The 57,671-nt window shown below is 50.3% G+C and carries 48 protein-coding genes and 1 pseudogene (1 of these 49 running past the window's edge); 20 read left to right on the forward strand and 29 right to left on the reverse strand.

Annotated features, from left to right (window positions below; genetic code table 11):
* Positions 1 to 173: 173 nt before the first annotated feature.
* Both LLG46_08380 and LLG46_08385 read right to left on the reverse strand, forming a co-directional pair.
* Positions 174 to 1,250: a radical SAM protein gene (locus LLG46_08380; protein MCE5323315.1), complete on the reverse strand. Its 1,077-nt coding sequence runs from the start codon at positions 1,248 to 1,250 to the stop codon at positions 174 to 176.
* Between the two features lie 229 nt (positions 1,251 to 1,479).
* Positions 1,480 to 1,671, reverse strand: a complete 192-nt coding sequence (locus LLG46_08385; protein MCE5323316.1) for a KGG domain-containing protein — start codon at positions 1,669 to 1,671, stop codon at positions 1,480 to 1,482.
* 340 nt (positions 1,672 to 2,011) lie between these two features.
* Between LLG46_08385 and LLG46_08390 the strand changes: the two genes are divergently transcribed.
* The 3 genes from LLG46_08390 (at position 2,012) to LLG46_08400 (ending at position 4,961) form a co-directional block, all read left to right on the forward strand.
* Positions 2,012 to 2,971: an Ig-like domain-containing protein gene (locus LLG46_08390; protein MCE5323317.1), complete on the forward strand. Its 960-nt coding sequence runs from the start codon at positions 2,012 to 2,014 to the stop codon at positions 2,969 to 2,971.
* 88 nt (positions 2,972 to 3,059) lie between these two features.
* A complete protein-coding gene (locus LLG46_08395; GenBank protein MCE5323318.1) occupies positions 3,060 to 3,932 on the forward strand; it encodes a sugar phosphate isomerase/epimerase in 873 nt (290 codons plus the stop codon).
* 336 nt (positions 3,933 to 4,268) lie between these two features.
* Entirely contained in the window at positions 4,269 to 4,961 is a 693-nt protein-coding gene (locus tag LLG46_08400; protein MCE5323319.1) for a phosphodiester glycosidase family protein, read from the forward strand.
* A 9-nt stretch (positions 4,962 to 4,970) separates the two neighbouring features.
* Here LLG46_08400 and LLG46_08405 read toward each other — a convergent pair whose 3' ends face one another.
* Positions 4,971 to 5,534, reverse strand: coding sequence for an acyloxyacyl hydrolase (locus tag LLG46_08405; protein ID MCE5323320.1), 564 nt, complete (start codon positions 5,532 to 5,534; stop codon positions 4,971 to 4,973).
* A 452-nt stretch (positions 5,535 to 5,986) separates the two neighbouring features.
* Here LLG46_08405 and LLG46_08410 point away from each other — a divergent pair, with 452 nt between their 5' ends.
* The 9 genes from LLG46_08410 (at position 5,987) to LLG46_08450 (ending at position 18,984) form a co-directional block, all read left to right on the forward strand.
* Positions 5,987 to 9,232 (forward strand): CHAT domain-containing tetratricopeptide repeat protein, encoded by a 3,246-nt coding sequence (locus tag LLG46_08410; protein ID MCE5323321.1) that lies wholly within the window; start codon positions 5,987 to 5,989, stop codon positions 9,230 to 9,232.
* 80 nt (positions 9,233 to 9,312) lie between these two features.
* Positions 9,313 to 10,368, forward strand: a complete 1,056-nt coding sequence (locus LLG46_08415; protein MCE5323322.1) for a hypothetical protein — start codon at positions 9,313 to 9,315, stop codon at positions 10,366 to 10,368.
* A gap of 193 nt (positions 10,369 to 10,561) precedes the next feature.
* Entirely contained in the window at positions 10,562 to 11,872 is a 1,311-nt protein-coding gene (locus LLG46_08420; protein MCE5323323.1) for a zf-HC2 domain-containing protein, read from the forward strand.
* 147 nt (positions 11,873 to 12,019) lie between these two features.
* A complete protein-coding gene (locus LLG46_08425) occupies positions 12,020 to 12,919 on the forward strand; it encodes a hypothetical protein (GenBank protein ID MCE5323324.1) in 900 nt (299 codons plus the stop codon).
* Between the two features lie 142 nt (positions 12,920 to 13,061).
* Positions 13,062 to 14,309, forward strand: coding sequence for a hypothetical protein (locus LLG46_08430; GenBank protein ID MCE5323325.1), 1,248 nt, complete (start codon positions 13,062 to 13,064; stop codon positions 14,307 to 14,309).
* Positions 14,310 to 14,311: 2 nt separating this feature from the next.
* On the forward strand, positions 14,312 to 15,397 hold the full coding sequence (locus LLG46_08435; GenBank protein MCE5323326.1) for a C39 family peptidase: 1,086 nt from the start codon (positions 14,312 to 14,314) through the stop codon (positions 15,395 to 15,397).
* A 48-nt stretch (positions 15,398 to 15,445) separates the two neighbouring features.
* The gene (locus LLG46_08440) at positions 15,446 to 16,588 is read left to right on the forward strand and encodes a C39 family peptidase (GenBank protein ID MCE5323327.1); all 1,143 of its coding nucleotides are present in this window, start codon (positions 15,446 to 15,448) and stop codon (positions 16,586 to 16,588) included.
* A gap of 89 nt (positions 16,589 to 16,677) precedes the next feature.
* Positions 16,678 to 17,778 carry a C39 family peptidase gene (locus LLG46_08445; protein ID MCE5323328.1) on the forward strand — a complete coding sequence of 367 codons (1,101 nt, stop codon included), beginning with the start codon at positions 16,678 to 16,680 and terminating at the stop codon, positions 17,776 to 17,778.
* Positions 17,779 to 17,889: 111 nt separating this feature from the next.
* Entirely contained in the window at positions 17,890 to 18,984 is a 1,095-nt protein-coding gene (locus LLG46_08450) for a C39 family peptidase (GenBank protein ID MCE5323329.1), read from the forward strand.
* Between the two features lie 46 nt (positions 18,985 to 19,030).
* On the opposite strand, the gene LLG46_08455 is transcribed toward LLG46_08450, so the two are convergent.
* The gene (locus tag LLG46_08455; GenBank protein ID MCE5323330.1) at positions 19,031 to 20,026 is read right to left on the reverse strand and encodes a G5 domain-containing protein; all 996 of its coding nucleotides are present in this window, start codon (positions 20,024 to 20,026) and stop codon (positions 19,031 to 19,033) included.
* 98 nt (positions 20,027 to 20,124) lie between these two features.
* Here LLG46_08455 and LLG46_08460 point away from each other — a divergent pair, with 98 nt between their 5' ends.
* The gene (locus LLG46_08460) at positions 20,125 to 21,183 is read left to right on the forward strand and encodes an iron chelate uptake ABC transporter family permease subunit (GenBank protein ID MCE5323331.1); all 1,059 of its coding nucleotides are present in this window, start codon (positions 20,125 to 20,127) and stop codon (positions 21,181 to 21,183) included.
* Positions 21,184 to 21,327: 144 nt separating this feature from the next.
* On the opposite strand, the gene LLG46_08465 is transcribed toward LLG46_08460, so the two are convergent.
* The 6 genes from LLG46_08465 to LLG46_08490 form a co-directional block, all read right to left on the reverse strand.
* Positions 21,328 to 22,122: an aldolase gene (locus LLG46_08465; GenBank protein ID MCE5323332.1), complete on the reverse strand. Its 795-nt coding sequence runs from the start codon at positions 22,120 to 22,122 to the stop codon at positions 21,328 to 21,330.
* A gap of 10 nt (positions 22,123 to 22,132) precedes the next feature.
* Positions 22,133 to 24,391: an FAD-dependent oxidoreductase gene (locus LLG46_08470; GenBank protein ID MCE5323333.1), complete on the reverse strand. Its 2,259-nt coding sequence runs from the start codon at positions 24,389 to 24,391 to the stop codon at positions 22,133 to 22,135.
* Positions 24,392 to 24,599: 208 nt separating this feature from the next.
* Positions 24,600 to 25,778, reverse strand: coding sequence for a glycoside hydrolase (locus tag LLG46_08475; GenBank protein MCE5323334.1), 1,179 nt, complete (start codon positions 25,776 to 25,778; stop codon positions 24,600 to 24,602).
* Positions 25,778 to 26,482: a prepilin-type N-terminal cleavage/methylation domain-containing protein gene (locus tag LLG46_08480; protein MCE5323335.1), complete on the reverse strand. Its 705-nt coding sequence runs from the start codon at positions 26,480 to 26,482 to the stop codon at positions 25,778 to 25,780. Before LLG46_08480 ends, LLG46_08475 begins: the two co-directional genes overlap by 1 nt.
* Before the next feature lie 559 nt (positions 26,483 to 27,041).
* The gene (gene surE / locus LLG46_08485) at positions 27,042 to 27,821 is read right to left on the reverse strand and encodes a 5'/3'-nucleotidase SurE (protein MCE5323336.1); all 780 of its coding nucleotides are present in this window, start codon (positions 27,819 to 27,821) and stop codon (positions 27,042 to 27,044) included.
* A 39-nt stretch (positions 27,822 to 27,860) separates the two neighbouring features.
* On the reverse strand, positions 27,861 to 28,733 hold the full coding sequence (locus LLG46_08490) for an MTAP family purine nucleoside phosphorylase (protein MCE5323337.1): 873 nt from the start codon (positions 28,731 to 28,733) through the stop codon (positions 27,861 to 27,863).
* A gap of 38 nt (positions 28,734 to 28,771) precedes the next feature.
* Between LLG46_08490 and LLG46_08495 the strand changes: the two genes are divergently transcribed.
* Positions 28,772 to 29,218 (forward strand): PEP-CTERM sorting domain-containing protein, encoded by a 447-nt coding sequence (locus LLG46_08495; protein MCE5323338.1) that lies wholly within the window; start codon positions 28,772 to 28,774, stop codon positions 29,216 to 29,218.
* Positions 29,219 to 29,743: 525 nt separating this feature from the next.
* Here LLG46_08495 and mqnC read toward each other — a convergent pair.
* From mqnC to LLG46_08530, 7 genes are all read right to left on the reverse strand, one after another.
* Positions 29,744 to 30,769 carry a dehypoxanthine futalosine cyclase gene (mqnC, locus tag LLG46_08500; GenBank protein ID MCE5323339.1) on the reverse strand — a complete coding sequence of 342 codons (1,026 nt, stop codon included), beginning with the start codon at positions 30,767 to 30,769 and terminating at the stop codon, positions 29,744 to 29,746.
* Positions 30,766 to 31,524 carry a menaquinone biosynthesis protein gene (locus tag LLG46_08505; GenBank protein MCE5323340.1) on the reverse strand — a complete coding sequence of 253 codons (759 nt, stop codon included), beginning with the start codon at positions 31,522 to 31,524 and terminating at the stop codon, positions 30,766 to 30,768. Before LLG46_08505 ends, mqnC begins: the two co-directional genes overlap by 4 nt.
* On the reverse strand, positions 31,496 to 32,623 hold the full coding sequence (gene mqnE / locus LLG46_08510) for an aminofutalosine synthase MqnE (protein MCE5323341.1): 1,128 nt from the start codon (positions 32,621 to 32,623) through the stop codon (positions 31,496 to 31,498). Before mqnE ends, LLG46_08505 begins: the two co-directional genes overlap by 29 nt.
* Before the next feature lie 67 nt (positions 32,624 to 32,690).
* Complete coding sequence (gene ubiA / locus LLG46_08515; GenBank protein MCE5323342.1) at positions 32,691 to 33,563, reverse strand: putative 4-hydroxybenzoate polyprenyltransferase; 873 nt, start codon at positions 33,561 to 33,563, stop codon at positions 32,691 to 32,693.
* Complete coding sequence (locus tag LLG46_08520) at positions 33,564 to 34,145, reverse strand: UbiX family flavin prenyltransferase (GenBank protein ID MCE5323343.1); 582 nt, start codon at positions 34,143 to 34,145, stop codon at positions 33,564 to 33,566.
* The gene (locus tag LLG46_08525) at positions 34,138 to 35,586 is read right to left on the reverse strand and encodes a menaquinone biosynthesis decarboxylase (GenBank protein ID MCE5323344.1); all 1,449 of its coding nucleotides are present in this window, start codon (positions 35,584 to 35,586) and stop codon (positions 34,138 to 34,140) included. Before LLG46_08525 ends, LLG46_08520 begins: the two co-directional genes overlap by 8 nt.
* A gap of 1 nt (position 35,587) precedes the next feature.
* The gene (locus LLG46_08530) at positions 35,588 to 37,732 is read right to left on the reverse strand and encodes an LUD domain-containing protein (protein MCE5323345.1); all 2,145 of its coding nucleotides are present in this window, start codon (positions 37,730 to 37,732) and stop codon (positions 35,588 to 35,590) included.
* A gap of 197 nt (positions 37,733 to 37,929) precedes the next feature.
* On the opposite strand from LLG46_08530, the gene LLG46_08535 reads away from it, so the two are divergent.
* The 3 genes from LLG46_08535 to LLG46_08545 all read left to right on the forward strand — a co-directional run bounded on the left by LLG46_08535 (position 37,930) and on the right by LLG46_08545 (position 40,511).
* Entirely contained in the window at positions 37,930 to 38,235 is a 306-nt protein-coding gene (locus LLG46_08535) for a DUF167 domain-containing protein (GenBank protein MCE5323346.1), read from the forward strand.
* A 148-nt stretch (positions 38,236 to 38,383) separates the two neighbouring features.
* Positions 38,384 to 39,688 (forward strand): DUF3887 domain-containing protein, encoded by a 1,305-nt coding sequence (locus LLG46_08540; protein MCE5323347.1) that lies wholly within the window; start codon positions 38,384 to 38,386, stop codon positions 39,686 to 39,688.
* A 7-nt stretch (positions 39,689 to 39,695) separates the two neighbouring features.
* Positions 39,696 to 40,511 (forward strand): ankyrin repeat domain-containing protein, encoded by an 816-nt coding sequence (locus LLG46_08545; protein ID MCE5323348.1) that lies wholly within the window; start codon positions 39,696 to 39,698, stop codon positions 40,509 to 40,511.
* A gap of 313 nt (positions 40,512 to 40,824) precedes the next feature.
* Here the strand turns inward: LLG46_08545 and crcB are convergent, their stop codons facing one another.
* Positions 40,825 to 41,229, reverse strand: a complete 405-nt coding sequence (gene crcB / locus LLG46_08550) for a fluoride efflux transporter CrcB (protein MCE5323349.1) — start codon at positions 41,227 to 41,229, stop codon at positions 40,825 to 40,827.
* A gap of 149 nt (positions 41,230 to 41,378) precedes the next feature.
* Between crcB and hydE the strand changes: the two genes are divergently transcribed.
* The 3 genes from hydE (at position 41,379) to LLG46_08565 (ending at position 45,880) form a co-directional block, all read left to right on the forward strand.
* Positions 41,379 to 42,440 (forward strand): [FeFe] hydrogenase H-cluster radical SAM maturase HydE, encoded by a 1,062-nt coding sequence (hydE, locus tag LLG46_08555; GenBank protein ID MCE5323350.1) that lies wholly within the window; start codon positions 41,379 to 41,381, stop codon positions 42,438 to 42,440.
* A 537-nt stretch (positions 42,441 to 42,977) separates the two neighbouring features.
* Complete coding sequence (locus tag LLG46_08560) at positions 42,978 to 44,375, forward strand: toll/interleukin-1 receptor domain-containing protein (GenBank protein MCE5323351.1); 1,398 nt, start codon at positions 42,978 to 42,980, stop codon at positions 44,373 to 44,375.
* Complete coding sequence (locus LLG46_08565; protein MCE5323352.1) at positions 44,375 to 45,880, forward strand: hypothetical protein; 1,506 nt, start codon at positions 44,375 to 44,377, stop codon at positions 45,878 to 45,880. Before LLG46_08560 ends, LLG46_08565 begins: the two co-directional genes overlap by 1 nt.
* 444 nt (positions 45,881 to 46,324) lie before the next feature.
* Here the strand turns inward: LLG46_08565 and LLG46_08570 are convergent, their stop codons facing one another.
* The 11 genes and pseudogenes from LLG46_08570 to purD all read right to left on the reverse strand — a co-directional run.
* A complete protein-coding gene (locus tag LLG46_08570; GenBank protein MCE5323353.1) occupies positions 46,325 to 47,206 on the reverse strand; it encodes a diacylglycerol kinase family lipid kinase in 882 nt (293 codons plus the stop codon).
* A 121-nt stretch (positions 47,207 to 47,327) separates the two neighbouring features.
* Positions 47,328 to 47,963 carry a phosphoribosylglycinamide formyltransferase gene (gene purN, locus LLG46_08575; protein ID MCE5323354.1) on the reverse strand — a complete coding sequence of 212 codons (636 nt, stop codon included), beginning with the start codon at positions 47,961 to 47,963 and terminating at the stop codon, positions 47,328 to 47,330.
* On the reverse strand, positions 47,960 to 48,997 hold the full coding sequence (purM, locus tag LLG46_08580) for a phosphoribosylformylglycinamidine cyclo-ligase (protein ID MCE5323355.1): 1,038 nt from the start codon (positions 48,995 to 48,997) through the stop codon (positions 47,960 to 47,962). The genes purN and purM overlap by 4 nt, the downstream gene beginning before the upstream one ends.
* Positions 48,998 to 49,271: 274 nt before the next feature.
* Entirely contained in the window at positions 49,272 to 50,750 is a 1,479-nt protein-coding gene (purF, locus tag LLG46_08585) for an amidophosphoribosyltransferase (GenBank protein ID MCE5323356.1), read from the reverse strand.
* 105 nt (positions 50,751 to 50,855) lie between these two features.
* Positions 50,856 to 53,087, reverse strand: a complete 2,232-nt coding sequence (gene purL / locus LLG46_08590) for a phosphoribosylformylglycinamidine synthase subunit PurL (protein MCE5323357.1) — start codon at positions 53,085 to 53,087, stop codon at positions 50,856 to 50,858.
* A 78-nt stretch (positions 53,088 to 53,165) separates the two neighbouring features.
* Positions 53,166 to 53,858 carry a phosphoribosylformylglycinamidine synthase subunit PurQ gene (gene purQ, locus LLG46_08595; GenBank protein ID MCE5323358.1) on the reverse strand — a complete coding sequence of 231 codons (693 nt, stop codon included), beginning with the start codon at positions 53,856 to 53,858 and terminating at the stop codon, positions 53,166 to 53,168.
* A 92-nt stretch (positions 53,859 to 53,950) separates the two neighbouring features.
* Positions 53,951 to 54,190, reverse strand: a complete 240-nt coding sequence (gene purS / locus LLG46_08600; GenBank protein MCE5323359.1) for a phosphoribosylformylglycinamidine synthase subunit PurS — start codon at positions 54,188 to 54,190, stop codon at positions 53,951 to 53,953.
* A gap of 602 nt (positions 54,191 to 54,792) precedes the next feature.
* Positions 54,793 to 56,082: pseudogene (gene purB, locus LLG46_08605) on the reverse strand (adenylosuccinate lyase).
* Between the two features lie 96 nt (positions 56,083 to 56,178).
* On the reverse strand, positions 56,179 to 56,505 hold the full coding sequence (locus tag LLG46_08610) for a four helix bundle protein (GenBank protein ID MCE5323360.1): 327 nt from the start codon (positions 56,503 to 56,505) through the stop codon (positions 56,179 to 56,181).
* 110 nt (positions 56,506 to 56,615) lie between these two features.
* The gene (gene purE, locus LLG46_08615) at positions 56,616 to 57,086 is read right to left on the reverse strand and encodes a 5-(carboxyamino)imidazole ribonucleotide mutase (protein ID MCE5323361.1); all 471 of its coding nucleotides are present in this window, start codon (positions 57,084 to 57,086) and stop codon (positions 56,616 to 56,618) included.
* A gap of 94 nt (positions 57,087 to 57,180) precedes the next feature.
* A protein-coding gene (purD, locus tag LLG46_08620) for a phosphoribosylamine--glycine ligase (GenBank protein MCE5323362.1) crosses the window boundary here: on the reverse strand, positions 57,181 to 57,671 show its 3' end. The gene runs 790 nt beyond the window's last position; 491 of the gene's 1,281 nt are visible here — the last part of the coding sequence; its start codon lies beyond the right edge, outside the window; it ends in the stop codon at positions 57,181 to 57,183.

Raw genomic sequence — 57,671 nt, forward strand, 5'->3', positions numbered from 1 at the left:
GTCTCTTTTTAGTCATACAAGGTAGAGGAAACCATCTCGCTAACGTGCTCAAGGCACTCGAATCTGCTCGTCTACTCTACCAGGTGGATCATAGCGTCCTATTATCCACCATTATCTGACAGGCAAGGCAATAATACAAGAATCTGCTGTGAACCGGACATTCTAAAAGGCAGCTATCTTGCATGTTTGTTGGGTGTGTAATTACAATAAGGTTCTTCTGCCAGATAATCTCCTGTTTCCGCATATGCACGTGCTCTGCAGCCTCCACACACACGCGAAAACTCACATACCCCGCACTTGCCTGTCAAAAGCGATGGGTCCCTAAGCTGTTGGAAAAGTTCAGACTCTTCCCAAATATGCTGCAATGGTTGTTCCAATACACTGCCCGCGCTCACCGGAAAGTATCCACAAGGGTAGACATCGCCCTTATATGACACAAAGCAGACAGTGCTCCCGGCCAGACACCCCTTCGTCTGTGCAGAAAACGGATGTCCTTTATGGCTCTTCGCTCTCGGCTCTCCACTCTCCACTCTTGATCTCTGTTTTGCGACCCTGAAATAATGCGGCGCACAGGTCGCCTTGAGGTTGATCGGTGCGGTTTCGGATGAATCGTATACCCAGTTGAGCACTCTCTCATATTCATCTGCGCTTATCGTCTCGTTTTCCGGGATTTGTTTGCCGCAGCCAGTCGGCACCAGCATAAACAGATGCAACGCGCATGCTCCTTGTGATATAGCCGTATCAAGTATTTGTTGGAGCTGGTTGATGTTAGCGCGAGTGACTGATGTGTTGATCTGAAATGGCATTTCCACACTTTTAAGATGTCCGATTCCGGCGAATGCAGAATCGAATGCGCCCTCGACTCCTCTGAATGCGTCATGACAAGCCGCGTCTGCGCCGTCTATGCTCACGCTCACCCTCTGGATTCCAGCTTCTTTGAGCATTTTCGCGGAGCCGGCATCCAGCATGGTTGCATTAGTAGCAAGGACCATTCGCAGTCCGAGTTTTGTGCCGTATGAAGCGATATCGTATATGTCGGGTCGAACCAGCGGTTCACCGCCGCTGAGGACAATCACAGGCTTTGCGAAATCAGCAATTGAGCACAGTAGTTCACGGCTCTGCTGAAGCGTGAGTTCATCAGATGGGCGGTTATTTGTTGCGGACGCGCGGCAGTGCCTGCATTTGAGGTTACAGGCAGATGTAGTCTCCCAAAAGACCATTCTCAGGGTGTTTAATTGAGCAGATCGCATATGTTCAGTTTACAACTTATGCATTGCGCAACGCAAAGGCGAAATTAAAACTGTTCTCTACCGGCACGCTGGTTATCGGGAGGGCAAAGCTCCTGCTGAGCCGAGATTTGTAGAATAATTTCCAGGACAGAACTCTCTCACGAAATGGCAAACAGCGGATCGGACAATGCCGATCCGCCGTTTGTCTATAGCACATTAGCTATTTGCTAAGAGCAAGAGAGTATACGGTTTAGGACTGACTCTTCTTCTTTCGTCCGCCGCCGTGACTTGCTTCGCCGCCTTTACGGCCTGCGACGCGCGCCTCATCGCTAGTCCACTCATGTGCCGTGCCTTTCTGATGAGCGGCACGACCTCCTTTGCGAGCGATCTCTCTCTGCTTTTCGGGGTCCATGGAGGCAAACCCCCTAAGCCGAGTGGACATCCGGACACCTCCCTCCATCCCTGAACTGCAAAATACAGCCGAGCAAACCACCGAGTAGCTTTTACCCCAGCCTGATAGGTGTTAAACTGAGCAAGATTTGTTATTTTGTTCTTAGCTTGACCAGGAACTGTCGAAACTTTCTCTTTTGTTGAGGGTATTAAGTGATGGGTGATGTTTAGTCCGCATTATTCACAAGGAATGTGAATAATGTTCTCGGAGACCCGGAAGCGCATAATCCGGGTTAGGGGAACATGAAAATCGCCTAATCGTCTTGTATAATAGTGGCTGTGGGAGTTCGCAGCATTTTGAGGAATACATAAGTAGAGGAGCAATCGTAGATATGAAAACACAAGTTTTGGTATCAGTGGCAATAATCAGTGGTCTGTGTGCGCCTGTTTTTTCGGCGAATGCTCCAATGATGCCGCCTGCTCAAGCGCTATCGTCGAGTAAGATCAATCGTGCGCTTGTCATCGGTCCTGGAGACAGCTTGACTGCTCCCAAGAATGTCTCAGGTGCTCTGGCGCTGATCGCAAATGTGCCGCCAAACGTCAAAGCCGCCGAGGTTGAAATATTTGTTGATGAAAAGTCGGTCGGCACTGCAAACGCGAGACCATACAGAGTCGAGATCGACACCGCGACCCTGTCAGCAGGCGAGCACATAATCAAAGCTGTTGCCAAAGACGATTCAGCCGAGCAGACCTGGTCAGCTTCGGCGAAAGTAAATGTCGGGTCCGCCTCACAGTCCTCGAATGTGCATCATGCCGCCAAGCCTGTCGAGCCGTCCGTTGAGCCGATTGTTCCTGCTGGTTCGTCCGAGCCTGTCAATCGTCCCGGCATTCCCATGGAACCGAACACCACATACACGAGTGATAAGCACGGGTTTGCGATAAACTATCCGCAGGGATGGTCTGTAAAAGACGAGACCGGCAAAATGGGCGACAAGAAGTCATCCGATAGTTTGTGGCTGGTTATCGGCATGCCGCCGGTTGTAGTAAATCTCCATTGCAAAGAACTCGCTTCTGGGACCAGTGCAGAGGTATTTGCCAGATATAATCCGTATGTGCAAAAATGGGAGCGAAGAGCAGTTGCGGGGTCTCCTGCATTTGTCACGACTGACGGCAAGCCCGAGCTTGGCCGGGTAGTGCATCGGATAATATTCATCAAAAACGGATGCGCATGGATGGCGAACTGTATCGATACGACGGGCGGCGATTCCAACAAGACCGCGAAACTGCTCGAAGATATGCTGGAGAGCATTCGCCCGACCGGTCCGCAGGTAAAGGTTGTGCCTGTCAAATAGGTTTGATAGTTTGAGCTTTGATAGTGTGATAATCATATCACCTATCAGCATCGGACCATCCGACCACCAAACCAAAAAGGGGTAACTAATGGCATTCAAATACGCAGCATCGACCGTAATGATGCCCGAATTTCGTCCTGAGCAGGCTGCGCGTATTCTTAAGGAACTCGGTTATGATGGCGTCGAGTGGCGGGTGCATGCGTTGCCTGTGGTGCCTGAAAAGGTGCTGCAGTCCAATCTGGCGACTTTGAATATCGAGACGATAATCAAGGATGCGGCAGATATACGCAGTCTCTGTCATGATAATGGTCTGGATATAATCGGGCTGGGCACGTATTTGAGCTATAAGTTTCTCGACGAGATCGAAATGTGCATGGAAGCCGCGAAGATAATGGATTGCCCCAGCATACGTGTGTCTCCGCCTCTCTACAGCGGCAGTTTGAACTACAACGATCTTTTCGAGGAGGCCATCGAGGGCTATGAAAAGGTCGAGGGCCTTGCAAAACAATATAAAGTGAGGGCAAACGTCGAGATTCATAACGGCAACATATGCTCCAGCGCCTCACTTGCATACAAGTTTGTATCGAATTTCGACCCGGATTATGTCGGTGTGATATATGATCCTGGTAACATGGTCTGTGAGGGTTATGAAAACTGGCAGCTTGGTCTGGAACTGCTGGGTCCATATCTTTCACATGTGCATGTCAAGAATATGGCGTGGGTGGAGCATAAAAAGACCGATAACGAGAGGGTGTGGAGGACGTCTGCCGCTCCGATGAACGAAGGTTTTGTGCCGTGGCGATGGGTAATGCACGTGCTCGACAAGGTCGGTTACGAGGGCTGGCTGTCTCTGGAAGATTTCTCGAACAGCGAAACGAGGGTCAAGCTTTCCGATGACATCAGGTTTCTCAAATCCATAGAGAACGACTTAGTACGCAGTATTCATGAGGAACGCAAATAATGCTCTTCGAGACCCGGTTTATGCGGTAAGTGCATAATCCGGGTTAAGCCTGTGACGAGAGTTCAGTTATCCGGGAATTCGCGCTGATCTTCGGTGCTGTGTGAGTTTTTCTGGCATGCCGGGAGGGCGAGGCTCCTGCCGAGCCAAATCTATTCCCGTCAAACCAAGCATTATCCCTGTGACACTTTCCGATGAGCATTTACGTATATAATATTAAACAGCCTGATTGTCCAAGGAGTAGTTTTGAGTTCGACCCCGCATAAGAAAACCTCTTTATTGAGTTTGACTTTCGCACTGTTTTTGTTGATATTGTCCGGTTGTGTTTTGCATGCGGATATGGAGTGCGATTATTCAAAGCCGCCTTTATATGACGCGATAGGAGCCACGACTCGCGACTCTTCCGAGTTGTTTAGTGTCAAAAAGAAACCATGGCATCCGCCGCACCAAGTCAAAGTCTGGACCACGAAATACAGGAAACGCATCTACAGGGTAACACAGCTCCCGCGCTGCGAGCACATTGAGACAATCATCGCCTACAATTCACATGGCGAGACCCTTGCGCAGGCAAAGAGGAGGCTTGGGGGCATTGCTGCATGCACAGGCAGCTTTCATAATTCTCAGTCTTTTTGTCTTGCCGATTTTGTTCAGCAAGACGGCGAGATAATCTCTTCCGCAACGACGGGACGCGCGATAGTCACGATCAATCAGGACGGCATTCTCGGCATTTCGACTGACTATTGTTCGATCAAAGGCCAGTCCGGTATAAGCGCGCTCGCACTCGGCCAGCGTTTGATCCCGCTTGAGCGGGATGGTTTTTCACTGGCATTCATGAACCGGATCACAGCCCGCATGGCGATAGGTATCAACGAGAATTTTATCTTCCTGGTGCAGAGCAAGACCAGTATATGGCATCTGGCGAGGTTTATGTCGCGCAGGCTGCCGTGTAAAAAAGCGGTCAACTCAGATGGTGGCCATGTGGTGCGGGGAAAGGCGCCTGTCCACATCGTATTTCGCTGGAAGAAGCAGTAGAGGCTGATATCAGCGGAACCACGAGTAACCTAACGCAACGATACTGGCATTGACCCCCAGATTAGGCAGTTTGATGCCTGCATTGGATGTGTGTGAGAACACATATTCAATGGTATAAGCCGAACTTGTTTCTGTCGAGTGTTGCAAGACCAGTCCCAACTGTTCTGTAAAGTTTGTGCGTGTTCCCTGTTCGCTGATGTGGTCACCAAAGTGCAATATGCCTATGTTAAAGTCATATGCCAGTGCGGTTTGGCCTCTGACGAGGAAATATCTTCTATAGCTGCCGGTCGTCCATAAGGCCGAGTTATCATCATCACCTTCCATATTGCCGTATCCCAGGTTGACTGCAAGCTGAGTCCTTGGCGAGGTAAAGACGCCATATCTGAGCTTAATAGTGTCGAATGAGAAGCGGTCTTTTGTCGCTTCGGGGATCTTGTGGTTTTCACCGTAGCCCATAAGCAGCGAGATTTCGCGCTGGCCCCTTGTCATCGAATCGAATCTGAGAGGATCGGCATGCGTCGGGCAAATACAGACAAAAAAAGCAATGATAGAAAGACACAAGACCCTGTGCATTAAGCGTTCCTCCAATAGCAGCCATCCACACATATATGCTACCGACCGCATTGCCTGCAGTCAAGTATGTAAGTGCTCACACATTTTGAAAAAACTATCGCCCCAGCATCCTGAGCTTGGTCGAAAGGTGCGGATAAGTGTAATCAACAGTATATAATTACCCGCATGCTTCGACATTGCTCAGCATGCTCACTTTTTCATTTGTGAGCAGTTACTCAAGCAGCAGTTCATTGTAAACCGGCACAAGTTTTTTTGTGTGAACAAGTTTCTTTGCGCGAATATGATTTTTCGGGAGGGCGAAGCTCCTGCTGAGCCAATTCAATTCACCCGTTGAAACGAATCACTCTTTGTATTCGTCATACCCAAGAGGCGGCCGAGTGTGATAAAATCTTACATGGTTATCTGGCCTGTCTATAAGTGCTCAACCAATCATATAACAGGGCGGGTGAATTTTGTTCTTCAAGAGAATAGCCCAATACATCGGGACTCTACTCCTGATTACAATATTGACGTCCGGGGCATGTTGGTCTCAAACGTCTGCAAAGAAGGCCAGGATTCTGGCTCAACTTACCCAGGCGACTAAGGCCCAGCTTCCTGCGCGCGTCGACTCTGTCGTGAGAACGAACACCACCGAGTCATCCCAGCTTACAATAGACCTGATCGTCTATAAGTGGATGGTCAGGCTCTCGGAGCTGCCCATAGATGTCACAAACATCAACACGGTAATACCCGCTCTTGCCAAGAAACTCAACAACCCTTCGGTCAATGCTGCGCAGCAGTTGTTTTCCACCGTTCAGCCAATAGGTAAGCAGGCGGTTCTGAACATAACACGTGACGAGAAGACCAAAGCCCTTGAAGGCATACGAGCCGAGTTTATGAATGCAATAGACTACAAGGAGTCATATCCCACTCAGGCTGTCGACTCTCTTGTTGCGCTGGTCGAGATGTGTCAAGGTCAACATCTGGACATCTCGGAGGCCGTCGTGCTCAAGGAGCTTGGCGATCACTATTTGTACGGCATGTCCAGATATCTTGACGCCGAGGAGTGCTACAAAACCGCTTCCCTGATATTCACATCATATAGCTGCATCCGTTCGAGCGCCATTGTCTATGATGATTACGGCTGGCTCGACTTCGAGACAGGCCGTTATTCTGCCGCAATGGACAATTATACCCTGGCCGCTCAGCAGTGGATGCTGCTTGCCGGTCAGGATGCCAGCAGATATCGATATCGTGATCTGGCCGGACGCGAGTATATGAGGGCTGGTGATGCATCGCGAGCTGCGGGTGACACATCTGGTGCACTGCAGTTGATGACGGCGTATGGGTTGGATCAGCTCCGCACATGGGCGCATGCCACCAAGTCATACTCCGAACTTGTTACGAATTTGATATCAGTGGCGGAGCTTTGTAAAGACCGCGGAGATATTACGAGGGCATTGAGTCTGCTGAATGAAGCCAAGTTGGCTCCTTGCGATGCCACACTCACAGCAAAGACATATGAAATGCTTTCGGAGGTATATGCCGCTGCGCGTCAGAGTTCGTATTCATCCGAGGCGATGCGCAAGCGAGAAAAGGCTTTGATTTCAGCCGCTGCGGCAGGTGAGGCCGCCATATCAGGGCTGCAGAAAGACACTCCATCCGATAAGGCGCGTCAAGCAAAAGCCGAACAAGGCGCATATGCTTATGTCGAGTTGGGCAATTACGATAAATCCGCCTCGGCCTGGAGCAGGATTGCGGATATATATTCTGCTGCCGGAATAGTTGTTCAGAGGGTAGAGTCTCTACGCAAATATGCGGATGCTTTGTATGCGCAGGGCAAGTCACAGGAAGCGATGGGAGTAAGACTTGATGCCGCCATGACAGCAAGGAAGGCAAATAAGATGTCACTGGCTGCAGATATTGTTCTATATGATATGGTACCGGCGTTCAAAGAAATGGGTGACATCAATAACGCCATAGAAGGTTTTAAGGAGCTTGTCCCCATTCTGGGAAGCTCCGGCAACCGGCGGGCATACGCAAGTGTTTTGGAGGCGCGCGGCATTCTGTTCGAGAAATATAGGCAGTATGACAAAGCGATCTCTGATTTGCAGGAAGCGCGAATCAGATATAGTTCGCAGGTAGGAGACTCATGGGCCGCATGCGATGTCTCTCTCAAACTCGCCGAAGCCCAGAGGAAGGCTGGTCGCGATAGCGATGCGCTCAGCACGCTCGAGACGAGTCTGGGAATAATTGAGTCGAACGCCGCAAATGACAGAATCGATCCCGCCATAAACTCTTTCCACAGCGACGTCATTATGAACGTCTATTGTGATCTTGCATCGTCATATGTGCTTGCGGATAGGCCCGCGGATGCCAAGACCCTGCTGCAGAAAGTGGGGCGCTACACATGGCTGCCGGAGCGCATCAACAGGATGAAGACAGACACAAATCCCAAGATTGCACAGTTTGCGCAGACACTTGATATTATTTCCGGCGGCGGCCAGACCAATGATAACAGTATTTCAGGCGGTGAGAGATTATTGGCGGACAACTGGGCGGATTTCTGGCATGCTTGCCTGATGTTCAGGAAACAGAACCCGTTGGTATTCAATGCGCTGCCTGTCGATCCTCTCGATCTATGCAGAAAGCGCGATATGCTTCCCAGGATGGGCACGGTCGTGGAGTATATGTTCACTGATACGGCAGTGTATGTATTTATCTGCAAATATGAAAAATCCGTATGCAGACAGATTCGTGTTTCGCGGCAGGACCTGGACAAACAGATATCCGATCTGCGTGCAGCTCTCAACAATTGCGAAGACAGCCAGAGCGCAGGCATACCGACACCGCCGATCAATGACTGGCAGTCACAGTCTTTCACTGAGATCCGCAAGCCCTTGGAGGGGCTATATAACATATTGATTGCGCCGATAAAGCAGGATATAGAAAGCGCCAAGACGCTGCATTTCGCCTTGCCGGATGAGCTTGCTGGCATTCCGATGCATGCGCTGCTGGAGCCGTCTGATCCGAATGCGGATTATGTTCCCAAGTTTCTCATCAAGGAGTATGGGGTCAGCTATCTGGGTCATGGAATGCTCGACAATCTGATTGATGAAGACAGCCGGATCGATTCAAAGTCGGACTGGCTTGCGATCTTCGTCGACCCTGACAACAACTTGCCGGGTGCTCAGGAAGAGGCCAGGACCATAAAGGCGCTGTATCTCAAAAGCGGCTGGTATGTCGGTCAGAACGCCACCAGCGCCAACTTCCTCAAGGAGGCGGGCAGGGCGAGTGTGCTGCACATTGCCGCTCACCACAAGGTCGATCCGGGCAAGTTCGAGCTTAAATTGGCATCTCAAGCCGGTTCGGACGGCAGTGTTACCATAGACGAGCTTATATCGGTTACAAATCCGCATTTGAACCTTGTTGTATTATCTGCATGTGATTCAGTTGGTTCTTCCGACCCGATATCCTCAGGTCCGTCGAGTGCCGCAGAGGTATTTTCTATGGTGGGCGCGAAATCAATATTAGGCGGTTTGTGGAAGGTATCGGACAAATCCGCGTCTAGTATAATGGGCGGGTTTTACCGCGACCTTACGGATGGTGAGACCAGAATAGAGTCACTTCAATCCGCCCAACTTGCAGCCATCGACGGCAAGCAGTATGCCCATCCGTTCTATTGGGCATGCTTTGCTCTGTACGGATGTCCGTGGTAAAAAGAGAGTGGATAGTTGAAAGTGGAAAGCATAAAGCGATCTGTAATGGACTTTTCACTATTTCAGCCATATGAGGTTTTATGGACGCACAAGGCTTGCTTGAGGCATATATAAACTCTCCGGGCGCTTCCGGCGACAAATACTGGGAAAGACTTTCTGACGTTGTCAGGGACCTCGTGCACAGGTCTGTCGGTAAGCGTGAAGTTGCCGACCTCGAGGACTTCGAGGAGGACTGCATTCTTGCGATCTGGACGAAGATAAATATGCTCAAGCTCGGGCAGTCCGAAACAAGAATCGATAATTTCGAGGCATTCATCAGACGCGCCGTCCACAACCGCTACTGTGATGCAATCCGCCGCAAGCGCCCGACTTGGTATAATCTCAAACTCGAGCTGCTTGAAATCTTCTCAGGCAAGGCAAATATCGAAGGCTTTGCACTCTGGCAAAACCCCGAGACCGGCGCGCGAATATGCGGTTATGCCGATTGGCAGGGTTCATCAAAGCTTGCGAGCGCAAAATGCCGCGAGATAGTCGATGACCAGCCGGCTTTTTGCAGCAAACATCTCAATAACCGTGATCCCCAGGAACTGGCTACTTATGAACTGGCCGCCGCTGTCTTTGACTGCTGCGGAGGACCTGTTGATATCGATGCGCTCACGAGCTGCCTCACCGATCTCAAGCAGATTCGCAGTATGGAACCGCTTTCAATAGATTCTCAGCCTGACGGTGACGATGAGAGCGGTGCGCCATTGGAGTGGCTGGTCTCGCCTGACTCCGACGTAGAGAAACAGGTTGTTGATTCGGGTTGGTTTGCCCATGTCATAGATTGGTTCTGGAAGGAGTTCGTCCAACTGTCGATCAAACAGCGCAAAGCGCTGCTCTATGGCATGGCCGGCGACCAGGTCATGGCTCTCGGCACGTCTATCGGGCTGAATGAAGTTGCAAAATCTCTGGAAATAAGTTCTCGCGAGCTTGCGGTGTTGATAAACAAGCTGCCGGTGCCGGATGCAATCACTGCGGATGAGCTTGGCATTCAAGCGAGGGCGGTGCCGAGTGTGCGGTTCAAAGCCTGGGGCAGAATTCGCCGCCGGACAAAGAAATCCGCGCTCTCGGTCGATGAAGAATTAACTGTTTAGTATATTGTATTGGTTATTTTGGTCGAATCAATACTTGTTGTTGATCTGAAATGTCCTGATGGTCGTGGGTATTCCTGCCCTTTTACGGTCAGGGTGGGGCATTACCGGTAAAAATTACAGTTTCTTAAGCCGATATATTTTCTGGCAACATTTGTATTTTTGACACGTCTCAACTAATCGTAGGTACAATGCGATGAAATGCATAGATGAAAAAGAAATGAAAATCTACGTTGAGGGCAAGCTCGATCCCGAGAGGATGGTTGAGATTGACGAGCATATCAGCTCGTGTCCCGATTGCCGGTCTGCAGTCAGCGATATGTTGTCGCTGAAAAAGGCTGCCGCCGGGTTGGGCGCATCTCTGCTTGGTGTGGACGACTGCCCTGAATACGAGGATATATCGGCATTTGTGGACGGCACGCTTGAGCCGGATAAGATGGCGTGGATACGGTCGCACATAAATTTGTGTGAGGCCTGCTATAGCGATGTCGAACGCATTCGTGAGATGCGGTCGCATGCCTCTCTTCGTGAGAAGATAGTGGTTCGTCCGATGTCGAATCGAGACGCGGCACGTCAGGGTTTCGGCCTTTGGAAGCGGGTAGTCACGGGTTTTGCAGGCGCGGCAGTAATAGCGGCAGCGGTTTTCGCGATAGGCACATTTACTTCAGCGCCCGAATCTCCGACAATGGTGGCGTCTAAACCGTCCATAGTCGGTCATGTCAAACCCAATGTCTCAACGCCCGACAGCAATGCTGCAGAGGTGAAGCCGAATGTCACTGCACCATCCACAAAGCCGGACACAGTCGCCGCCAATCCCGAATCCAGGCCAAGTATCATACTCCGGGACGGGAAGTATAGTGTAATAAAGAGTAATGGGCGTATGGTTCTGGCTGATGCAAGTGGTGCTCCGAGGACGGCTCTTGAGGCCAAGATAGCGGCTTCCATAGACGAAAAACTCAGGACCGGCAAGGTGAAGTTAGCGAAGACGGCGCAGTATGCTATGGCAGATGTGCATCTGCGAGGCAGCGAGTCGGGCTATACACCTTCCCCGGATGCTCCGAAGCCGGTCGCACCGATAGGCAAGGTAATAATGTCTGACAGGCCCACACTTACCTGGTCCAAGGTAGACTTGGCTGATTCCTATAGAGTCCGCATATACGATTCAAAATCTCAGCTTGTAAGCGAAATCGTGACTAATATGAACTCTATCACACTGCGCAAACCGCTCGCGAGAGGCGAATGGTATGCTTGGCGTGTCGGTGTAAGGTTCAGTGAGAGCGATTCTTGGGCTGATTCCGCGCGGGCTGAGTTTCAGGTGCTCTCTTCCGATGGTTATTCATCGATACAGAGGATAAAGAGAACACTTCCCGGCTCGCACATTGCGCTTGGGGCGGCATATGAGTCGGTTGGTCTTTATGAAGAGGCCAGGCAGGAGTATAGAGCTGTAAGGCGTTCAAATCCGAACTCCGCTCTAGCCAAAAAAATGCTCTACAACACATCCAAGTAATAAATGTAAATACTCAATCTAAAATCCAAAATATAAAATCAAATGGCTCGTTTGTGGCGAGCCATTTTTTTGCGTCATGGTGTTGTTTTCGAGGCATTGTGCAGGGGTAAAGTTGCATGCCTATCACGGGCTGGGAGGATGCCGATTATGAATACTGCAAACAGACAGAGGCGCCCGAGCGCGCCTAATATCGTCCATAAGATTTCGACCATAGGCCCGAGGATAATATCCCGGGCCTTTTTTATTGCTAAACTTGTAGGTGTCATATATCTACTGTATCTATTGAGTATCATCGCATCCGAGTTCAAGAATGTATCATCCAAGCTGAACAATATTGAACACATGGCGCGTGATATCAACCGAATGTCGAGCAAACTGTCGTCAATGGACAAGACAAATGCCGGGATCATACGGATGGAAAGGTATATGCGTTATATACCTTTGATGGCGGACACCGGCAAAAAGGCTCTCGATCAATCGAGCGCAATGAATCTGAAGGTCGACCAAATGAATTTGCGTCTGATCGGCGCAAACGCTTCAATGACTGGCAGTGCGGGCATGCTGATGGATGTATCGAGCGGTCTCTACGGCATTAACGGTGAGATACGTCGTATGCGAGCATCGGTGGAGCATATGGCATCCGGGCTTCCCGAATTGAGCGGTATGCAGCAGATTATGGAGCAGACCAACGCAAGTCTTATCAGGGCTTCGACATGCATGCAGGATGTAAGCACCGGGATCGATGATATCGGGGGTGATTTCGGTGAAATGCGCGAGCTTCTCAAGGGGATGAGCATGCAGTTTACGATCCTGCCTGAGATGAAGCAGAGTCTGGACACGACAAATGACCGGCTCACTGCCGCATTTACAGCGATGGAGCCGCTCAGCAATGATATTCCAGCGTTCAGGGCTTCATTGCAGGAGATTAACGAGACCAGCCGCCAGATGAACCAGACGACACAGGAAATGTCAGCCGGTCTCAAGAAAGCGCACAAACAGGGAATATTTGGTTTAGCTGTGCTCACCGCCACTGGCTTGGCTCATTAGCCTGCGTTTGGTTATGGTATTTGTCGTAATTGTGTCTTATTTTCTGAAAAGGCTTGACTTTAGCGTGCGTGCATGGTAGATATGAAGTTACTTGAAAGTGCAGAAAGCTGCGCCGATAAGCGCGGCCATATGGGAGCGTGACATGAATCGACACAAATCAGTTTTATTTGTATTAATTGTTGGGCTTTTGGTTCTACCGACATTGTCATATGCGCAGCTTGGTGTAAAGGATCTTAATGTAGGTGACGCGGTAGACCTCAGTGGTGTCCGCATCACGGCAATCGGTGGAACCGGAGGAATAACCACTGATTACGGTTACATCGAGGATGCGAACCGTATAGAGGGTGCAAGATTTTATATATCTTCGCTGACGGCCAAAGGTGTCGGCATTGGCGACGAGATTACTATTTCCGGGACCATTGCCCAGGACACCATCGGCAAGTATATCAATATCGGCACCATAGAAAAGACCGGGGCATATGTGCCGTTGGAAGCATATGCCATGAACAATACTGCACTGGCCGAGGAAAACGCGAGGGGACTTTTTGTGCTGACGTGGGGAAAGGTAAAGAGCAGCAGCACCACTTATTTCACCATCAATGATGGAGGCTCCACTCAGATCAAGGTCTATTGCGGCTCGATGACCAAGCCGACTGTTGGCCAGGTAGTGCGGGTTCGAGGCATAGCAGGCGGGACCAATTTGTATATGAGGAGAGAGTACACTGATTGGGTATACGCAAGCAGTGAATTCCATGCTCTTCCTTTGCCGGGCAAGTATAGATATCCTCGTGAGTGGCTTGTTCTGGGTCCGTTCAAGGATGCGAGCCATACCAACGATTACGAACTGCTGGATGTTGATTTCATAAAGGCATATACGGGCATTGACGAGTATGCGGCAACGCCAAAGGCGGGCGATACAGTAGGGGGCAATACCTGGACTCGAGTGAAGAGTCAGTTTGACATACTTCCTCTCGACAGTGTGCTTGCTCCTGCGGATGTCGAACACGCCGTGATCTATGTTCACTTATATATATGGTCGCAGACCGAGGGTCCCAGTGTTTATATGAATGCCGGATGCAACGATTGGTTCAGGGTCTGGCTCAACGGTGATGATCCCGACAATACAACTCCCGAGATTTTGCGGATCGACCAGGGTGATTGTTCAACAGGTCGCGGTGTAGTATTTGGCGATGACGGTCCATTTGCGATCACTCTGCACGCCGGTCTAAACAGCCTTATGTTCAAGATAGTCAACCAGACCGATCTGACCGGTTTGTGCTGCCAGTTCACTCAATATACTGCATCGAGCGTTCGTGGTTATGGTGGTTTCTCTGCATACACAGCAACCGGTCTGGGCTATGTATTGAATAGCCCGGATACGGAGGAATGAACATGTGGCCCAGACTTGCGCTTATTTGTGTTCTTCTGTCTGTCGGGGTAAGCTCCGATGCACTTGAGAGCGGGTGTTCACCAGTGACGAATCTTGCTTCGGGCATCACTCCAAGCGTCACGGTAGTAAACAATGACGCCAACCTGGCATATGAGGGTGAGTCACTTTCCGACATAACCGACGGGTCACTGGTATATACGATGCCGAGTTTGCGGCAGGAAGACGGCTGTGTGGGTTGGCGAAATTCTGTTAGTGGTCGAACGATGACGGTAACGGTGCAGATAAACCTGGGTTCAAACTGTGCTGTAAACTCGATACGCTACAACCCGGGGAATTTGCCATTGTCAACTTTGGCCGCGGACACAATGACCACTCCGTTTGGGACCACTAGTGTAAATGGAGTGCCAAACGCCTGGACCACGCAATATGCGACGACTACTATAGAGACCTCAACTGTTACAATTACGTTGAAGAAGAAAAACACGGCTGCAAACAGGAACTGGATGTTTATCGGTGAGATCGAAGTATACGGGACGGTCATTGAGCCTCCTCCTCCGCCGACTCAGGTAATTCTCGGCGTATCTTTCCTAAAGCAGTTTTATACATATAATGGCGGTGACTGCGGCCATGCCAGTTGTGGTCCGGCATCTTTGTCGATGTGCGCCTGCTATGTTTTGGGTAGGACTCCGACATATCTGGACATAGTGAATGTATGGTCATACCTCGGACGCGATACCTGTGGCAACGAATCATCGGGAACCAGCCTCACGGAGTTGAGAAATGCGGCGCGTGGCTGGCCGTTCGGGTTGAGCAATGTGTATAAGTCCACACTGACTCTTCAGGGCGTCAAAAACGAGATTACCGCCGGTCGGCCGGTACTTGTTCATGTGCAGTGCAGCTATCTGTCAAATAGAGGATATTCATACACTGGAGGCCATTATATTGCCGCTGTCGGATATGACACGGGATACCTTATCTGCAATGATCCGGGCACATATCTTGGCGAGCACAAGTATTATTCCGACTCAGATATGACCGGAGCAATGGCTTACTATGGCAATGAGGTGCTGCGCGGTTTTTATCAATAGAGGTTGGGCTTATTCGTATATTGATGATATGTGGATGAGGGAACTCAGATGAAAAAAATATTTTATAGTTTCTGTGCTTTATGTGTATTGCTGTTGATGGTAACATCATGTGTGGTGGCTGACTCTGTATGTCAGAACGACACGAATCTTGCCCTGGGCAAATCTGTCAGCCTAACAGTTGTAAATAATGACGGCAATCTTGCATATGAGGGTGAGTCATCTTCGGACATCACCGACGGTTCGCTGGCATATATCGACCCCAGTCAAAGGCAGGAGGACGGATGTGTCGGCTGGAAAAACAGTGTCAGTGGTCGGACCATGACTGTTGCGGTCACCATCGATCTGGGGGTGGCCTGCAACATCACCGCAATTCGCTATAATAAAGGCAACACTCCTTCTGCTGGAATGGCTGCAGATACGATTACCACAACCTTGGGCAAAACGAGCGTCAACACCGGCAGCTCTGGTGCATGGACTACGCACTATGCTGCCGCCGCAGTCGAGTCTTCAGCAGTAACAATAACTCTGACCAAGACCAACACCGGCACCGATAGTGACTGGATGTTTATAGGTGAGATAGAAGTGTATGGATCAGTTGTAGTGGTTCCTCCTCCGCCTGTCGGCACATTGCTGCCGGTGACATTCCTGGGGCAGCACTTCAGTGATGCTTACTGCTCCGATGGTGGGGGCGGCAGTTGCGGTCCTGCGTCGCTTGCCATGTGTGCAGCCTACACGCTGGGAAGAGCGCCTGTAGTCGACGATATCAAAAAAGTGTGGTCATACATTCATGGCCATCCAAGCACATACGATTACAGCTATGAATGCGGCAATGACATGACCGGCACCAGCTTGACTCAGCTCAGGAATGCTGCTCGCGGCTGGCCTTTTGGACTGGGCAATGTCTCATATGTTTACATCAGCACGCTGCAGACGATATGGAACGAGCTGGATGCCGGCCGTCCAATGGTAGTGCATGTGGTTTGCTCACATCTGTCGAATCGTCCATATGATTGGAAAGGCGGACATTATGTGGCTGTTATAGGCTATGATGAGGACCACATAATTTGCCATGATCCCATAAATTCTTACGGCACACAGATATACTATGACAATGACGATATGTTGGCTGCCATCCTGGATGATTGCAGCGGCACGTGCAACGTCGGCGGTCTGCGTTACTTCTACCAATAATTACTTGAGCTGCAGCGGTGACATAGCTGATCCGTATCAGTTAATTAGTGTCAAGCTTGTTCGGATGTAGTGTGGTTGAGGAGATTCGGTTGAAAAGGTTGTTATATTCTGGCAGCGCTCTATGTGTATTTTTACTAGTGATGGCGAATATCGCCTCGGCCTCTATTTGTCAGAACGATACGAATCTTGTTTTGGGCAAGTCGGTGACCGTAGCTGTCGTAAATAATGATGCGGCCCTGGCCTATGAAGGCGAGTCATCTTCGGACATCACCGACGGTTCGCTGGTGTATATCGACCCCAGCCAAAGGCAGGAGGACGGCTGTGTCGGCTGGAAAAACAGTGTCAGTGGCCGGACTATGACTGTTGTTGTGGATATCGATCTGGGGGTGGCCTGCAACATCACCGCAATTCGCTACAATAAAGGCAACACCCCTTCTGCCGGAATGGCTGCCGATACGATTACCACTTCTTTGGGCACAACCAGCATAAATACGGGCACTTCTGGTGCATGGACCACGCAATATGCCGCAGCCGCAGTCGAGTCTTCAACAGTAACGATAACTCTGACCAAGACCAACACAGGCGCCGATAGTGACTGGATGTTTATAGGTGAGATCGAGGTGTATGGCAGTGTAGTTACGACGCCTGTAGAGGAACCCCCGACCTCAGTTCTGCTGAATGTGCCGTTTTTGGAGCAATTTTACTCACTCAACGGCAGTAGTTGCGGCAACGGCAGTTGTGGTCCTGCGTCGTTGTCGATGTGTGCATGTTATGTATTGGGAAGGTCTGCAACCTATCTGGATATAGTGAATGTTTGGTCATTTCTGGGTCGCGACACATGCGGCAACGACTCATCCGGGACCAGTCTGACGGAGTTAGCGAATGCTGCTCGCGGTTGGCCATTTGGCTTGAGCAATGTGTATCGCTCCACGCTGACATTGCAGGGTGTCAAAGATGAACTTGCAGCGGGTCGGCCTGTGGTAGTTCATGTCCAGGCGGGTTATTTGACAACCCGCAAGTACACGTATACCGGTGGCCACTATATTGCCGCAATAGGTTATGATGAGGATCATATTATCTGCAACGATCCCGGCACGATGAATGGAGAGCGGTGCAATTATTCCAATGAGGATATGACTGCTGCAATGGCGTATAAAGGAAATGGCGTATTGCGCGGTTTTTATCAGTAAACAAGGAGAACCACATACAACAAATATAATATATAATGTATAAAATTAGTTGCATGGTTCCGGTATACCGGACAGGGAGAGAGGCTGTGCTAATGTATTGGAGGAAACAAGGTGTACTGGAAACCGGCAATATGTTTATTTCTATTGCTCACAGTGATATGCACCGCTGCAGCAGCCTCGGATTGTGTATCACCATCAAACATCGTTCTCGGCAAAACGGTGACGATCAGTGTCGAGGGCAACGACGGGAAGTTGGCCTATGAAGGCGAATCGGCGTCAGACATCACAGATGGTTCTCTGACATACATCTCGCCCGAACAGCGAAAAGAGGACGGCTGTGTAGGTTGGTGCAACAGCACTTCAGGTCAGCAGATGACAGTGACTTTGACGATTGATCTGGGTGCAAGGTATGAGATAAGTTGCATACGGTATAACACAGGCGACACAGACCATGCCGACACATGGGCAGCCGACAGCATGACCACAGCTTTAGGGACGACAAGCATTGAGCCGGGCAGTGAAGGCAGTGGCGCATGGACGAACCAATACGGCAACACAACCACCTCAAGTTTGACAATCACCCTCACCAAGACCAACTCAGGAACGGATCAGGACTGGCTCTTTATAGGCGAGATCCAGGTATGGGGAGTGCCTGCTGGTCTGCCTGATTCGGTATTGCTGGATGTAACGTTTGCTTCTCAGTTTTGCAGCACCAGTTTTGTTATCTCAAGCAATGTATGCTGTGGTCCGACATCTCTGTCCATGTGTGGATGCTATGCCAATGGTCTGACTGATGTCTGCGATCACATCACCGCCATCAATACCTATTTGGGTCGTTCGACAGACTGCAGCGGAACCGGTGGAGTAGGCTGGGATTTGCTGCTTCAAGCTGGTGCAGGCGTGTTTGGCCTGAGTGGCCTGACTCATGAGATATGGGATATATCGCAGATCAAGGCCGAACTGGCCGAAGGTGGTCCCATGATTGTGGGGGTAAAGGCGGGCTGTCTAAGTAATCGTGGTTATACTTATACAGGTGGTCACTATATTGTAGCGATCGGTTATGATGCCGACGATATCATCTGCAATGATCCCGGCACAAGTTTCAACCAGCCGAAGTATTACAGCAACTCTGATTTTACTGAAGCCATTACCGCCACCGGCTCCGGCATACCAAACGGAGTGATCCACGGGTTCAGGAAAGAGTAAATGTGAGTTAAGGCTGCATGGAATTTGCCTTCCATGCAGCCTTTTATTATCGTAACTTGATGCCGACAGCAATCCTGCGGGGTGTCGGTTCCTTAAGAATCACTTCTTCAAGCACTTCACTTCCGATCTTGTTGCCATTTTCGTAGATTGTGGCGACTTTCACCTGACGTTTACCCGAGGTTCCTGGTGAGAGCACCACGCTTTTGCCTGTAAAGAGTGTCGCGCTGGAGACTTTCTGTATGGGTGCAGGGATTTTTTCCATGCGCTCGCTCTGGTCTCTGACAATTACTGTGAGTCCCGCTTTTCGAGGCTGAGTCTGTTTGATCTTGATCTTATCGCCGATTTGCAGATGGACCAGGTCCGTATTCGAATTAAGAGAAGCAAGTTCATCCAGACTCAGGTGATTTCTTGATGCAATTGAGGACGCGACATCGCCGCTTTCGACTGTGTATATCGCATCTTTCCTGATGGGTTCTGTAGAGTCGAATATAAGCTTGATGGCCTGTTGAGCTGTCTTACAGAAGAGCGCGGGGTTTATAGCCGCGACATCCACGGTCACGTTTTCTTTGAACTGAGGTTCTTCCGCCAGGTTTTTTGCCAACTGTCCGAATTTCATTTTAGCCATCTCCAGCACTTCTCCAGCGGTTTTGCGGTCAGCCACTGCCACAATGGGTTTGCCGTCCACTATAACCGACCATCTCGGCGCGACGGGTGTGACGACATGCTGGACTACTCTTATGGCCATATGACGGCTCACGGGACGCGCATTGCCGGGTGCTCTCGCAACTCGCACTTCCTGCTTGAACTCAATTTCTGCGGGGTCACAGCCGGTCTTGCGCTTAACTTCCTGGATAACGCCTCTGGCTTCCTGTTCGGAGGGCACGCACACCACAGGCCTGCCGTCCACGACGATCACGGATTTATTGCCATGGAGCCTGCCGATGCCCCATATAGCGATGAGTATGATTGCGATGAGGGCAAAGACGATTCTTTCAATCATCAGCCGTCTTTGCAGGTTACGGATAATCTGTTCATTGTCCATATATTTGCTCCCAACTTGTCCCATCTTTTATTATAACTGACTGGTTGGTGGTGTCAAATATTGATCTTTGCGGTGCGCTCGCGTATACTTGGCTTGTAATGAAATCGACAGTCGACTCTCACATATTCAGACGCATATTTGTTGGATGCGTTTCACTTCTCATATTGCTGGCGCTGGCATTTGCGCTTGACGTATCTTTTGGGCAGAGCCATATTCCAGTCGGCACAGTGGCTCGTGTCGTCGGGTCACATTTGCCCGGACTGGCGGGAAGTATTGGCGATGTCGGGGAGACTGATCGTGCCATTATCTGGGATATCCGTGTTCCACGGGCGCTGCTGGCGTTGATCGTGGGTGCGCTGCTTGCGATGGCGGGCGCAGCACTGCAGGGTCTGCTGCTAAATCCACTTGCCGACCCATACACCGTTGGAGTTTCTTCGGGTGCGGCACTCGGCGCGGGCGTGGCGACAATCTTGGGGTTGGGCACAATAGCATACGGCTACGGAGTGCCCATGGTAGCTTTTGTTTTTGCCATGGGCGCCATGTTTGTAGTATATGCTCTTGCGCGCTCAGCCGGACGGGTGTCGATCCATTCGTTTTTGCTGGCCGGGATAGTGGTTGGTTCATTTTTGTGGGCAATGCTGAGTTTCGTGATAGCTCTGGCGCCTCATAGTTCGGAGGGTGTGCAGTCAAGCATCATATTCTGGCTGTTGGGCAGTTTCAATGCCGCCGACTCATGGGGCTATGTGCGCATAGCCTATCCCTTTGCCATATTCGGACTGATAGCACTCTTCGCCTTTGCCAGGGACCTCAACGTTTTTTCCATGGGCGAGGAGACCGCGCGTCACCTGGGCATCGAGACCGAGAATCTCAAGGTTATTATTATCGCAGTCACATCGCTCATAACATCGGCAGCGGTTGCCGTAAGCGGGATAATAGGGTTTGTCGGATTGGTTGTGCCGCACATTTGCAGGAAAATTTTCGGTCCCGATCACAGGATATTGATACCCACTGCCGCGATAGGCGGTTCAGTGCTTGCAGTGTTTGCCGATCTGGCATCGCGTGCAGTGCTGCCTCCGGGTGGTCTGCCGGTCGGGATAGTGACGGCTCTGCTGGGTGCGCCGTTCTTTTTGTATTTACTCAAGACAAGCAAAAAATAAGCAGGAGACTCATCCTTCCAATACAAGCGTATCGAGAGGGCGAGGCTCCCGCCGAGCCATATTTCGATGTCAATTATTCAGGTTACGAAACCTTGATTGCGCTGTTGGGAGGGCGAGGCTCCTGCCGAGCCACAAACATCTGGGTTATGAAACCATTTCTTTGCCCAGTTTTTTAGCTGTCTGAGCAAATTTGAATGCGGTATCGTTGAAGAATCCGGTAAGCGTTCTGACATCCGATCCCATCGGCAGGAATGTGTATCCCAGGTCAACGAGTTCTTCTATGTTATTGACATTACCCGTAGTGCCTGCGAATTTGCCATGTTTTGTGGCTGCTTGAGCAACCCGTTTGCGGGTTTCAATTATTCTCTCGTCGTTCCATTGCCCGGGCGCTCCAATCCCCTGGCTGAAGTCTGCAGGCCCGAAAAAGAGCATGTCTATTCCGTCGAGCGCGGCTATCGCATCCAAGTCATCGAGCGGTTCCGGGTCCTCTATCTGGACAGTGATAAACCTCTCCCTGTTGGCGAATTCCATGTATTCGACCATCTCAGCCGCGCAGAAGTCCCCATCCGAGTTACCTCCGTCGATAGGACGTCTGCCGATAGGGAAGAATCTGGTCATTCTCACCACATTTTTCGCGTCTTCAAGGCTCATAATATGGGGGACCATTATCCCGGTCGCATCCAGCTCGAGTGGTCTTATGTAATCACTGTAGCAGCCTCGGGGGACTCTGACCATTGTGTCTGCATCATATGCTTTTGCGGCTAGTATTTGTCTTTCAATCAATGCCAGATCATTCGGAACGTGCTCCATACACAGCCACAGGCAGTCGAAACCAGCCATAGCGGCCATCTCAGCGGCTCTGGAGCTGTCCAGGTTCAGTTTGACGCAGCTTACTATTTCACCTGCCCTCAATTTCCGCAGGACTTTACTGTTTTTCATATCGTTCTCCTTATTCCTCAGGTCCAAATGCCTGTAATTCATATATTCTTGCTGACGCTGAGCCGTAAGTTGCCAGGCAATCGATTTTGATTCGCCTTGCGGCCACGGCGTCAAATTCATGCGATCTGCAGCGCTGATAATTGCCGGTCACAGCCGTTTTTTTCGTCCATGTCGATCCGTCATAGATCCATATTTTATAATCTCTCACCATTGTCTCGACCATTCCCGATCCAAGGATTCCATATGGCGGCGGCCAATATATATTCTGGTCGAGATCAGGGTCGAATACCAGGCTGACTTTATTTATGGTTCGGACTCGGTCGAATTCTATCTCTATCGACTGCGGCAGAGCCTGGTTCGGGTCCGATACCCAGCAGTTCGTCCATTTTTCGGGCCTGTTTATTCCCGTTCGCAAATTCGACCCGCCATATGGCCGCGACTGCGGCGACAGGTTGAACACGAATGTTCCCCTCGGCATTGATCTCCACTTGATTTCGTCTGCATGCTCAAGGCTTGCCCTGTTGGTGGCGAATACTCTGGACGAATGCACCGCGCAATACACACCGGGCACGGCAGGCAGATGCACCCAATAGAGCTTTCCAGGCTCGACATCCGCATTGAATTCGAATTCGACCCATACTGCACCCTGATCGTCCGGGGTATTCTTGCCCCGGACGCACATTGTCGCCGACGCCGTTGCAATATCCGACCGGCTGCTGAAATCGTTTATAGTGTTTGCTCTCCGCAGACCCGCTTCGATCGTAACCGGATGGTCAAGCTCAGACACCATATAGAAGCCGACTTTGCCCACCTTTGATCCGCTCACGGGAAACATCTGAGCTATTCCGCTCGACAGCTCATGCCATTCATCGGTGCCCGTAACTTCAAGAGCAGCCTCACTCGAAGTTATAATCGATGCATCTGCAACCAAATTGCCGGCATTGTTCTTAGGCAGCCCCACGATATAGCAGTCATCATCAAGCAACTGCTGCTGCAGCTCGCGTATATGATCCTGCCCCAGTTTTCCCGGCACAGTGCCATATTTCGAGCACAGCGCCGCGGCAGTCCCCACAGCCTGACCCATCACTGCGCAGGTCGCCATCACCCTCAGTGACCCGAGAGCCACGTGTGTGGCGCTTATGTCACGCCCTGCAAAGAGCAGATTAGGCACATTTTTCGAGTACAGCGCCCTAAGCGGCACGCTGCACGGAGCAGCCACAGGGTCCTGAACGCATGGCGGCTCTTTTGAATACATACCCTCCGGCGGGTGTATATCTATAGGCCAGCCCCCATATGCGACCCGATCATCGAACGCCACCGCGTCCCTTATATCGTTTTGAGTTATTGTATAGTCGCCGATAAGGCGTCTGCTCTCTCTTGTAGCAATGATAGGGCTGACCCAGGTCAATTCATAGTCAGCGACGCCATGGTCACCGGAATTTTTCATGTGGTCCCACACGCCGTATACTACAGCCATCAGCTCGTCATATATATTTTCGGCGCCCTCGATCACATCGAGCATGCCGCCGTATTCAAACCACCAGAACCCGAACATTTCGCCTGTTTCAGGATCGAATATTTCAAGCTCCGGGTGACGAAACGGAAGACTCTCGTCCGTCGGAAACTTTTTCGCCCATTCCGGGGCAGTAAACTGGACCGGCCTGCCAAGGTTTTGTGCTCTGAAATAGAGCGAGTCTCCCATTGTGCAGTTGTCGGCGGATTCCGGCGCAAGCGATTCGTCGAATTCGTCGCGCGCTTCTCGACCCATCCTGAACTCGGCTCCGGCAAGCGCTCCCAGGCTGCCATGGCCTGTGCAGTCCACAAACAGCTTACCCGAGACCATAAGTTCTTTTTCGTTAGTCATCTGCGACGCTCTGATGGCCGTAATTGCGCCATCCTTGTCCAAAATGACGTCGCGAACAGACGCATTAAGCAGCAGCTCAAGATTTTTTTCGCGCTTTGCCATCTCCCAGAGAATCATACTGCGAAGAGGCAGACTTCCGAGAGCGCTTTTTGAGCGATGCAGCAGTTCCAGTGCAAACTCGCCCATAAGCCCGGTCTCACGAGCATATCGAATCAGACCTTTGCCGGAGAAATCCGCCCCGCCGATGCCGATCAATATTTCACTGGAAGCGTTTCCGCCCAATACTGATCTATCCTGTATCAGGACGCTCTTGCATCCCAGCCGGGCAGCGCTTATAGCCGCGAATGTGCCGGCCAGTCCTCCTCCCGCCACAACCACATCAGCATGAAATTTTTTCACAGTCATTCTTTACACTAATCCACATGTACGCATCAAGCACGTCTGAGCCTATGCGACAAAAGCAGTTCCGTTTTTCGGGAGCAAATTGGCTTGGTAGGAAGCTCGCCCTTTTCGACAAAGCTCATTATTGGGAGGGCGAAGCTCCTGCTGAGCCGAAAATTCCGGGATAACTGAACTCTGTCATACGATAAAAACCGCTGAGATATTATAGCAATTACGCTATGTCTACGCCAGGTGCTGGAAGCATTTCAATCCCGCTTAGGTCTTCTCGCACCCGCATTCGCACACCCCAGACCGCTTCGCGCCTAATCTGGTCCATTCTGATTCCCTGGTTATCCAGATAAACGGCAAATATCGATCCATCCGGCAGCAGCATCGGCTGCGTATAGCCATAGACGTCCGGATCCACGCTGAACCCGTATTTCTTTGACGGCGAAAGCCATGTGTGTCCACCGTCTGCGCTGAGTATTGCATATACTCCGCCGTGCGTGGCGTAATTGCCATGTGTGCAGATCAGTACGCCATTATCCAGACACAGCAGATTGCATGCGAATATTCCGAGCTTACCCATGCAAAGAGGCGCGGGTTTTGTCCACGTATATCCCCCATCATCCGAAAAACACACATCGGCATAAGGGCGTGCGATCATAACCAGATGTCCGTCCGGCAGTTGTGCAATGCCCGGCTCTTCAAGCGTGTGGTCCGCTTCGACCACCGCTATCCTTTTCCATGTGAGCCCAACGTCAGTGGATCGCATGATGGCCAGTTTGTAATGTTCGTCCTTGCCCTCGTCTTTGCCGTATATCGCCAGCAAAAGTGAGCCGTCATTTAGTGCGATAATCGGTCCGTCAGTCGCATCTCTAGTGAAACCGGTGTCCATACGCTCTGGCTCAGTCCATGTCCTGCCGCCGTCAAATGAGCGCATCGTATATGTCATAGCGCTGCTTTTTGCGACTTCGCCTTCTCTGTCCCGATCCTCTCCATATGTAAAGAATGTGCAGATAAGAGTTCCATCCGCCGCTTCATAGATGCATGGGTGGCGATCATCGTCAGGAGTGTCAACCAGTGTCTCAGGCTTGCTCCAAGTCACTCCCTCATCTTCGGACTTGATAATCATTGCCCTTCCGCCTGTAGGGGCTTCAACTACCCATGGCAGCGCATTTTCATATATAGGTTGAACTCTTGGGGAAGCATGCCAGTAGCCTGCGTTGAATGTAACCAGCCATGTTCCATTTTTGAGTCTGATCACCGCTTCCCATCCCACAAACCCGTTATATCCCGGAAATGGGTCCGGCTGGTTCACTCCGGGTCCCACAAGCATTCGGCGGCACTTGGCCGCCGAAAGATTACTTTGTATTTCGTTTGTTATCTTAAGACAAACGGTATGCTCCATCAATACAAATCCCAGAGTGAAGTATCCTTGCAGAGCTTGGTTTTTTTCATCCACGAGGCATGCCCATCGCACCATGCCACAATAGCTCCTCCATTGTGACAATCGGAAACTATATATTCATTCGGCAGCTTTTTAGGTGTAGCAATATCGCTGTAGATACAGCTTTGTCCATTATATGTGTAAGGCCCATCAGTTGGTACATCGCCGCTCTGCACAGTGCGGCCAATAGAGTCGACCAGGAATACAGTTTTGGCTGGGTTCTTGACGGTGCTTGCAACGAATCCTGTCGGCACATAGCCCGGTTGTCCTTCGATATTACTTGCCAGATAGTAATAGTTGATGCCATAGCCTATAAATTTGTACCAGTATGTACCGTTATAATCAGAATATTTGCCCATTGGCCTTGCTGCGCATTCAAATACTTTATAATTTCTCACGTATGGCATAATGTTTTCCATCCAATAATGCCAATTCGGATTCCACTGTCCCGCACCTGGCGTTGCGTAAGGACAAAGTTTCCCATCATAATTATCACAATAGATTGTATATGCCGTAGCCAGTTGTTTCACGTTATTCAGACATGCTGCCTGTTTTCCTTTCGCTTTCGCGCCTGTGAAAACCGGAAAAAGTATCGCAGCGAGTATTGCGATAATTGCGATTACGACCAGTAGCTCAATTAATGTAAACCCCTTGACCCTTCTCAAAATGCAAACCCCCTTCGTTACAATATATGCTACAGCATTACTTGTATTTGAAGTATACCATGCAATCAGGAAATGTCAACAGAGCATCTAAATTTTGCATATCGTATTTTGTATTGGTTATTTTGATCGGATCAACAAGCAGGGTAGTGTCTCAATTCCAGTTGTTCCGTGGATGAACGACAAGGAATCTGCTCTTAACAATGCAATACAGTTACAGTTGATGGTCGGGGGTATTCCTGCCCCCGACCCACTTCATAACAGATTGGTTTAGTCGTGTCTCATTAACCATGTTGTATATGATTACGTATTCAGCTTACACGCGAGCAGAGTTATCAACTCCTGTGGATAACTTGTGCACAAGAAATCAGTTAGAACTATAACAAGCTGATATTGCGTATGCTTGAGGATAGCCTAGTTTTTCCAAAGGACTTATACATGTCAGCCATCTCGATTCTCCATGAGCCGATTTTTTGCCATGTTTCGGCTATCCAAGTCGGAGACAGATGCAGCATGTCCAGGTTTGCAAGCCTAATGTATAACAAAGCCACCACAACGTGTTCTACATAGCCCCATTCACATCAATACTGTCCAGACCCCATGCTCGGATCGATTCAAGCGCCGCATAATCAGTAAGATCAAGATGGACGGGCGTAATGGAGATGTAATCGTCTGCAATAGCCTTGACGTCGGTCCCCTCATCCAGGCTGTCGATGGGCTGTTCGCCGCCGAGCCAATAGTAGTCTCTTCCTGTTGGGTCGGACCTTTTTTCCAGGCTTCCCATATATCTGCGTTTACCAGCTCTGGTGATTCTAATTCCCTTGATTTCCAAGTCCACCGACGGCACATTAATATTGAGCAGTGTGCTTTCCGGCAGTTTATGTTCTTGGAGAATTCGCGCAATTTGAACGGTCAGTCGCGCAGCTGTCAAGTAGTTTACGTCAGACTCATGTGTTGCGACAGACACAGCCATAGACGGAACTCCTGAGATAGCTCCTTCCATTGCGGCCGAGACTGTCCCGGAGTATGTCAAGTCCCATCCCAGGTTGGGACCTTTATTGATCCCTGAGATAACGAGGTCGATTTTTTCTTCAACAATACCAAGCAGCCCAAGGCTCACGCAGTCTGACGGTGTTCCATTGCTGGCAAATGCCGTGCTGCCGTCACGCAGTTTGACTTTGTCGGCGCGCAGTGGTTTGTGCAGTGTTATGGAGTGACCGCAAGCACTCCTTGGCCGGTCCGGTGCAACGACATGTACACTTGCGATCTTATCGAAAGCAGTTTTGAGTGCAAAAAGCCCTTCGGCGTGTATCCCGTCATCATTTGTAATAAGCACATTCATAAAATGATCCACCCAATATAAAATCTAAAATCTCAAATACTAAATCCAACTGTGCCAGTCTTCGCCTATGGTTCCCTGTCGTCTGTAACGCTCCATAGCCAGGTGGCATTTGCATTCCCGCTCATCGGGTACGGATGTGAGTGCCTCAATGACTATACCCGGCAGCGCATCGACAGCCGCGTCCACTTTTGCCTTCTCTTCACCAGAGAGCAATCCCTCGAAGAGTTCACCGGGTTCGTAGGAACGCTCGACGATCCCCTCGGCGTAGTTAGTAATGTAACAGACCGGACAGTAGCACATTTCAAGTTCTCTGGCAAGGAATGCTTCCGGCACGAGTGTCATTCCGACCAATGTTGCACCATATGATGCGAATTTTTTGATCTCCGCGCGTGTTTCGAGCCTTGGGCCCTGCGTGCACGCATATATATCGTCTGTGCGGCAGTGTCCCTGTCGGGCTACAATGGCTTGTGCAAGTCTTGCAGCCAATTCGGGACAAAAGACGGGGTTTTGCCTGATGAACCCGATCCCCAGTCTTTCATAAAAGGTGCATGATCGTCCCTTTGTTTCATCGATAATATCGCCGAGGACCAATAGTTCTCCAATGGGTATGGACGGATCGATAGCTCCCGGTCCCGACCATGAGATTATCCTTTCCACGCCGAGTTCTTTAAGTGCCCATATATTGGCTCTATAGTTTACGAACGGCGCTGATATTTGGTATCCGGTCTCGCCATGCCGCGACAAGATGAATACTTTCGTTCCGTTTTTGGTAACTTCGCGTATTGGAGCAGATTCGCCGAACGGTGTCTTTATCGGGTCGATATACAGGCTCCGACCCAATGATTTTATCATTTTATACCCTTGGCTACCTGCTATTATTGCAAAGTTTTTGCTAAGTTTGTTCTTTGGCACGATTCTTGCAGCCTTTCATTGTGTCTGGAGGGAAAAATATGCGCACTATTCTCATTACAATTATTACGATAGTCATCTGTCTTGCTCCTGCTTTTGCCGGCATAGAAGATATATTGCCTGCTGGCGAACCGGTTATTGCCGAGCAAGTCCTACAAGAGCCACTCGAGCTTGCGAGTGAGCCTAATTTTGAAATCACACCTGGACCTGTAGAATCAGCGCCGGTTGATTACAGTGTTCAGGCATATGAAATCCAGCCTGCTCAAACAGCACCATTGGCACAGGTTGCAAGCACCCAGGCAAATGCGCCTGCGACTTGTGTGGTTTACAAGACTCAGAGCAGCTCACCGGAATGCGGTTTCATACCATCTGGCAGTGGTGTTCTTGGCGCGGTTCCTCCTCCGCCTGTTCCCGAACCGAGTTCTATGCTGGCTCTGATGACAGGCATCGGCGGTATTATTCTCAGGCCGTGGAAACGCAGAAAGTAGAAAGTCATATCCCAAAATAAACATAAACAGCCCCGCTCAGCCGGGGCCTTTTTTATTTAGTGTTTTAGATTTTGTATTGATTATTTTGCTGGTGTGCAACCATGTCATTCCCGACCTGATCGGGAATCCAGAAAACTGCACTATATAATATAGTTTAGATGTCTGGATTTCCGCTTTCGCGGAAATGACAAATATAAGCTGAAATGGCAAAACACAATGATTTGTTGGTTGCTTTAAGGTAATGGCACAACCTACCTTACTGATCGTCCGGGGTATTCCTGCCCCGGACGCACTTATGATGGGCATTCTTGCCTCCGACCTCTCGCTGACATAACAGAAAAGCAAGAGATAACATAACGCATTTGTCATTCCGAGGAGGAACGACGAGGAATCTGCTGTGAACCATTCTTTGATATTTTGGTAACCGCAAGGTGTTGGGCGAAGATGCCCAGAGCGAATGCTGATCTTATTCCCTCTCCTTGGGGTGAGGGCGAAGCTGATTTAGTATTTGATATTTTGTATTGATTATTTCAGGTGCACTTTCACCAGTTCATACCCAGTTGTCCTCTGAGCCGCATCATATCCAGCCCGATGGATCAGTTCAATGATCTCAGACTCATTCATCCTGTGTCGGCATCCCGCCGCAGCCACAACATTTTCTTCTATCATCGTGCTGCCGATATCGTTCGCGCCGGAACTTATGGCCAACTGAGCAATCTCACTGCCCTGCGTGACCCATGACGCCTGCACATTCTCCACATTGTCTATATACATCCGCGCGACAGCCAGTGTCCGCAGGTAATCATGAGCACCCGCCGCCGGCATGTCCAGTTCAGAGTTGCCCGGCTGAAACGGCCATGGGATAAACGCAGTAAAGACTCCTGTCTCTTCTTGCAAAGCTCTGATTTTATCCATATGATAGACCCTGTCCGCAAGTGTTTCACCCATGCCGAATACCATAGTCGCAGTCGCGCGCATGCCGATCTTTGTGGCGGTTCTCATCACATCCATCCACTGATCGCACGAGCACTTTTTCGGGCTAATGGCTGTCCTCACTTCGTCCACCAGCATCTCAGCCCCGCCCCCAGGCAGAGAGTCGAGACCCGCGTCATGGAGCCTGCCGAGTGTCGTTTCTATACTCAGGCCGGAGATATCGGCTATATGCACGATTTCAGGTGCGGAGAGACTGTGAAGTTGTATGTCAAACCGATCCTTGATCTTCGCAAACAGCGCCTCGAAACAGTCTATCTTAATGTCAGGGTGCAGACCTCCCTGCATCAGAATTTGAGTAGCCCCCAGTTCGACGGCTTCGCGTATCTTTTCAAGTATCTGATCGTCCGTCAGTACATACCCTTCGGGGTCACCCGGTTTTTTGTAGAACGCACAGAACTTGCAGCCTGAAACGCATATATTAGTGTAGTTGATATTGCGGTCAATAACGTATGTCCTGAGCCTGTCTGGATGCATACGCTCACATGTGCATCCAGCCTTCCACAGCAGCTCGGGCAGTGGCATGTGAAACAGCGTAAGGCCGTCATGCATGTTCATCATACTTCCACCAACCCATGCTCCACAGCCTTTTTGTGAAATGTCTTGATGCTCTCAGCTTCGCTCTTGCCCATATCGTAATGTATGATCTTTGATAGATACTCATCGCACACTTCAAACGGCAGTCCCAGCCGCTTGGATTCTTCCATCGCAATCTGGTGAACTTTTGCCATTCCTTTTGTCTTTGCGTCGTGCAGTATATCGACAAGTTCGGGCGTTATTCTCTTGCCTGCCCAGACAGCAAATACTGCAGGCAGATTTGTGAGCTTCTTCCATTCAGCCGCCAGGTCCATCACAAACAGCCCGTCTTTTGGGTAGAGCATAGCCGGGTCACCTATCACCATTGCGGCGTCGCATACATCCAGCATATGCGATACCGGGTCCGGCGGCACCCGGATAAAGTCAGGCTCCATGCCATAGTTTTCTTTAAGAACAATTTTGAGCATATTCGCTCCGGACAGACTGCTTGTATCCAGTGCAACTGTGTCTATGTCTTTTGGCTCTTTCTTAGACAGTAAAAGCACGCTCTTGACCGGCCCGTCAGCAGCAATGCATATTCCGGGGCAGATGCTAAAATTCGGGTAGAGAAAAGTTGCGAAAACAGACACAGGCGCTGCAGCGATCTCCTCTGCAGCCAGCATTTTGGCAAGCTGGGAGGGTGGGGCGTATGCCAGTTCCCAACCGTCAGGCAGCTCACCGTTTTCCAGCGAATGCACCAGCGGCCTGACATTAAGATATGGCAAACATCCCAGTTTCATCCCTGATTACCTCATTATATACTGTGTCGCGCTCCACCGGCACAGTGCCTGTCTCTTCGATCATCCGGCGCAGACTGGCGACAGTCATTGCCTGCGGTGTCGTCGCTCCTGCGCGGTGTGTGATTTTTTCTTCGATCACAGTGCCGTCTATGTCGTCCGAGCCATAGCTCAGAGCGACCTGCGCCAGTTTTAGCCCGAGCATTATCCAGAAAACCTTGATGTGGTCGATATTGTCAATCATCAGCCGCGAGACTGCATATAGCTTGAGGTGATCCTTTACGCTCATGGGCTTGGCGACCTCACCCAGCCGAGTATTTTCAGTGTGATACCTGAGAGGGATAAATGTCATAAATCCGCCAGTCTCGTCCTGCAGATCACGCAAAGTGAGCATATGCTCGACCCTCTCACGGTCTGTTTCCACATGCCCGTAAAGCATAGTCGAATTGCTCTTGATCCCGAGATTGTGCGCCTGGCGCATGATGGAGAGCCACTTCTCGGCAGGCATCTTCTCCGGGCAAACTATTCCCCGCACTCTCGGGTTGAAAATTTCAGCGCCTCCTCCGGGAATCGATCCGAGCCCGGCATCTTTGAGTGCGATGAGGACGTCGTGCACACTCATGCCTGAAATATCTGCCAAATGCGCAATCTCCACGGCTGTAAACGCCTGAATATGAACCTCCGGGAAATGCGATTTGAGTGTGCCCAGCATATCCGTATAGTATGAAAAAGGCAGGGTGGGGTGCAGCCCGCCGACAATATGCAGCTCAGTAAACCTGATCTGCTCGTAATACTCCTGTGCGCGCTCGAGCACCTCCGCCACGCTCATTGCATATGCGCATTCATCTCCCTCATTGCGCGAGTATGCACAAAACTTGCACCGGTTCTTGCAGATATCGGTGTAGTTTATGTGACGGTTGACAATGTAATACGTCCGATCACCATTGATCCTCAGCCTGATCTCATTTGCGGCAGCTCCGATTGCATGCACGTCATTCGATCCAAAGAGCCGCACGCCATCTTCAACATTTAGCCTTTCGCCGTTCAGTGCTTTTTGCAGCACGCCCGCGACATCGCTGCCGCCGATAATTTCATCAATCATATATGCACATCCATCAAAATAAACGTGAGCATGGCTTTGCTTACGCAGATGCCTATTATCTTGTCCATCACGTAAGCACATCCACCATTACGAACCCGAGCAGAGCCATACTTACGCACCCGTTCATAGTAAAGAACGCCGCGTTGACCCGGCTGATATCTTTTGGCGACACCATACTCTGCTCATATATTAAAAATAGCGCCACCAACCCCGCGCCCGCAAAATAGATCCAGCCTCTTCCAGTGAGCATGCCGAACCAGATGAGCATGATGACCATCGACGCATGCAGCAGCCTGGATACCAGCAGTGCTCTACTCGCGCCCAGCCGAGACGGCAGAGAAAATAGTCCCATTTTTTTGTCGAACTCGATATCCTGCAGTGAATAGATAATGTCGAACCCGGCGGTCCATGCAATCACACCCGCACTGAGCACCATGGGCGCGAATTGGAGCTTCCCGGTTACTGCAATCCATGCACCCACCGGCGCTATCCCGAGACACAGCCCCAGCCACAGGTGTGAGAGACTGGTGAATCGTTTCGTGTACGAGTATATAACCACCGCTGCTATAGCCACAGGTGATAGAACGAACGCGAGCGGGTTAAGCATATAAGCCGCGACCACAAGCAGAGCCGCTGACACAATAGTAAATACCCATGCCGCCCCAACAGAGACGATGCCGCTGGGTATTGCGCGTGAAGCGGTCCTGGGGTTTTTAGCATCTATTTTTGCATCGGCTATGCGGTTGAATGTCATAGCCGTGCTTCTCGCTCCCACCATCGCGACCAATATCCATCCCAACGTGCGCCATTCCGGGATTCCGTTTGCCGCAATGATGGCCGATGACAAAGCAAAGGGCAAGGCGAACACTGTATGCTCGAATTTAATCATCTCGAGTATGATCCCGAGCTTGCGGAATGGCACTGCAATTGCTGATTTCACTTATTCGCCCCATCCGTCAATAAGATGCACGTCTGCGCCTATGGCTCTCAAGACACGGTCGACCACAAAGTCCACAAGCTCGTCTATACTCCTCGGCCTATTGTAGAATGCTGGAACTGCGGGCAGTATTGTTGCTCCGGCTTCAGCCAGAGAGGTCATATTTCGCAAATGAATCAGACTCAGTGGAGTTTCTCTTGCCACCAGCACCAGTTTTCTTTTTTCCTTCAGACAGACATCCGCAGCGCGGGTCACCAGGTCGTTGGAGACACCCGACGCAATTCTCCCAATTACGCCCATAGAGCATGGAATCACGATAAGCCCATCATATTCATGCGATCCGCTGGCAGTGGGTGCAGACAAGTCTGTGCAACTTAATGGCAAAAACTTACGCATGTTTTCTTGCGGAATCATTTCAGCGAGGCCATCATAGCCCAGTTCGTCTTTTATGATCCCCAGAGCGTTATCTGATGCAGTAAGATATATGATGTCATAGAGTGAAGGCAGCACTTCCAGTAGTCTTCGAGCGTATATAGCTCCGCTTGCTCCCGATATGGCGACCATAATTCGTTTGGCTTTATCCAATCCCCAGTTCCTTCCATATGCTGTCGATCTTCTCTATCACCTCACGGCTCATCACGATATCATCCGGCCAGGGTCTGATGTGCTTTTCGCCCTCCATCTTTTTTGTGGCGTCTATACCCATCTTGGAGCCGAACAGAGCCTGCGGAGCGGCATGGTCGAGCACATCCACCGGACCCTCGGTAAAGAACACATCCCTCTGCGGGTCGATATTGCTCCCAAGCCTCCATATGGCCTCACTTATATCCTGCACGTCCACGTTTTCATCAAAAACTATAACAATCTTAGTCAGCGCCATCTGCCCAAGCCCCCACAGAGCATTCACGACTTTCCTTGCCTGCAAAGGATACCGCTTGCTGATCGAGACCAGTGCTATGTTGTGAAATATTCCCTCCACCGGCAGGTTCATGTCCACAATTTCTGGAATCTGTGTTTTTATAAGCGGCAGAAAAATTCTTTCGGTTGCCTTGCCGATAAAGCAGTCTTCCATAGGCGGCTTGCCTACAATAGTCGCTGGGTAGATTGGGTTCTTGCGGTGAGTTATACATGTAAGGTGAAATACCGGATACTCATCCGCGGGTGAATAATAACCGGTGTGGTCGCCGAACGGTCCTTCAATCCTTCGTTTGCCCGGCTCCACATAACCTTCCAGCACAATCTCCGAGTGTGCCGGAACCTGCATATCGATTGTTTTGCACTGCACCATCTCGACCGGAGACTTGCGCAGGAACCCCGCGAATATCATCTCATCGAAATCCTCTGGCACAGGAGCAGTAGCGGCGTAAGTGATTGCCGGGTCGCCGCCGAGCGCGACAGCCACCGGCATTCTTTCGCCTCGCTTCTCGTATTTTGCAAAGTGCTTTGCTCCAACCTTGTGAATGTGCCAGTGCATGCCAGTCGTCTTGTCATCATACACATGCATCCGGTACATCCCGACATTACGCTTGCCGGTATCAAGGTCCTTTGTGAATACCATCGGCAGTGTAATAAACGGTCCGCCGTCCCCCGGCCAGCACGTGAGGATAGGCATAAATGCGAGACTTGCGTCTTCGCCCGTCCGCACGACTTCCTGGCATGGTGCTTTGTTCACCGTTTTCGGAAAAGCCGATGACAGTTTTGCGAGCTTTGGCAGCATCATAACTTTATCTATCAGCCCGCCGGGCGCATCAGTCTGGATCAAATTTACAATCTCATCGCCTATATCATCCAGGCTCTCGACTCCCAGAGCCATAGCCATCCTGCGCATACTGCCGTAATGATTTATGAGCACCGGCAGGTCTGAGCCTTCTACATTTTCAAACAGCAGTGCCGGTCCGCCGGATTTGACGGTCCTGTCCGCAATCTCAGTGATTTCGAGCTTCGGGCTGACTTTATGCTTTATCCGCACGAGTTCGCCGCACTTTTCCAGACGCTTTATATAATCCCTCAGGTCGATGTAGGCCATGCTAGTCGATTATCCCCTCGATTATCTGCGCGCTGTGACACACTTTAACTCCACTGCCTCGCGCAGCCAACCCGCCCCGTATCTGCATAATGCATCCAGGGCAGTCCGTGACAAGCGTTTTCGCGCCGGTCTCTTCTATACATTTAATTTTGCGATCGAGTATTGCCGAGGATATTCCCGACTGCTTGACGGCGTAACTGCCTGCAAACCCGCAGCACTGGTCGGCCTTCTCCATCTCGACAATCTCCATCCCCGTGCTTTTTATCAGCTCTCTTGAGCAGATGGATGTGCCAAGTCCCCTCACCTGGTGACATGGATCGTGATATGTCAACTTGCCGTCGAGCTTCTTTTCTATCTTGAGCCCAAGTATCTGGATCGCAAATGACGAAAAGTCATATACCTTATCCAATAGAGCCTTCGCACGTTCTTCCCATTCGGTACCCGCCAAAAGCTCTGGATACTTTTCCTTGAGCATAATCGCGCATGTCGGGCATCCGGTCACGATATATTCGGGCGATCCGATCTCCATCGCTGCAATATTGCTGATGGCAAGCTCCTTGGCAGTTTTCTGGTCGCCTATATAAAACGCCGGTGCTCCACAGCAGCATTGAGAATGTGGGAAGAAAGTCCTCACGTCACTCTTACCCAGCACATTCCATATGGCCTGTCCGATATCTGGGTAGACAAAGTCGAGCATGCATCCTGCATAGAGCCCGACACTCATCTTTCCCGACTTGGACGATTCCTCCGGCAATATCTCTCTTAAAAACTGCTTTGCAAGACCGGGCATCTTCCTCGAAGTTCCAAGCGCAAAGCCGATGGGGAAGTCCTTGAGCAGTCCGTCTCCGCCGACAAACGGCACTTGCATACTTCGCGCCATCGCAAGAACTGATATGAACTTATCTGGCTGCTTGAGCATAGTCATTGGGATTTGAGAAGTGGCGTTCAACCCATGTTTATCGACCAGCCGCTTTCTCAGTTCAAGCACCATGGATGGTGTGTCGATCTTGGACGGGCATATACTCGTGCAGTAACCACATCCCGTGCAGAGTCCGATAGTGTCTTGAGTCGAATCCAAATCGCGGTGAAATGCAGTCAGCACCGACCCGATCCCACCCATATAAGCGTTGCCGTAAGCATGTCCACCTATGGAGTTATACGCGGGGCACATATTCAGGCATGCGCCGCATTTGATGCAATAAAGCGCCTCCCTGCAGGTCTCGTCTGCAGCCATAGCCTTTCTACCATTGTCTACAAAGATTATATGCAGCTCCCTGGGACCATGGACTCCAAGTGCGAGAGTCTTTTCGATATCTGTGGTGCGGCTGGGTCCGGTTATGAACGAGACATAAGCCGTCTGCTTTTGAGCCGTGCCGTTTTTTGATAGTGTCTTGAGGATGGCGTTCGCGTCGTCCATAGTCTCGACCAGCTTCTCATATCCGACAATCGCGACATGTATCGGCGGCAGCGTGGAGACCAGCCGACCATTGCCTTCATTGGTGACCAATACGATCCCGCCCGTCTCGGCAATGGCTATATTTGCGCCTGTGATGCCCATATCCGCTTCGATGAAGGCTTTGCGAAGCTGCACTCTCGCCACATCTACGAGTTTGCGCACATCCGCATCCTGATGCTCACCAGTCACTTTCGAGAAAAGCTCTGCAATCTGTTCTCGGGTCTTGTGAACTGCGGGCTGTGTGAAATGCGAGGGCTTTTCTTTGGCGAGCTGGATGATCCATTCGCCCAGGTCAGTCTCAGTGACGTCGATCCCTGCTTCCTGGAGTCTTGGGTTGAGTTCGATCTCTTCTGTGAGCATCGACTTGGACTTGACGATCTTCCTGACCCCATGCTCACGTGCCAATTCGAGCACGATCCGCACAGCCTCCGCGCCGTCAACAGCCTCATGTACAACAGCCGACACACCTTCAGCGCTTTTTTTGAACCTAGTAAAGAGGTCATCTATATTACTCACGCATCGCTCTTTAAGCGCACGGACTTCACTTTGTGACCCAGCGGCATCGAAGTCTTTCATCACCTCGACGCGAGCCTTATCGTATGTCACAGCCGCACGTTCGAGTGCAGTCTGAAGCTGCCCATCCTTCAGAGCTTTCTTAACTTGCCTTTTATGTGCCCTTGATTCTCCCAATTAATCCACCTCAGCACTAATTATCCTACCCTGTCAGCCGTCAGTCAAGCCGCGTTCTAGGGTGCATTCCTTATTAGAGAAGTGAGTCAGCCTATGTCATTCCCGCGTTGACGACGACCATGCCGGGAGGGCGAGGCTCCTGCCGAGCCTTATTTGCTTTCGTAAACTGTTTCGCATGTCACGCAGTAGGCTCAACCATGGTAAACTATATGCCGGACACATTCAAGGAGATACTCACCATGCCCGATACAACTCTCAAGCTCCATGTAATCCCGCGCGGCTCCAAGAATGAGATCACCGGCTGGCGTGATGACATTTTGTGCATAAAAATCACTGCGCCGCCAGTCGAGGGCGCAGCCAACGCAGCAATCGTGAAGTTTATGGCCGACGCATTGAAGATCAGAAAGAGCCAGATCGAGCTTATATCGGGTGAAAAGAGCCGTGAGAAGGTGATAAGAATAACGGGTCTGTCCGAAGCGGATATTCATAGTCGATTGAAATAGGTGTTGACAGACCTAATTTTGCGGGGTAAGATAATTTAGATATTTAGCTAAATAGCGTAATATTGTCAGTCAAAAAGTGAGAAATTCTGGCAGGATCACAAGCATGCAGTGCGAACATATTACTCAACCCATAAAGGAGGTCTGCTTAATGAAAAATCTAGCGATTGCGATGTTGATCTTCCTGACTTGTGCCATCAGCGGCTGTGCCCAGGATAAGCAATCAGTTTCGGCAAAAGAGTTCGTCTCGCAGCTTGCAAAAGGCGATTTCACAGCCGCCACCGGCAATTTCGATCCACAAATGAAGGCCGCTGCTTCTCCCGACAGGCTCAAGGAGATATGGGATTCGCTGGTCGCACAATATGGTCCGTTCAAGAATCAAGTGCGGATGCGCAAAGACAAACTGGGAGCCTATGACGTAGTATACGTAACCTGCCAGTTCGAGAGGTACAAAACTGATCTTAAAGTCGTATTCGACAGCGAGGGCAGGATAAGCGGGCTGTGGATTGTGCCGACTCCTAATGACGATGCGTTCAAGACTCCGGCCTATGTCAAACCCGGAAGATTTAGGGAGCAGGATGTAATTGTCAGATCAGCTGAATGGAAGCTGCCGGGTATACTTGCCATGCCCGGCGGCAAAGGTCCATTTCCCGCGGTTGTATTGGTGCATGGGTCCGGTCCCAACGACCGTGATGAGACGATAGGTTCAAACAAGCCGTTCAAGGACATTGCGCAGGGTCTGGCCTCAAGTGGCATAGCCGCCCTGCGCTATGACAAGAGAACGAAAGCACACCCGGCCGATATGGCCAAAATAAAGGACTTGACTGTAAAGGAGGAGGTGATCGACGATGCCCTGGCAGCCGTATCTCTTCTCAGAAAGACAAATGGGATCGATGCTGGGAGAATATACGTCCTGGGTCACAGTCTGGGCGGCATGCTCATTCCAAGGATCGGCGCAAGGGACCCAAAGATAGCCGGGCTCATCTCACTGGCTGGCTGCACCAGACCGTTGGAGGATGTAATCGTCGAGCAGATGACCTACCTGCTCTCTCTCGACAAAAACACTCTCGAGTCCAAAAAGAATGCCAAGCTCGACGAAGTCAAGAGGCAGGCCGCACAGGTGAAGAGTGCCGGTGCGTCGAGTGGAATGATATTCGGTGTGCCGCCAAGTTATTGGATCGATCTGAGGGGATACGACCCTCCGCACTCAGCAAAAATGCTTGCAGCGCCCATGTTTATCCTACAGGGAGGCAGGGACTATCAGGTCACTACTGTGGACTTCTCGCGCTGGAAATCAGCTTTATCGAGTAAGAAAAATACGACTTTCAAGCTCTATCCCGATCTAAATCACTTGTTTATGAAAGGCAGCGGCAAAAGTACTCCGCAGGAATATGAAGTACCTGGGCACGTCTCTGAAGAAGTAATAGATGATATTGCGGCATGGGTCAAAAGATAGGAGACATATGATGCTAAAGCGATTTGCAATTATACTTGTGGTGACTTTCATTCTGCTTGCAGCGACAAGCACATTTGCAGCCCAGATACACACTGCAGCGGCGACCGGTGATGTGGCCACGGTTGAAAAGCTGGTTAAAGCCGATCCAAACATAGTCAATTTGAAGGACGATGACGGCGCGACACCACTGCACCATGCAGCCGCCAAGGGTCAACTTGCAATAGTGAAGCTGCTTATTGCTGATAAGGCCGATGTCAACGCGCAAAAGAAAGACGGCGTCACTGCCTTGCATGTCGCTGCCGCATTGGGTTATAAAGATGTGGTTGTCGCACTGCTGGATGCCAAGGCGGACGCCTGTGCTGTGGATAAAAAAGGCCGCACTCCTCTTTCGATAGCCAAAGCGGGCGGCAAAGTCGAGATCGAGAATATTATAAGGGAGCGCATCGGCAAGACTCCCGCTGCCAATCTGAATATCCCTCAGCCCCCGCCTCCTCCTATTACTGCCGCGAATGATAAGGACATCAAAACTCTTGCTGAGGAGTTTATCGATCACATTTCCAAAGGTGAATACTCTGCCGCAACCAACTATTTGGACAGCAAAATGAAGTCTGCACTGTCACCATCCATGCTTTCCGAGGTATGGCAAGTCACACAGTCCCAGGTCGGCGCCTATAAAGGCCGCATTAAGACCAGGACCGACAAGATTCAGGGCTTTGATGCTGTCTTTGTGACCTGCCAGTTTGAGAATATCACTCTCGACGCGCAGATAGCGTTCGACTCATCAAAGCAGATTTCAGGCTTCTATACGGTTAAACCCCACTGATTTAGTAATTGGTATTTAGTATTGATTATTTCAATACCAGTCATTCTGAGCTTGTAATCCGAATTGCAGAATTTTATTTGTAAAGATGTAGCTGCAATTCGGATTAGCCAAGAATCTGCTTTGAACCATTCTTAGATATCTGATCGTCCGGGGTATTCCTGCCCCGGACGTATCTTGCGAGGGGCATTCTTGCCCCGGCATCTGGCCATAAGTTGATTGTAAGTTGAGATAAGTCTGTTCCCTCTCCTGGGGGAGAGGGCATCTGATTCAGTATATCTTATTTTATATTGATTATTTGCTATCCTGATATGCCCTATATTGCTCTTCCGACCAGCACCCCGCCGATCAGCGCCACCAGTCCCAACAGCACCTGTCCGGCCACGTTGCCCAAGGCATGAAGCCACTGTTGAGAGTGAAGCAGCTTTGCCGTATCGAACGCGAATGTGGAGAATGTGGTGAATGCGCCCATAAACCCAACGAGCAGTATGGTGCGTGTTTCGTGGCTGAGATTGAGCCTGGACTGCGCCGATGCATATAACAGCCCGAAGAAGAAACTGCCCGCGATATTGACGGCAAATGTCCCGAGTGGGATCGGACCGCCTTTGAGTTTTCCTGCCAGTTCGCACAGGGCATAACGGCTGAGAGTGCCGCATGCGCCAGCGAGCGACAGCCACAAGACCTTGGCCATTGGATACATGCCTCCCGCAATGTCGGTCATTGTAGGAGTCATCATCCCGTCCGGGCAGTTACGGCGGACCCCATCGCCGATATATTATACCATAAAGCCGGCGAGCATTTCTTCTCGACTTAGCCGCACAAAACACGTACAATATAATCATGCAAAATAACGGCTTTACAGGTGCTGATATGGGTTTGGATGCAATCATAGACAAATGCATAGGGTCTGGAGATTTGTCCAGAGATGATATAGTTTATCTGCTAAACCTGGACAACAAACAGCATACCGACCGCCTTTTGAAAGCCGCGGACCAGGTCCGCAAATCATGCTGCGGTGATGACGTCCAGATCAGGGCACTTGTAGAGTTTTCAAATATATGCACGCGCCAGTGCAATTACTGCGGCCTACGTTCGCCAAATGACAATGTCACCCGCTATAGAATGCCACCGGACGAGATAGTCGACCTTGCCGCAAGACTGAGCGAGAAGGGTCTGCGGACCATAGTGATGCAGTCGGGTGAGGACCCATACTACACCGGCGAGATCATTGCCGATATCGTACGCCGGATCAAGTCTTCAATGGATATGGCAGTCACACTGTGTGTAGGCGAGAGGACTTATGAGGATTACAAGCTCTGGAAGGAAGCCGGTGCCGACAGATACCTGCTCAGGCATGAGGCAGCCAACTGCGAGCTGTATCGGCAGCTCCACCCGGACAGCGATTATGACAACCGCATGCGCTGCATCAAGTGGCTGCGCGAGCTAGGATACCAGACGGGGGTGGGGTGCATGGTCGGCGCTCCGGGTCAGAGTGTCGAGCATCTGGCGGATGATATTGAGTTTTTCAAGGATTTCCAACCGGATATGATCGGCATCGGGCCTTTTATACCGCATCCTGAGACACCATATGCAGACATACTTGGCGGGACAGTCGAGATGACTCTGAAGATGGTCGCGCTTGCCCGGATAGTGACTCGGAATGCACTGCTGCCTGCCACGACGGCTATCGGCTCGATAGAGGAGATGGGGCGCGAGATGGCCCTGGAGGCGGGTGCGGATGTCGTGATGCCCAACTATACCCCTCTCAAATACCGCGAGAATTATGAGATATACCCCAACAAGCGCTGCATATCGGAGGACCCGGAGCAGTGCCACTCCTGCATGCGGTTGAGGATTCAGGCAATAGGGCGCACGGTCTCCACTGACTACGGCCACTCGCGCAAGAACGCGATAAAATCAGAGTTTTGCTAAAACGAACTGAGCGTGAAATCTAAGATTTTGAGCGTGGGGAGTTCGTTTTTACGCATTATTCACAAGAAGTGTGAATAATGCTCTCGGAGCCCGTATTATGCGTTTCCCGCATAATACGGGTTAGCTGCTTTTTTTATATCAACATTTCTATCCTCTCACGAAAACACGAAATGGTGAAAGCACGAAAGAGTTAATCATCAGCCAGAATATCCTCCCATAATTATAAGACAACAACCAAGGCAAAATGTAATGACATGGCCGGTATATTTCAGCTAAAAGGCGTTCACTAATAGTGAATAGGTCGGAATTTGCCTTTTGGTAGGCTGTGATATGACATGAATGTACGAAACGAATCTCTGAATATTGACAAGTGCACTGACCGTGGATAGAATACTGGTGAGGTTGTTGATTTTAGGTTAGTTCGTTTCGGGAACAAGTTTCTCACCGACTTTTTCTTTTTTCATTATTTGCTAATGAAACTGAAATATCTGTGTGGTTATCTTGCTGAGAAGCTTAGGCATGGAGCAGGCACCTAGTATGAGTAGCGATAGCGAATCAATAGCAATCCGTGATGTGGTATTTATAAGTCATGCAAATCCTGAAGACAATGAGTTTGCGCTCTGGATTTCAACTCAACTAGCACTTCACGGATATAAGGTGTGGTGCGACCTAACGCAGTTGATTGGAGGCGAGACTTTCTGGACAGATATTCAGCAAATCATTCAACTGCACTGTGTGAAGTTCATTTTCGTTCTATCACGTAACTCGAACTATAAGAATGGTACCCTTAATGAGATAGCCGTTGCCACCAGCACTGCATCAATCCATAGACTAGACGACTTTATCATCCCGCTTCATATCGACGACTTGCCTCACAGTGAAACCTATGTGGAAATCAAACGTCTAAACGCCATTCCTTTCGAGAATGGCTGGGCAACAGGGCTGGCCAAACTGATTGAGAAGTTGGAAAAGGACGGAGTTCCCCATGACTCGTCATGCGGTCCTAGTACGGTCGCGTCCTGGTGGAGAAATCATTCTCCAGCCAACCGGTTTATCATTACGCAACCACAACATCATCTGTCTAATTGGTTTCCTATTGAAAACTTAACAAGTGACATCTACTTCCATAAGCTTACCAATGGACCACTTAACCGTGATTTTCCATTATATAATCTGCCCTATCCGGTTTCGGTCTACCGTAATATGCTCATCTCTTTCGCATCCGCTGACGGTTTGTGCTGTCCCTCTGGTCCACGTATCAAAATAGATCATTCTAAAACAATGTCACTAAAAGAGTTCCTTTCGAAAGGAATAGACATAATGGACGCTCGTCATGCCAGCAACACAATTATCTATCTTCTCAGAGTTGGCTGGGAACGTGAAATGCGTAAGCGTCAATTGATAAGGTATCAATTGGCTAAAGGTGCAAAATGCTACTTCTTCCGAGATAAACAATTGGATAAAAACAAGATCACATTTGTTGGCACTGATGGTAAGACAAAACGTCGAGCCGTTGTAGGCGTAAAAAATCGTACAGATATTGATGGAAGCAAAACAACCAGATTTTGGCACTTCGGTATAGAAGCTAGGCCTCAGTTGGTGCCATTGCCCACCTTTCGAATAAAACCACATGTAGTCTTTTCTGATGATGGTGCAAAAGCTTGGGACAATAAAGACAAGCAACATCGAGCACGAAGGCAGCAATGCTGGGATTGGTGGAACGATGATTGGCGAGACAGGCTTTTAGCTGTAATCTCTTGGCTAACAAACGAAAATGGCTCAATAGATTTGGCTTTGGGAGAATTCGTCACGGCACAGGTGGATAACCGTCCTGTCGATTTTTATAGTCAAGTGCGATACGAACCGCCAGAATCTACTCCTATCGAATACAGTGACGAGCCATATCCTAATGAATGGGATGAGGAGGATGTGTGATGGATTATCATCTTACATATATTCCAGAACCACTTCTGCAATTTGGATGCAATCAATCTTTGGAAGATCCACATGATGGATTAAGTCTCTTCGGACCCCTTGACCATGCTCAGACATATGGCATCAGAATTGGCGTTGTTGGCACACAGAACGGTATTGCTTTATTCCGCGGGTGGCTTGTAAGTATCCGAAGCAGTATCTCAATATCATCGCCACACCTTGCTCGCCCACCTTTCCCAGGTTTCGAAGCAATATTTCAAACTCGCCTTGAGGGAAAACCCGCTCTTGAGTTGGTAATACCAGATGAAAAGCTTACTACTATTTATCTGGATGACATTTACCAACGCGTTTATAAGACTGTTGATGTTTACTCATCCTTAATTTTGGGAGCTGTATCTGGTGAGGATACTGAAGTTGATATTTGGTTCGTTATAGTTCCAAATGAACTTTACCGCTACTGTCGGCCAAAGTCAGTAGTCGTATTGGATAATCGAGTAAAGGTTGATTCTAAAATGAAATTGTCCACGGCACGATCTTTTAGGTCAACCCCTTCATTATTCGAACAGGACAATATTGCTGCAAAGCCCTACCACTATCAGCCGGACTTTCGTAATCAGCTTAAAGCTCGACTGCTTTCTAATCTTCGTCCCATTCAGATTGTAAAAGAGAGCACTCTTCAACCTTATGATCCAGATACTAGGACTACATGGCGTAAGCCTGTTGATTTCTCGTCTGAGATCGCATGGTATTTATCAACCGCTATGTTCTATAAGGCTGGGGGACGTCCGTGGAAATTGAGTGAAATACGCGATGGAGTCTGCTATTTAGGTATTGTATTCAAACAAGAAGAACGAAGCGGCAAAACAGGGTCGGCATGTTGTGCAGCTCAAATGTTCCTGGATTCTGGAGACGGATTCGTATTCAAGGGTGCAGTTGGCCCTTGGCACAATCCTAATACTGGTCAATTTCATTTACATAGAGATGCGGCAAGGGAATTAGTTTCTATGGCAAAGACTGCATATCAAGACAAAATGGGAAAACCTCCGAAGGAAATATTCTTGCACGGTCGCGTTAATTTCGACGACGAGGAGTGGAGAGGATTTAGTGAAGCAGCCGGTGATTCTACTGTTCTAGTAGGAGTGCGGATACAACCAAGTAGCAATTTAAAGCTCTTTACTGATAGTACTCTTCCTATACTCAGAGGCTCAATCTTTATTCAAAACACTACAACAGCATATCTATGGACGAATGGACTGATACCAAAGATCGGAACATATCCAGGCCGTGAAACTCCAAATCCTTTATTCATTAACATATGCCGTGGTGAAGCCGGTATAGAGACAGTTGCCAGAGATATTATGGCCTTAACGAAATTGAATTATAATGCTTGTCGTATTAGTGATAGCTTGCCAATAACGCTTAAGTTTGCAGATGCAGTGGGAGAAATTCTTACTGCAGGGCCAATCACCGCGAAGGCTCCACTGCCTTTCAAATTCTATATGTAGTAGCAGATCTATTTTGGCGTTTCGGGAATGAGTTCCCGAAACGAACCCAACCCGAAAATTACATAATCATCTGAACCGCCAACTATCCATTCGTTGCTTCGGACAGCAGTGAATAGCTGCTAGTTCTGACATATACATCGGATGCCGCTGCTGAAACCGCCAGACGCAATATGTAGTGCCCTCACCCTAACCCTCTCCCCCAGGAGAGGGAACAAGACTGGCATCCGCTCTAGACGTAACCAGTATCTAGAAGAATGGTTCACAGCAGATTCCTCGTCGTTCCTCCTCGGAATGACTGGAATCGAAACGCTTAAAATAATCAATACAAAATCTCAAATACTAAATCAGGAGCGCCCTCACTCCAACCCGCTCCCCCAGGAAAGGGAGCCGGGCTAAAGTTTGCGCCATACCTGCCAACCGTCAACTGCCGACTGCCAACCATCCTTAAGGCACAATCAAGCTCAAAGCCTTAGGCACGACCTCTATATCCACATCGCTCTCGCCGTGCAGGTCACCGTCAAGCTGCATACGCACACTCGGCTCGGATTCCACGTGCACTTTGGCCGCCCTGAAATAGGATGTGCTGGGGTGGGCGATGGAGCCCTGGAATATAGTGTCGAGCGCCTGGCCGACCAGGTTGATTGCGGTTCGTGCTCCGGCTTCAAACACCAGAATATCCAGCATTCCGTCGTCAAAGATTGCCTGCCGGGCTATCTTGAAATTGTGGGCATACGTGCCGCAGTTGGCGGCTATTACAGCGTATGCGTCGGTCTCATATACCGATTTGTCGTTGAAGGTGAGCCGGAAGTGCGCCGGTGAGAACTTGACAAGTTGCTCTATGATTGCAGGGGCATATGCGACAGTTCCGAGAACGTCTTTTACTTTGGGCGATACGGAGTCGATTACGGCCGCATCGAATCCAAGCCCTGCCATGAGTATGAACCGCCTGTCCTCTGCCCTGGCGATATCCACATGCCGGGTCTTACCTTTGCGTATAACATCGAGTGCTTTTTGAGTGTTATAGACGGGGATTCCGAGATCATGAGCCAGAACATTACCCGTGCCGAGAGGAACAATGCCGAGTGGAATCCCGGAGTCACCGATGCCGTTTATGACCTGGTTGATCGTGCCGTCTCCACCTGCTGCGATAATGAGATCATAGCCATCATGAGCGGCTTTCCGGGCTGTTTCGGCTGCGTCTTCCGGTCCCGAGGTGATGACAGTGCGCATATGAGCGGCGGCTGCGGCATAATCGAGCAGCTTTTTCTTCTCTCTGGCCGCTTTCCCCTGGCCTGAAGTGGGATTGATAATGAGCAGTGAGCGCATGCCTACACCTCCCAAGAAAACGTCTATGTGCGGATGACAAATAAGCTGTTCGCATCCAGACGTTTTCCTAATCGAAACAAGTGGGCAACCCCCACTGGGGGCTCAAAAGGGCGCATATCATCTATCCCTTTTCGGGCGAAACAATAACCTTCCGATTAACTACCCGCAGTCTGCCCTGCGCAAACAGAGCGACCGCATGCGCATAGGTCTCATGCTCCTTTTCGAGCACACGGGCAGCAATCGTGTCCGGTGTATCGTCCTGCTCGACCGGGACGATTGTCTGCGCGATGATCGGACCGGAGTCATAGTCTTCGTCCACAAAATGCACCGTTACTCCGGTGAACTTTACCCCACGTGTGATCACAGCCTCATGGACGTGGTGACCATACATTCCTTTGCCGCAAAACGATGGGATCAGAGCCGGATGGACGTTCATGATTGCGTCTCGATAGGCATCGATTATATTCTGACCCAGGATACGCATATACCCGGCAAGGCAGATGAGGTCGATCTTATTTTCCTGTAGAGCTTTGAGGACTGCGTCGTCATAGTCCTGTGTATTCTCAAAGCTCTTAGGCGAGATGGAGACTATTTTGATTGACTGGCTGCGAGCGCGCTCCATGGCGGGTGCATCATCCTTAACGCCTATTACCAGCGCGACCTCGCCGTCAATCTGACCGGTGGCGCATGCATCGATAATCGCCTGCATATTGCTCCCGCGCCCAGCGCCCGAGACCATCACTGCGATGCGGATCATATCACGTTGACCTCTCGACCGCCCCTGTAGACCTCACCGATCATCCATGCCATTTCGCCCATCTCTTCCATCTGCTGGACAATTGCGACCCCATGCTCTTTGGGCACGATCAGCACCATCCCGACGCCCATGTTGAACGTACGGTGCATCTCAATAGGTTCGATTCCGCCTTTGTCCTGGATGAGTTGGAAGATTGGAGGGACGACCCAAGCTCGTCGCTCAACTGTCACCTGGCAGTCGCTCGGGAGCACTCTCGGTATGTTGCCATAGAACCCGCCGCCCGTGATATGGACCATCGCATGCACCGGGTGGTCTGCAATTATGGCCGAGACGGGTTTGAGGTAGCACTTATGCGGGGCGAGCAGCACGTCGCCGAGTATCGCGCCGATCTCCGGGGTATACTGGTCGACCTTATAGTCATTATCCTCAAAGAGGATCTTGCGTATCAGAGAGTAGCCGTTCGTGTGCGGACCCGACGATGCAAGCCCGACCAGGACGTCACCGGGTCGGACCTTCGATCCATCGATCACATTTGCCCGGTCCACCATTCCGATGATGCACCCGGCAATATCGAACTCACCCGGCACATATACGCCGGGCATCTCGGCAGTCTCTCCACCGATGAGCACACATCCGGCCTCGCGGCATGCCTCAGACATGCCTTTAACCACTTGCTCGACTATCTTCGGGTCCAGCTTGCTGGTGGCGAAGTAGTCCAGAAAAAGGATGGGTTTTGCGCCCTGGACGAGTATATCATTGATGCAGTGGTTTACAATGTCCTGACCCACCGTGTCGTATTTATCCATCATTGCGGCGATCTTGACTTTGGTTCCCACGCCGTCGATACTCGATACCAGCACCGGTTCGGCCATAGAGCCTGTATCCAGACGGAACATGCCGCCGAACGTGCCTATATTGGTCAGCACGTTTTCGTTGTAGGTCGATTGCACGTATTCTTTCATCCGAAAGACGGCTTCTTCGCCCGCTTCTATATCCACACCTGCAGCTTTGTAGGTTGCGCTTTCGTCGGCCATTATAAAGTCCTTAGTTATTAGTTGTTAGTGATTAGTTTGGGTTTCTTTGATCCCTGTTCGGGCTGGATATCTGATCCAGCCCGAAACAGAATTATGCAATTTGAAATTGCAGTTTCCTTTTCGGTCGCGATCGGATATCGCGCCCGAACGTAAGCACGAAACAGAACCATGCGATTTGAAATTGCAGTTTTCTTTTCGGTCGCGATCAGATATCGCGACCGAACGTAGCCTTCACGCACATCAAAATACTCAATACAAAATATAAAATACTAAATCATAGGGCTGGTGTTTTCTCAAACACGAACTTGCTCATCTTCGCTTCTTTAGAGACATCGACAGGATATTTGCCGTCCAGGCACGCGCAGCAGAGCTTGTCTTTCTTGACGCCGATAGCCCGCACAAGCCCAGGCAGACTCAGGTAACCAAGACTATCCGCACCGATGTGCTGCCTGATCTGCTCAATAGAGAGCTTCGATGCGATGAGTTCGTCCTGGTTCGCCGTGTCGATCCCATAGAAACATGGATATTTGATCGGCGGGCATGCTATGCGCACATGCACCTCGACAGCTCCAGCATCACGGATCATCTTGATCGTAGGAGCGCTGGTGGTTCCGCGGACAATAGTATCTTCAACCATTACTACACGCCGGCCTGCAAGAGTTTCTTTGAGAGGTGAAAGTTTCATCCTGACGCCCATCTCGCGCATGCGCTGGTCCGGCTGGATAAATGTTCTGTGGATGTAACGGTTTTTGATAACGCCTTCTGCGTAGGGGATTCTGGATGCTTCGGCAAGACCGATTGCTGCGGGGATTCCCGTGTCCGGGATGGGAAAGACTATGTGCGCGCCGGGGCATGGGTGCTCTTTTGCAAGCTCATGACCCATCCTCCTGCGGGCTTCGTGCATTGTCCGGTTATACATGCGGCTGTCCGGCCTGGCGAAGTAAACATATTCAAAAATGCAAAGTGCGCGCCCTTCAAGAGGGATAGCCTGATATTCGGTGAGGCCATTTTCGTCTATGACGACCATCTCACCCGGCTCGACCTCACGAACGAAGTTTGCGCCTATGGTGTTGAATGCACATGTTTCCGATGCGACTGCATAGTGCGAGCCGTTCAATCGCCCTATACTCAAGGGGCGTATTCCGAACGGGTCTCTGAATGCGATCAGCTTATCCTGTGTGAGCACGACCACCGAATATGCGCCACGTATTTTGCTCATAGCATACTTGATTGCGTCTTCTATGGTGCTTGCGCCGGATGTTGCGATGAGTTTGAGAATAACTTCGCTGTCGTTTGTGGTTTCGAGTTCTATGCCGGATGCTTCAAGCTCATCGCGCAATGGTCCCGCGTTTACAAGATCGCCATTATGCGCCAGAGCTATATTGCCAAAGTCACATTCGCAGAGCATCGGCTGAACGTTGCGCAAAATGCTCGACCCTGTAGTTGAATATCGAGTATGCGCGATTGCGATGTGCCCTTTGAGCGACGCCAGCGTGTCCTCATGGAAGACCTGGGTGACAAGACCCATATCGCGGTGAAGGCGGATACACTTGCCGTCCGATGCAGCTATCCCTGCGCTTTCCTGTCCACGATGCTGCAGTGAGAAGATGCCAAAGAATGCGAGCCTCGCCACATCCTCACCGCCGCTGCAAATTCCGAATACTCCGCATTCTTCCGCAATTTCGGGCCTGTCTATGTAGATCATCGTAATTCCTTTGATCGAGCTGTTATTTACATTTTCTACCGCTGTCATTCCCGCGAAAGCGGGAATCCAGGTGTCACAACTTACTGGATTCCCGATCAAGTCGGGAATGACAACACTTCCTGATGGTCGGCGGTATTCTTAACTCCGGCCAATTTAGCTGTCCATCTTTTTACCGATAACCGAGCGCCAGCGCGATTCCATCTCGCTCACGCATGCGTCCACTATCGAACTATCGTTGACCGCAATTTTAAGTGATTTGCCGCTGACCTTGCCAATGACGGTGCAGTCGACTTCCAGACTCTTGGCGATCTTGACAAGGTCTTCCAGCTTATCAGCGGGAAGCGACACGACCACTCTGGACTGCGTCTCGGCAAACAATGCTTCCGATTTTTTGCAATTTGTTTGCAGTGAGATTTCAGCACCCACCTTACCTATTATACACGATTCGGCCAGGGTAATCGCAAGGCCGCCGTCCGAGCAATCGTGCGCGGAACTCAAAAGTCCTCTGCCTATCGCTCTGATGAGCACTTCATGGACTTTCTTCTCACGCTCCATATCCAGCTTCGGTGGTCGACCCACTGCGAGGCCATGGATCGTGTTCAGATACTCGCTTGCACCCAGCGATTCGCTCTCGCATGTGTTCGATATCAATGCGATGACATCACCTTCGTTTTTGAATTCGGACGTGCACCGTTTTTGCACATCGTCGATGAGGCCCAATAGACCGATCACAGGGGTGGGGTAGATCGCCATCTCAGGCGTCTCGTTATAGAAACTGACGTTGCCGCTGACGACCGGCGCACCGAAGAAGTCGCATGCGTCAGCCAATCCCTTTACGGCTCGCTCGAACTGCCAGAACGCCTCGGGTTTTTCGGGGTTGCCGAAGTTGAGACAGTCTGTTGCGCCTACGGGTCTGGCACCAGAGCATGCCAGGTTTCTGGCCGCCTCGGCAACTGCAATCTGAGCACCCATGTAAGGGTCAAGATAGACATACCGGCCGTTGCAGTCAGTAGTGACGGCTATGCCTTTTGTAGTCTCTCTGATCCTGATGACCGCTGCATCCGAGCCGGGCATTATGGCGGTGTTTGTCTGCACCATATGGTCGTACTGCTGATAGACCCATTCTTTGCTGGATATGGACGGCGACTCGATCAGCTTGAAGAGAGCTTCAGTGTAATCATCCGGCTCCGGTATCTGCGAGAGGTCGTAATTCTGGACATCTTTGAGATAGGAGGGTTCCTCGGTTTTGAGATAATAGGTCGGAGCCTCGTCTGCGAGAGACTTTGCCGGGACTTCGGCAACCAGTTCGCCTTTGTCATACACATGCACTATTCCGTCGCCAGTGACTTCGCCCACCACTACGGCGTTTAGCCCCCACTTCTTGAAAATCGCAATGACATCGTCTTCGCGGCCTTTGTTAACGATTGCAAGCATGCGCTCCTGAGATTCGCTGAGCATGATCTCGTACGGGGTCATGCCGGTCTCGCGCATGGGGACTTTGCTGACGTCTATGGTCATACCGGTTCCGGCTTTGGCGCTGGTCTCACAGGTCGAGCATGTGATTCCCGCAGCGCCCATGTCCTGGATTCCGGTTATATAGCCCGATTTCAAGGCTTCAAGAGTGGCCTCGATGAGCAGTTTTTCGGTGAACGGGTCACCCATCTGCACGTTCGACTTCCGGCTCTCGGACTCTTCAGTCAGTTCGACCGATGCGAACGTGGCGCCATGTATACCGTCTCGCCCTGTTCTTGATCCGACAATGAGCACTGGGTTTCCGACTCCCTGTGCGCGGGCGTAAGCCACATCTTCGTGTTTCATAATTCCGATTGCCATAGCGTTGAGCAGCGGGTTGCCTGCATAGCAGTCATCGAAGTAGACCTCACCGCCGACAGTCGGCACACCTACACAGTTGCCGTAGGACGCGATCCCGCCGACCACATGCTCAAACAGATACCGTGTGCGAGCGTCGTCTAGGCTGCCGAACCGCAGCGAGTTGAGGGATGCTATCGGCCTTGCGCCCATTGTAAATATGTCGCGCAAGATGCCGCCGACACCTGTCGCAGCGCCCTGATATGGCTCGACTGCGGATGGATGGTTATGGCTCTCTATTTTGAAGCACACACCATAGCCGCCGCCGATGTCTATAATGCCTGCATTTTCCAGACCCTCGCCGTCTATGGCCTCTTTATATTTGCTGAAATATCGCAATATCGGGCGGGAGTATTTATAGCCGCAGTGCTCACTCCACATAACTGCATACATCCCAACTTCGGTGTATGTCGGGTGACGCCCGAGCACCTCGGTTATCTTTTTGTATTCTTCATCATTGAGCCCCATCTCACGGTAGACGGAGGGCTCAATAGGCTTTGTGTTTTTTATACTCATTGTTGATTCCTTTGGTTTGATGGTTTGATAGTATGATAGTTTGATGGCATTTGTCTTTACCATCAAACCATCCGACCATCAAGCCATCAGACTCTCCACTATGGACTGCAGTATCAGTTTTCCGTCATCGCTTCCCAAAATGCTTTCGGCCGCACGCTCGGGGTGGGGCATCATACCCGCCACATTACCCTTGTCATTTATGATCCCGGCGATGTTGTTGATCGACCCATTCGGATTGGCATCATTTGTGACATTACCGGCCTCATCGCAATAGCGCAAGATGACCCGATTATTGTCCTCCAACTTTTTGATAGTCTCGGCGTCGGCATAATAGTTGCCACCGTGGTGAGCAATCGGGATCGAAAGGACCTGGCCATCGGTGCACAAGTTTGTGAAGTCAGTTTTGTTGTTCACCACCTTCACGTTGACAAATTTGCAAATAAAGCGCAGTCCCTTGTTGGAAATCAGAGCGCCGGGAAGCAGTCCCGATTCGCAGAGTATCTGGAACCCGTTGCATATCCCAATGAGTCTTCCGCCCTTGGCCGCATGCTCGCTTACGGCATTCATAACGGGGCTGAATTTTGCCACTGCGCCGGTGCGCAGATAATCGCCGTATGAGAACCCGCCTGGCAGGATAATACAATCAAAGCCGCTGAGGTCCGTCTCCTGATGCCAGATATATTCCACCGGCTGCTTTAGGACGTCGCGCACGGCGAAATACGCATCCTGATCGCAGTTTGACCCGGGGAATATGACTACTCCGAATTTCATTATTCGCTGTCCTTATTAGTTTGATAGTTGGATGGTTTGATAATGTGATAGTTAAGACCATCACACCATCGGACTCTCAGACCATCAAGCCGTTATTTTACGATCTCGAACCGATAATTCTCCGTGTTCGCGTTTGCCAGAAGTTTTTTGCACATCTCTTCCACATCGTTTTCGAGATTGCCGTTGCCGTCCACTTCTATCTCGATGAATTTGCCCATGCGCACGCTCTTAACTTTGTCGAAACCAAGGTTTTCGAGAGCGCCCTGGACCACCTTGCCCTGCGCATCCAGCAGAGCGGGCTTGAGAGTTACGTATACGTTTACTTTAGCCATAAAACCAGTCCTTAGTTTTTAGTTTTTGGTTATTAGTTTTGGATCGCGAAAGCGCCCAATTTTGTATTTATCCCTCCAGATATCTTACCTGGAGGTTAGAGTCTTATTTTATCGCAAAAGCGAAAGAGCGAAAACGTGAAACTCTGCTGTCATTCCTGCGAAAGCGGGAATCCATATGAGTATGTTATGGCACACAGTCTTCTGGATTCCCGATCAAGTCGGGAATGACATGGACACATTTTGAATCGCTGAGACGCTGAAAAAATCTGAATCGCTGAAACCCTACGCCAGCGTAATCTTCAGTGTTTCATATAATTCATCCCTTCAGCGGTTCTGGCGTCCTTTCGTTTCTGGAACACCAATTGATTCTAGGGCTGACTCTTCGGATCCATATCATATAACAACTCGATCATAAACCGCGCAGCAGTCAGCAGTTTTTCTTCACTAAGCGGTTTTATCTTTTCTGAAGACTCGGGTGCCAATTCCAATAGCATTGCACGCAGTGCAGGAGTACCTTCCATACTATGAATTTCATGAAGCAATTCTGCAACGCTTTCCCGGTATGCAGATAAATACATCGAATCTATTTGGTCTTCAGAATCCAGCCCCAGCCTCTCAAAAATCCTATCCACATTCCTCAAATGGTGCTCAAGGTCAAAGCACTTATCCAGATCATCTTTCGTGAGCCTCTGCTGCACATCCGGGTCCTTCTCCAGAGCCTGGCGGAAAGAGATGCCTTCATCCCAGCACTTGGCAGCATTGCGCTGAGCCACTTTGTAGCCCTCCTCGCGCGTCATACCCTTCTGAATCAGAGCCAGCAGCACGTGCTCACTAAACACAAGCTGGCCCATCATCTCGAGGTTGCGTTTCATGTTGTCCTCGTTCACTTCCAGCCTGCCCAGCAGGCGAGTGAGAGAGTTGAGCATGAAGTCCACCGCAAGACAGCTATCAGGCAGGATTATTCTCTCAGCGGCTGAGTTCACCAGGTCGCGCTCATGCCACGAGACAATATTTTCCATAGCCGGGATCGCATTGGATCGGATCACCCTCGCGAGGCTGCATATTGTCTCGAACCGCCACGGGTTGCGCTTGTGAGGCATAGCCGACGAACCTCTCTGGCCGGGCAGGAACATCTCCTGGACTTCGAGGATTTCGGTGCGCTGGAGGTTTCGCATCTCTGTGGCGAAATTCTCGCAGCTCGACGCTATGATCGCAAGGGTCGTAAGGAACTGAGCGTGCCTGTCGCGCTGTATGATCTGAGTGGATACAGGCGCGGGCTTCAGACCCAGGAGGTTGCATACATACTCTTCCTGGTCGGGTCCGATATTGCCGAATATGCCCACTGCGCCGGAAATCTTGCCTGTGCTGATGGCCTCGCGGGCAGCTTTCATACGTTCGAGGTCGCGCTGGACCTCGGAATACCACACAGCCATTTTGAACCCGAACGTGATCGGCTCGGCCTGGACGCCATGTGTGCGCCCGATCATAGGGGTCATCTTGTGCGCCTTAGCCAGCTTCGCGACAGCCTCCAGCAGCTTTTCGAGGTCTTCAATGATGAGGTCTGCTGCCTGGCGCATGCGCAGAGCTGTGGCGGTGTCCTCTATATCGTAGCTTGTGACGCCGTAATGGACGTAGCGTCCCTCTTCGCCGAGGTTCTCGGTGACACACTTGACGAACGCGATCAGATCGTGAGCGGTCTCCTTCTCGATCTCGTCTATCCGCTCGACACAGAATTTTGCGCCTGCCTTGATCTTATCGGTTGTGCCTTTGGGAATATTGCCGAAGTGCTCCTGCGCCGCGCATACGGCTATTTCTACATCCAGCCAACTCTGGAACTTGTTTTCCTCACTCCAGATCGATTTCATTTTAGGCAGAGAGTATCTCTCAAGCATCGAATTACCTCATTCTAGTTTGATAGTCTGATGGACTGATGGTTTGATAGTTAAGGTGATGCTTTCGCCAAATCAAACTATCCGACTCTCCAGCAATCAAACCTTGCCAGTACATTTAATCCAAGAAGTTTCCAGTGAACCTCGAAATTTGCTCAGCATACGTCCAAGCGATTCTGACTTCAAATACAAATCCTTAAAAACTTCATCCTGAATGTATCCCCGGTCTTTTGCGACAAACAACTCTGCAATTACTTCGCAAAGTGACCCATATGCCATTTCAACATAACGAGAAAATTCTTTTTGAGATGATCTGGAACTGCCCTCAGCAATATTTGCTGCAATTGAGACGGCTGCACGCCGCAATTGTTGTGCGAGCGCAAATTGTTCGTTTCTTGGAAATGACTCAATAGTCTTATATACCATCGCTTATGAGGGATCGTGAATATTGCCATACATCCAATTTTTCGAATGCAAACATACGGCCTCTCAACTTTCGTTAGACTATCAAACCATCAAACTCTCAAACCATCAGACTATATCCGCACGGCCCCCGCAGAGGCCAGTTTCTCTTTATGTTTCTTAATTGCCTCGCGCAGTTCGGGATATTTCACGCTCAATATCTGCACTGCCAGAATTCCTGCGTTCTTCGCGCCGTCTATAGCGACAGTCGCGACCGGGATCCCTGTCGGCATCTGCACTATCGAATATAGTGAATCCACACCGCTTAACGCGGCGGACTTTGTCGGGACGCCGATAACGGGCAGGGCAGTGATCGCGGCCAGGATTCCAGGCAGGTGCGCAGCCATTCCAGCGCCCGCTATGATCACCTCGAAGCCGTTCTCCTCGGCCTTTGACGCGAATTCGATTGCGACATGCGGAGTGCGGTGAGCCGAGATCACGTATGTCTCGTTTGCCACCCCAAAACTGGTGAGCATATCGGCAGCACCCTTCATCGTTTCGGCATCAGACTTGCTGCCCATCACTATTGCAACTTTACCTGGCATTATCTATTCCTCTGGTTTGATGGTTTGATAGCTGGAGAGTTTGATAGTAAACCCGGCGACAATCGTCGGCCTCAACCATCAAACCATCAGTCCATCAAACTATCAAACGCCTTCCTATATCATGCCTAAAATGCGCTCCATCGAAGTGAATCTTGTCCACTGCCGCATACGCCTTTTTGATGCAATTTTCAAAACTTTCGGCTACGGCAGTCACACCAAGAACGCGACCACCGGACGTGACGGTTTTTCCGTCTTTGGTCTCGGTGCCCGCGTGGAACACAATAACGTCTTCGTTAGATTCGGCCTCACCAACGCCGGTGATGACCTTGCCCTTCTCATAATTGCCCGGGTAACCGCCCGAGGCCATTACAACACAAAGAGCTTTCTTATCATACCAATTTACGTCGATACTGTCGAGTCTTCCATGCGCCACAGCCAACAATATTTCAACCAAATCTGTCTGTAAAAGTGGCAGCACAACTTGGGTTTCCGGGTCACCGAAACGGCAGTTGAACTCGACGACTTTGGGACCCTTACTAGTCAGCGCGAGGCCGACATAGAGCACACCTGTATAATAAATTCCCA

Source organism: bacterium (assembly GCA_021371935.1).
GTDB lineage: Bacteria > Armatimonadota > UBA5829 > UBA5829 > UBA5829 > UBA5829.

Coding starts and splice junctions, on each gene's coding strand:
- LLG46_08455 (MCE5323330.1), bottom strand. CDS start 20,026: ATGGACAATGAACAGATTATCCGTAACCTGCAAAGACGGCTGATGATT.
- LLG46_08610 (MCE5323360.1), bottom strand. CDS start 56,505: ATGGTATATAAGACTATTGAGTCATTTCCAAGAAACGAACAATTTGCG.
- LLG46_08470 (MCE5323333.1), bottom strand. CDS start 24,391: ATGACTGTGAAAAAATTTCATGCTGATGTGGTTGTGGCGGGAGGAGGA.
- LLG46_08390 (MCE5323317.1), top strand. CDS start 2,012: ATGAAAACACAAGTTTTGGTATCAGTGGCAATAATCAGTGGTCTGTGT.
- surE (MCE5323336.1), bottom strand. CDS start 27,821: ATGAATGTGCTTATTACAAATGATGACGGGATACACGCCGAAGGGCTT.
- purF (MCE5323356.1), bottom strand. CDS start 50,750: ATGACAGCGGTAGAAAATGTAAATAACAGCTCGATCAAAGGAATTACG.
- LLG46_08505 (MCE5323340.1), bottom strand. CDS start 31,524: ATGAAACTGGGATGTTTGCCATATCTTAATGTCAGGCCGCTGGTGCAT.
- LLG46_08405 (MCE5323320.1), bottom strand. CDS start 5,534: ATGCACAGGGTCTTGTGTCTTTCTATCATTGCTTTTTTTGTCTGTATT.
- LLG46_08395 (MCE5323318.1), top strand. CDS start 3,060: ATGGCATTCAAATACGCAGCATCGACCGTAATGATGCCCGAATTTCGT.
- LLG46_08385 (MCE5323316.1), bottom strand. CDS start 1,671: ATGTCCACTCGGCTTAGGGGGTTTGCCTCCATGGACCCCGAAAAGCAG.
- LLG46_08465 (MCE5323332.1), bottom strand. CDS start 22,122: ATGAAAAACAGTAAAGTCCTGCGGAAATTGAGGGCAGGTGAAATAGTA.
- LLG46_08540 (MCE5323347.1), top strand. CDS start 38,384: ATGAAAAATCTAGCGATTGCGATGTTGATCTTCCTGACTTGTGCCATC.
- LLG46_08475 (MCE5323334.1), bottom strand. CDS start 25,778: ATGGAGCATACCGTTTGTCTTAAGATAACAAACGAAATACAAAGTAAT.
- LLG46_08565 (MCE5323352.1), top strand. CDS start 44,375: ATGGATTATCATCTTACATATATTCCAGAACCACTTCTGCAATTTGGA.
- LLG46_08440 (MCE5323327.1), top strand. CDS start 15,446: ATGAAAAAAATATTTTATAGTTTCTGTGCTTTATGTGTATTGCTGTTG.
- LLG46_08525 (MCE5323344.1), bottom strand. CDS start 35,586: ATGGCCTACATCGACCTGAGGGATTATATAAAGCGTCTGGAAAAGTGC.
- mqnE (MCE5323341.1), bottom strand. CDS start 32,623: ATGATTGATGAAATTATCGGCGGCAGCGATGTCGCGGGCGTGCTGCAA.
- LLG46_08425 (MCE5323324.1), top strand. CDS start 12,020: ATGAATACTGCAAACAGACAGAGGCGCCCGAGCGCGCCTAATATCGTC.
- purE (MCE5323361.1), bottom strand. CDS start 57,086: ATGCCAGGTAAAGTTGCAATAGTGATGGGCAGCAAGTCTGATGCCGAA.
- crcB (MCE5323349.1), bottom strand. CDS start 41,229: ATGACCGACATTGCGGGAGGCATGTATCCAATGGCCAAGGTCTTGTGG.
- purL (MCE5323357.1), bottom strand. CDS start 53,087: ATGAGTATAAAAAACACAAAGCCTATTGAGCCCTCCGTCTACCGTGAG.
- purS (MCE5323359.1), bottom strand. CDS start 54,190: ATGGCTAAAGTAAACGTATACGTAACTCTCAAGCCCGCTCTGCTGGAT.
- LLG46_08460 (MCE5323331.1), top strand. CDS start 20,125: ATGAAATCGACAGTCGACTCTCACATATTCAGACGCATATTTGTTGGA.
- LLG46_08435 (MCE5323326.1), top strand. CDS start 14,312: ATGTGGCCCAGACTTGCGCTTATTTGTGTTCTTCTGTCTGTCGGGGTA.
- LLG46_08430 (MCE5323325.1), top strand. CDS start 13,062: ATGAATCGACACAAATCAGTTTTATTTGTATTAATTGTTGGGCTTTTG.
- purM (MCE5323355.1), bottom strand. CDS start 48,997: ATGGCCGACGAAAGCGCAACCTACAAAGCTGCAGGTGTGGATATAGAA.
- LLG46_08400 (MCE5323319.1), top strand. CDS start 4,269: ATGGAGTGCGATTATTCAAAGCCGCCTTTATATGACGCGATAGGAGCC.
- LLG46_08415 (MCE5323322.1), top strand. CDS start 9,313: ATGGACGCACAAGGCTTGCTTGAGGCATATATAAACTCTCCGGGCGCT.
- purQ (MCE5323358.1), bottom strand. CDS start 53,858: ATGAAATTCGGAGTAGTCATATTCCCCGGGTCAAACTGCGATCAGGAT.
- LLG46_08535 (MCE5323346.1), top strand. CDS start 37,930: ATGGTAAACTATATGCCGGACACATTCAAGGAGATACTCACCATGCCC.
- LLG46_08495 (MCE5323338.1), top strand. CDS start 28,772: ATGCGCACTATTCTCATTACAATTATTACGATAGTCATCTGTCTTGCT.
- LLG46_08420 (MCE5323323.1), top strand. CDS start 10,562: ATGAAATGCATAGATGAAAAAGAAATGAAAATCTACGTTGAGGGCAAG.
- LLG46_08570 (MCE5323353.1), bottom strand. CDS start 47,206: ATGCGCTCACTGCTCATTATCAATCCCACTTCAGGCCAGGGGAAAGCG.
- LLG46_08560 (MCE5323351.1), top strand. CDS start 42,978: ATGAGTAGCGATAGCGAATCAATAGCAATCCGTGATGTGGTATTTATA.
- hydE (MCE5323350.1), top strand. CDS start 41,379: ATGGGTTTGGATGCAATCATAGACAAATGCATAGGGTCTGGAGATTTG.
- mqnC (MCE5323339.1), bottom strand. CDS start 30,769: ATGATGAACATGCATGACGGCCTTACGCTGTTTCACATGCCACTGCCC.
- LLG46_08380 (MCE5323315.1), bottom strand. CDS start 1,250: ATGCGATCTGCTCAATTAAACACCCTGAGAATGGTCTTTTGGGAGACT.
- purN (MCE5323354.1), bottom strand. CDS start 47,963: ATGATCCGCATCGCAGTGATGGTCTCGGGCGCTGGGCGCGGGAGCAAT.
- LLG46_08545 (MCE5323348.1), top strand. CDS start 39,696: ATGATGCTAAAGCGATTTGCAATTATACTTGTGGTGACTTTCATTCTG.